Annotated in this window: 61 protein-coding genes and 1 tRNA gene (1 of these 62 cut by a window edge); 59 read left to right on the plus strand and 3 right to left on the minus strand. The window is 58.1% G+C overall.

The window, feature by feature from the left end:
* The 5 genes in view from ABEV74_RS02445 to ABEV74_RS02465 are tightly spaced (at most 51 nt apart) and all read left to right on the plus strand, a layout consistent with a single transcriptional unit that may run on beyond the window.
* Positions 1-3, plus strand: partial view of a redoxin domain-containing protein gene (locus ABEV74_RS02445; RefSeq protein WP_430143200.1) — the 3' portion only. It extends 528 nt beyond the left edge of the window; 3 of the gene's 531 nt are visible here — the last part of the coding sequence; its start codon lies off the left edge, out of view; it ends in the stop codon at positions 1-3.
* A gap of 19 nt (positions 4-22) precedes the next feature.
* Entirely contained in the window at positions 23-1,681 is a 1,659-nt protein-coding gene (gene resB, locus ABEV74_RS02450; protein ID WP_430143202.1) for a cytochrome c biogenesis protein ResB, read from the plus strand.
* Complete coding sequence (gene ccsA, locus ABEV74_RS02455; RefSeq protein WP_062492722.1) at positions 1,678-2,937, plus strand: cytochrome c biogenesis protein CcsA; 1,260 nt, start codon at positions 1,678-1,680, stop codon at positions 2,935-2,937. The genes resB and ccsA overlap by 4 nt, the downstream gene beginning before the upstream one ends.
* 51 nt (positions 2,938-2,988) lie before the next feature.
* Positions 2,989-3,705, plus strand: a complete 717-nt coding sequence (locus ABEV74_RS02460; protein ID WP_062496777.1) for a response regulator transcription factor — start codon at positions 2,989-2,991, stop codon at positions 3,703-3,705.
* A gap of 3 nt (positions 3,706-3,708) precedes the next feature.
* Positions 3,709-5,166, plus strand: a complete 1,458-nt coding sequence (locus tag ABEV74_RS02465; RefSeq protein WP_430143205.1) for a HAMP domain-containing sensor histidine kinase — start codon at positions 3,709-3,711, stop codon at positions 5,164-5,166.
* A 102-nt stretch (positions 5,167-5,268) separates the two neighbouring features.
* On the opposite strand, the gene serA is transcribed toward ABEV74_RS02465, so the two are convergent.
* Positions 5,269-6,861: a phosphoglycerate dehydrogenase gene (serA, locus tag ABEV74_RS02470; protein ID WP_062492724.1), complete on the minus strand. Its 1,593-nt coding sequence runs from the start codon at positions 6,859-6,861 to the stop codon at positions 5,269-5,271.
* A 220-nt stretch (positions 6,862-7,081) separates the two neighbouring features.
* Here serA and ABEV74_RS02475 point away from each other — a divergent pair, with 220 nt between their 5' ends.
* Positions 7,082-7,408 (plus strand): rhodanese-like domain-containing protein, encoded by a 327-nt coding sequence (locus ABEV74_RS02475; protein WP_062492725.1) that lies wholly within the window; start codon positions 7,082-7,084, stop codon positions 7,406-7,408.
* A gap of 69 nt (positions 7,409-7,477) precedes the next feature.
* Here ABEV74_RS02475 and ABEV74_RS02480 read toward each other — a convergent pair whose 3' ends face one another.
* The gene (locus ABEV74_RS02480) at positions 7,478-7,663 is read right to left on the minus strand and encodes a hypothetical protein (protein WP_213526943.1); all 186 of its coding nucleotides are present in this window, start codon (positions 7,661-7,663) and stop codon (positions 7,478-7,480) included.
* Between the two features lie 61 nt (positions 7,664-7,724).
* Between ABEV74_RS02480 and ABEV74_RS02485 the strand changes: the two genes are divergently transcribed.
* Genes ABEV74_RS02485 through ABEV74_RS02495 form a run of 3 tightly spaced genes read left to right on the plus strand, consistent with a single transcriptional unit; the run spans position 7,725 to position 9,454 of the window.
* On the plus strand, positions 7,725-8,318 hold the full coding sequence (locus ABEV74_RS02485) for a CPBP family intramembrane glutamic endopeptidase (protein ID WP_430143208.1): 594 nt from the start codon (positions 7,725-7,727) through the stop codon (positions 8,316-8,318).
* Positions 8,315-8,563: a hypothetical protein gene (locus ABEV74_RS02490; protein ID WP_062492728.1), complete on the plus strand. Its 249-nt coding sequence runs from the start codon at positions 8,315-8,317 to the stop codon at positions 8,561-8,563. The genes ABEV74_RS02485 and ABEV74_RS02490 overlap by 4 nt, the downstream gene beginning before the upstream one ends.
* 6 nt (positions 8,564-8,569) lie before the next feature.
* Positions 8,570-9,454 carry a metallophosphoesterase gene (locus ABEV74_RS02495; protein ID WP_430143210.1) on the plus strand — a complete coding sequence of 295 codons (885 nt, stop codon included), beginning with the start codon at positions 8,570-8,572 and terminating at the stop codon, positions 9,452-9,454.
* Here the strand turns inward: ABEV74_RS02495 and ABEV74_RS02500 are convergent.
* Positions 9,382-10,179 (minus strand): polysaccharide deacetylase family protein, encoded by a 798-nt coding sequence (locus ABEV74_RS02500; protein ID WP_430143212.1) that lies wholly within the window; start codon positions 10,177-10,179, stop codon positions 9,382-9,384. The two genes, ABEV74_RS02495 and ABEV74_RS02500, sit on opposite strands and share 73 nt — an antisense overlap.
* Positions 10,180-10,366: 187 nt before the next feature.
* Here ABEV74_RS02500 and ABEV74_RS02505 point away from each other — a divergent pair, with 187 nt between their 5' ends.
* The 50 genes from ABEV74_RS02505 to ABEV74_RS02750 form a co-directional block, all read left to right on the plus strand.
* Positions 10,367-10,711, plus strand: a complete 345-nt coding sequence (locus ABEV74_RS02505; protein WP_430143214.1) for a hypothetical protein — start codon at positions 10,367-10,369, stop codon at positions 10,709-10,711.
* Positions 10,712-10,937: 226 nt separating this feature from the next.
* Positions 10,938-11,543 carry a genetic competence negative regulator gene (locus ABEV74_RS02510; protein WP_062492731.1) on the plus strand — a complete coding sequence of 202 codons (606 nt, stop codon included), beginning with the start codon at positions 10,938-10,940 and terminating at the stop codon, positions 11,541-11,543.
* Positions 11,544-11,681: 138 nt separating this feature from the next.
* Positions 11,682-12,935 (plus strand): Glu/Leu/Phe/Val family dehydrogenase, encoded by a 1,254-nt coding sequence (locus ABEV74_RS02515; RefSeq protein WP_430143216.1) that lies wholly within the window; start codon positions 11,682-11,684, stop codon positions 12,933-12,935.
* A 33-nt stretch (positions 12,936-12,968) separates the two neighbouring features.
* On the plus strand, positions 12,969-13,664 hold the full coding sequence (gene prsW / locus ABEV74_RS02520) for a glutamic-type intramembrane protease PrsW (RefSeq protein WP_213526951.1): 696 nt from the start codon (positions 12,969-12,971) through the stop codon (positions 13,662-13,664).
* A gap of 86 nt (positions 13,665-13,750) precedes the next feature.
* Entirely contained in the window at positions 13,751-13,891 is a 141-nt protein-coding gene (locus tag ABEV74_RS02525) for a hypothetical protein (protein ID WP_162492429.1), read from the plus strand.
* Positions 13,892-13,995: 104 nt separating this feature from the next.
* A complete protein-coding gene (gene ypeB / locus ABEV74_RS02530) occupies positions 13,996-15,354 on the plus strand; it encodes a germination protein YpeB (RefSeq protein WP_430143218.1) in 1,359 nt (452 codons plus the stop codon).
* Positions 15,355-15,417: 63 nt separating this feature from the next.
* Entirely contained in the window at positions 15,418-16,083 is a 666-nt protein-coding gene (locus ABEV74_RS02535; RefSeq protein ID WP_430143220.1) for a flagellar brake protein, read from the plus strand.
* Positions 16,084-16,174: 91 nt separating this feature from the next.
* Positions 16,175-16,378 (plus strand): hypothetical protein, encoded by a 204-nt coding sequence (locus tag ABEV74_RS02540; protein WP_213526957.1) that lies wholly within the window; start codon positions 16,175-16,177, stop codon positions 16,376-16,378.
* Positions 16,379-16,511: 133 nt separating this feature from the next.
* Positions 16,512-17,210, plus strand: a complete 699-nt coding sequence (gene cmk / locus ABEV74_RS02545) for a (d)CMP kinase (protein ID WP_430143222.1) — start codon at positions 16,512-16,514, stop codon at positions 17,208-17,210.
* Positions 17,211-17,213: 3 nt separating this feature from the next.
* A complete protein-coding gene (locus ABEV74_RS02550; RefSeq protein WP_213526962.1) occupies positions 17,214-17,789 on the plus strand; it encodes a lysophospholipid acyltransferase family protein in 576 nt (191 codons plus the stop codon).
* A 108-nt stretch (positions 17,790-17,897) separates the two neighbouring features.
* Positions 17,898-19,115 carry a 30S ribosomal protein S1 gene (rpsA, locus tag ABEV74_RS02555; protein ID WP_430143224.1) on the plus strand — a complete coding sequence of 406 codons (1,218 nt, stop codon included), beginning with the start codon at positions 17,898-17,900 and terminating at the stop codon, positions 19,113-19,115.
* 114 nt (positions 19,116-19,229) lie between these two features.
* A complete protein-coding gene (locus ABEV74_RS02560) occupies positions 19,230-19,847 on the plus strand; it encodes a YphA family membrane protein (RefSeq protein WP_430143226.1) in 618 nt (205 codons plus the stop codon).
* Between the two features lie 102 nt (positions 19,848-19,949).
* Positions 19,950-21,272 carry a ribosome biogenesis GTPase Der gene (gene der, locus ABEV74_RS02565; protein WP_062492741.1) on the plus strand — a complete coding sequence of 441 codons (1,323 nt, stop codon included), beginning with the start codon at positions 19,950-19,952 and terminating at the stop codon, positions 21,270-21,272.
* Between the two features lie 12 nt (positions 21,273-21,284).
* Complete coding sequence (gene plsY, locus ABEV74_RS02570) at positions 21,285-21,887, plus strand: glycerol-3-phosphate 1-O-acyltransferase PlsY (protein WP_430143228.1); 603 nt, start codon at positions 21,285-21,287, stop codon at positions 21,885-21,887.
* Between the two features lie 3 nt (positions 21,888-21,890).
* Entirely contained in the window at positions 21,891-22,922 is a 1,032-nt protein-coding gene (locus tag ABEV74_RS02575; RefSeq protein ID WP_430143230.1) for an NAD(P)H-dependent glycerol-3-phosphate dehydrogenase, read from the plus strand.
* Positions 22,923-23,044: 122 nt separating this feature from the next.
* Positions 23,045-23,320: a stage VI sporulation protein F gene (locus tag ABEV74_RS02580; protein WP_062492744.1), complete on the plus strand. Its 276-nt coding sequence runs from the start codon at positions 23,045-23,047 to the stop codon at positions 23,318-23,320.
* A 134-nt stretch (positions 23,321-23,454) separates the two neighbouring features.
* Positions 23,455-23,637, plus strand: coding sequence for a DUF2768 family protein (locus ABEV74_RS02585; RefSeq protein ID WP_062492745.1), 183 nt, complete (start codon positions 23,455-23,457; stop codon positions 23,635-23,637).
* A gap of 28 nt (positions 23,638-23,665) precedes the next feature.
* Entirely contained in the window at positions 23,666-23,962 is a 297-nt protein-coding gene (locus ABEV74_RS02590) for a 2Fe-2S iron-sulfur cluster-binding protein (protein ID WP_062492746.1), read from the plus strand.
* 19 nt (positions 23,963-23,981) lie between these two features.
* A complete protein-coding gene (locus tag ABEV74_RS02595) occupies positions 23,982-24,581 on the plus strand; it encodes a nucleotidyltransferase family protein (RefSeq protein ID WP_062492747.1) in 600 nt (199 codons plus the stop codon).
* The gene (locus ABEV74_RS02600; protein ID WP_062492748.1) at positions 24,578-24,919 is read left to right on the plus strand and encodes a 2Fe-2S iron-sulfur cluster-binding protein; all 342 of its coding nucleotides are present in this window, start codon (positions 24,578-24,580) and stop codon (positions 24,917-24,919) included. Before ABEV74_RS02595 ends, ABEV74_RS02600 begins: the two co-directional genes overlap by 4 nt.
* 30 nt (positions 24,920-24,949) lie before the next feature.
* Complete coding sequence (locus tag ABEV74_RS02605; RefSeq protein ID WP_430143232.1) at positions 24,950-25,699, plus strand: hypothetical protein; 750 nt, start codon at positions 24,950-24,952, stop codon at positions 25,697-25,699.
* A gap of 291 nt (positions 25,700-25,990) precedes the next feature.
* A complete protein-coding gene (spoIVA, locus tag ABEV74_RS02610; RefSeq protein ID WP_062492750.1) occupies positions 25,991-27,469 on the plus strand; it encodes a stage IV sporulation protein A in 1,479 nt (492 codons plus the stop codon).
* A gap of 255 nt (positions 27,470-27,724) precedes the next feature.
* On the plus strand, positions 27,725-28,000 hold the full coding sequence (locus tag ABEV74_RS02615) for an HU family DNA-binding protein (protein ID WP_062492751.1): 276 nt from the start codon (positions 27,725-27,727) through the stop codon (positions 27,998-28,000).
* 133 nt (positions 28,001-28,133) lie between these two features.
* Positions 28,134-28,210: transfer RNA gene (locus tag ABEV74_RS02620), tRNA-Pro, on the plus strand.
* Positions 28,211-28,288: 78 nt separating this feature from the next.
* A complete protein-coding gene (gene mtrB, locus ABEV74_RS02625; RefSeq protein ID WP_062492752.1) occupies positions 28,289-28,510 on the plus strand; it encodes a trp RNA-binding attenuation protein MtrB in 222 nt (73 codons plus the stop codon).
* Positions 28,511-28,625: 115 nt separating this feature from the next.
* Positions 28,626-29,207 carry a hypothetical protein gene (locus ABEV74_RS02630; RefSeq protein ID WP_430143235.1) on the plus strand — a complete coding sequence of 194 codons (582 nt, stop codon included), beginning with the start codon at positions 28,626-28,628 and terminating at the stop codon, positions 29,205-29,207.
* Between the two features lie 114 nt (positions 29,208-29,321).
* Positions 29,322-30,191 carry a heptaprenyl diphosphate synthase component 1 gene (locus ABEV74_RS02635; protein ID WP_062492754.1) on the plus strand — a complete coding sequence of 290 codons (870 nt, stop codon included), beginning with the start codon at positions 29,322-29,324 and terminating at the stop codon, positions 30,189-30,191.
* A gap of 10 nt (positions 30,192-30,201) precedes the next feature.
* Complete coding sequence (locus tag ABEV74_RS02640; protein WP_430143237.1) at positions 30,202-30,918, plus strand: demethylmenaquinone methyltransferase; 717 nt, start codon at positions 30,202-30,204, stop codon at positions 30,916-30,918.
* On the plus strand, positions 30,915-31,793 hold the full coding sequence (locus ABEV74_RS02645) for a UbiA-like polyprenyltransferase (protein WP_430143239.1): 879 nt from the start codon (positions 30,915-30,917) through the stop codon (positions 31,791-31,793). Before ABEV74_RS02640 ends, ABEV74_RS02645 begins: the two co-directional genes overlap by 4 nt.
* Positions 31,790-32,422: a UbiX family flavin prenyltransferase gene (locus tag ABEV74_RS02650; protein ID WP_430143272.1), complete on the plus strand. Its 633-nt coding sequence runs from the start codon at positions 31,790-31,792 to the stop codon at positions 32,420-32,422. The genes ABEV74_RS02645 and ABEV74_RS02650 overlap by 4 nt, the downstream gene beginning before the upstream one ends.
* Complete coding sequence (locus tag ABEV74_RS02655; protein WP_430143240.1) at positions 32,412-33,272, plus strand: menaquinone biosynthesis protein; 861 nt, start codon at positions 32,412-32,414, stop codon at positions 33,270-33,272. Before ABEV74_RS02650 ends, ABEV74_RS02655 begins: the two co-directional genes overlap by 11 nt.
* A complete protein-coding gene (gene hepT / locus ABEV74_RS02660) occupies positions 33,269-34,243 on the plus strand; it encodes a heptaprenyl diphosphate synthase component II (RefSeq protein ID WP_430143242.1) in 975 nt (324 codons plus the stop codon). Before ABEV74_RS02655 ends, hepT begins: the two co-directional genes overlap by 4 nt.
* Before the next feature lie 30 nt (positions 34,244-34,273).
* Positions 34,274-34,717 (plus strand): nucleoside-diphosphate kinase, encoded by a 444-nt coding sequence (gene ndk / locus ABEV74_RS02665; RefSeq protein WP_430143244.1) that lies wholly within the window; start codon positions 34,274-34,276, stop codon positions 34,715-34,717.
* Positions 34,718-34,751: 34 nt separating this feature from the next.
* A complete protein-coding gene (locus tag ABEV74_RS02670; protein ID WP_430143246.1) occupies positions 34,752-35,534 on the plus strand; it encodes a CheR family methyltransferase in 783 nt (260 codons plus the stop codon).
* A 59-nt stretch (positions 35,535-35,593) separates the two neighbouring features.
* Positions 35,594-35,761, plus strand: coding sequence for a hypothetical protein (locus ABEV74_RS02675; RefSeq protein WP_160327793.1), 168 nt, complete (start codon positions 35,594-35,596; stop codon positions 35,759-35,761).
* A 305-nt stretch (positions 35,762-36,066) separates the two neighbouring features.
* On the plus strand, positions 36,067-37,236 hold the full coding sequence (aroC, locus tag ABEV74_RS02680; protein WP_430143248.1) for a chorismate synthase: 1,170 nt from the start codon (positions 36,067-36,069) through the stop codon (positions 37,234-37,236).
* A gap of 1 nt (position 37,237) precedes the next feature.
* Entirely contained in the window at positions 37,238-38,341 is a 1,104-nt protein-coding gene (aroB, locus tag ABEV74_RS02685) for a 3-dehydroquinate synthase (RefSeq protein WP_430143250.1), read from the plus strand.
* Positions 38,338-38,706 carry a chorismate mutase gene (gene aroH / locus ABEV74_RS02690; protein WP_062492762.1) on the plus strand — a complete coding sequence of 123 codons (369 nt, stop codon included), beginning with the start codon at positions 38,338-38,340 and terminating at the stop codon, positions 38,704-38,706. Before aroB ends, aroH begins: the two co-directional genes overlap by 4 nt.
* A gap of 418 nt (positions 38,707-39,124) precedes the next feature.
* Complete coding sequence (gene trpE, locus ABEV74_RS02695; protein ID WP_430143252.1) at positions 39,125-40,696, plus strand: anthranilate synthase component I; 1,572 nt, start codon at positions 39,125-39,127, stop codon at positions 40,694-40,696.
* Positions 40,697-40,701: 5 nt separating this feature from the next.
* Positions 40,702-41,742 (plus strand): anthranilate phosphoribosyltransferase, encoded by a 1,041-nt coding sequence (gene trpD / locus ABEV74_RS02700; RefSeq protein ID WP_213526988.1) that lies wholly within the window; start codon positions 40,702-40,704, stop codon positions 41,740-41,742.
* Positions 41,732-42,529 (plus strand): indole-3-glycerol phosphate synthase TrpC, encoded by a 798-nt coding sequence (gene trpC, locus ABEV74_RS02705; RefSeq protein WP_430143254.1) that lies wholly within the window; start codon positions 41,732-41,734, stop codon positions 42,527-42,529. The genes trpD and trpC overlap by 11 nt, the downstream gene beginning before the upstream one ends.
* Positions 42,526-43,194, plus strand: coding sequence for a phosphoribosylanthranilate isomerase (locus ABEV74_RS02710; protein WP_430143256.1), 669 nt, complete (start codon positions 42,526-42,528; stop codon positions 43,192-43,194). Before trpC ends, ABEV74_RS02710 begins: the two co-directional genes overlap by 4 nt.
* Positions 43,191-44,396 (plus strand): tryptophan synthase subunit beta, encoded by a 1,206-nt coding sequence (trpB, locus tag ABEV74_RS02715; RefSeq protein WP_062492767.1) that lies wholly within the window; start codon positions 43,191-43,193, stop codon positions 44,394-44,396. Before ABEV74_RS02710 ends, trpB begins: the two co-directional genes overlap by 4 nt.
* Complete coding sequence (trpA, locus tag ABEV74_RS02720; RefSeq protein WP_430143258.1) at positions 44,383-45,189, plus strand: tryptophan synthase subunit alpha; 807 nt, start codon at positions 44,383-44,385, stop codon at positions 45,187-45,189. Before trpB ends, trpA begins: the two co-directional genes overlap by 14 nt.
* Before the next feature lie 158 nt (positions 45,190-45,347).
* Positions 45,348-46,445 carry a histidinol-phosphate transaminase gene (gene hisC, locus ABEV74_RS02725; RefSeq protein WP_062496785.1) on the plus strand — a complete coding sequence of 366 codons (1,098 nt, stop codon included), beginning with the start codon at positions 45,348-45,350 and terminating at the stop codon, positions 46,443-46,445.
* Positions 46,446-46,448: 3 nt separating this feature from the next.
* The gene (locus ABEV74_RS02730) at positions 46,449-47,540 is read left to right on the plus strand and encodes a prephenate dehydrogenase (RefSeq protein WP_430143260.1); all 1,092 of its coding nucleotides are present in this window, start codon (positions 46,449-46,451) and stop codon (positions 47,538-47,540) included.
* 440 nt (positions 47,541-47,980) lie between these two features.
* Complete coding sequence (locus tag ABEV74_RS02735) at positions 47,981-48,574, plus strand: RNA polymerase sigma factor (RefSeq protein WP_213526994.1); 594 nt, start codon at positions 47,981-47,983, stop codon at positions 48,572-48,574.
* On the plus strand, positions 48,571-49,185 hold the full coding sequence (locus tag ABEV74_RS02740) for an anti-sigma factor (protein ID WP_430143262.1): 615 nt from the start codon (positions 48,571-48,573) through the stop codon (positions 49,183-49,185). Before ABEV74_RS02735 ends, ABEV74_RS02740 begins: the two co-directional genes overlap by 4 nt.
* 51 nt (positions 49,186-49,236) lie before the next feature.
* Positions 49,237-49,815, plus strand: a complete 579-nt coding sequence (locus ABEV74_RS02745) for a histidine phosphatase family protein (protein ID WP_062496787.1) — start codon at positions 49,237-49,239, stop codon at positions 49,813-49,815.
* On the plus strand, positions 49,770-50,072 hold a 303-nt coding region (locus ABEV74_RS02750; RefSeq protein ID WP_430143264.1), incomplete at its 3' end, for a hypothetical protein. The genes ABEV74_RS02745 and ABEV74_RS02750, both read left to right, overlap by 46 nt.

A 50,072-nucleotide genomic window follows, 5' to 3' on the forward strand; every position in this document is an offset into this window, starting at 1 on the left:
TGAACGAAGGAGGATATCTGTTTTGTTTCAAAATACCAAATGTGAGTGCGGTCATCAAAACCCGGCGGCCACCGTACTGTGCGAATCGTGCGGAAAGCCGCTTGCGGAGGAGGCGGCCGGGAGCGACGCGCCGCTCGAGATGAGGTACGACGGCATGGCCCGCCGGTCGCAGAAGGCGAATCCGAACTTTATCGACCGCATTTGGAACTTTTTTTCCTCGGTCAAGGTTGCCGTCTGGATGATTGTCCTTACGCTTGTCGGCGCGATGCTCGGCACGATCTATCCGCAGGAAAACTCGTTCATCAACATCGATCCGTCCGTCTATTACGAGCAAACCTACGGATTGCCGGGCAAAATCTATTATATGCTCGGCCTTTCCCGTACTTACGAGTCCTGGTGGTTTATCGGTCTGCTCGTGGCGATCGGCACATCGCTCGTCATTTGCAGTCTCGACCGCGTGCTGCCGCTTTACAGGGCGCTCAGCAAGCAGCAGGTCCGGAAGCATCTGCAATTTATACGCCGGCAAAAGACGGCGTTCGACACGACGATTGACGGCGATCCGGAAAAATGGGTTGCCGATTTCGGCGCTCACCTGAAACGCAAGCGCTATCGGGTCGTAACGGACGGGACGGCGCTGCTTGCCGAGAAAAACCGTTTCAGCCGTTGGGGGCCGTACGTCAACCATATCGGTCTCATCGTGTTTTTGCTTGCGGTGCTGGCCCGAAGCATTCCCGGCTGGCAGATGGATACGTACGTGACGATACCGGAAGGGCAAACGGTTCAAATCGAAGGCACGAATTATTATGTGAAAAACGAGAAGTTTACCGTCGAATATTATCGTGACGAGGAACTTCCGGAAAAGCTGAAAGGCTCGCTGCGGGCCAAGCTGTACGAAACGAAAGCCGTGCTCTATGTTTGCACGGAAGGATGCGGCGATCCGACGCGGGAGCCGGTTCTGAAGGAAGTGAAGCGCCACGATATTATCGTGAACGACCCGCTTGAGTACGAAGGTCTGAAGCTGTACCAGTTCAATTACGACGACAGGCCGAGGCTGCAAGCCGTCCGGCCGGTGCTGGTGGACAAGCGGTCCGGCGAAACGTACGGACCATTCGACCTGCCGATGACCGATCCGGAGTTGAAATACGAGCTCGGGCCGTATACGCTGGAACTGAAAGCCAAATATATGGAATTCGCATTGGACAAAAACGGCGAACCGACGACGCTGTCGAGGGAACCGAACGCTCCGGCCTTCATCTTTATGATCAAAGGTCCCGGACTGCCGGAAGGCGGAGAACCGTATATGTATTTCCCCCTGCAGAAGGACAAGGTTGCGTTCGGCCAGGACAAGATCAACCGGGAAATGGCCGAACGTTTTGAAATCAAAGTCCGGAGCATGGAAGATGTTACGTTTTCCCAGTATACGACGCAACTGAATGTCCGGGTGGACAAGGCGATGCCCTATGTCTGGGTAGGCGCCGCCATCTCGATGATCGGGTTGTTGATGGGTTCCTACTGGCATCATCGGAGAATATGGCTGCGCATCGACGACGGCAGGCTGTCGCTCGGCGCCCATACGAACAAAAACTGGTACGGTATGCGCGCGGACGTCGCTTGGGCGCTCGGGAAAATGGGCATACAGGTAGAGCCGAAGTCGCTCGATAACGGGGGGAACAAAGCATGAATTGGGTGGAATTCAGCAGCGATGCTTTTATCGTCGCCTTCTTTCTATATTGTTTCGCGTTCTTGTTTTATGTCGTGGCCATCGCAGGGAAGAAATGGAGCAACCGCGATCCGGAGCGCCATCTGAAACGATGGGGCCGGATCGCCTTTACGGTGTCGACGCTGGGGCTTGCCGCCCACCTTCTGTTTTTCTTCAGCAGATGGTACGGCTCCGGACAGATTCCGACGAGCAACATGTATGAATTTATGACGTTTCTCGGCATGGCGATTATGCTGGCCTTTACCGTCATTTACGCGATTTACCGCAATCCGCTGCTCGGCATGTTTACGCTGCCGCTGACTATCATTATCGTTGCCTATGCGTCGGTATTCCCGCAAGAGGTGCAGCCGCTCATCCCGGCGCTCAATTCGATATGGCTGAAGATTCACGTTACGACCGCCGCCCTCGGCGAAGCGTTTTTCGCGGTAGGCTTCGCGGCCGGTCTCATGTATCTGCTTAGGGTCACCGACTTCGACAGCGAAACGAAAAACGCCCGGCGGGCGCAGTGGTGGATTGAGTTTACGCTGTATGTGCTCGTCGTCGTGATCGCCTTTATCGTTACGGTTTTTGCGTTTCGCGGAATGGGATACCATGCCTCCTTTACCCAGCAGATCCCGACTGTCGACGAACGGGGCGCGGAGCAGACGATTACGGAAACGGTCGAGTATTCGCTGCCGCCGATTGTGAAACCCTACAACAGTGAAGCGGTGCTCGTGCAGCCGTTCCTCGGCATCGAGGAACCGATCGGCGAAGCGCCATATTGGATGAACGGCGTCAATGCCGGACGCAAGCTGAACACGGTGATCTGGTCGGTCATCAACGGCACGCTGCTGTACGGACTGCTCCGTCTTCTGTTCCGAAAGCCGCTCGGAGCGGTCATTCATCCGCTGATGGAAGGGATCGATCCCGACGATCTGGACGAAATCAGCTATCGCGCGATCGCGATCGGGTTTCCCGTCTTTACGCTCGGGGCTCTCATCTTCGCCATGATCTGGGCGAATATCGCGTGGTCCCGGTTCTGGGGCTGGGATCCGAAAGAAGTGTGGGCGCTTATCACCTGGCTGTTTTACAGCGCGTATCTCCATTTGCGCCTTTCCCGGGGATGGCACGGCTTGCGATCGTCGTGGCTTTCGGTTATCGGTTTTCTGATCGTGATGTTTACGCTGATCGGCGTCAATCTGATTATTGCCGGACTCCATTCCTATGCGGGTGTTTAGCGTGCCGGCCGCAAACGAAGACGATGACAGGGAGGAGTATGTACGATGTCCATGGCAGAACAGAATCAGCTCATTCTCGTCGTTGACGATGAGGAAAGGATTCGCCGTTTGCTGAAGATGTATCTGGAGAAAGAAGGGTACCGTATCGAGGAGGCGGAAGACGGGGAGACGGCGCTTCGCATGGCGACGGCCAGCGATTACGATCTCATCCTGCTCGACGTCATGCTGCCCGGAATCGACGGCATCGAAGTATGCTCCAGACTCCGGCAGGTAAAGGCGACGCCGGTCATCATGCTGACCGCAAAAGGCGAAGAGATGAACCGGGTTCAAGGCTTCGAGGTGGGGGCGGACGATTATGTCGTCAAGCCGTTCAGCCCGCGCGAAGTCATTTACCGCGTAAAGGCGGTGCTGCGCCGCTCCTCCGCGACCGCTTTCCTGACGAAGGACGCGGGTACAAGCAACAATATCGTGTTTCCTCACCTTGTCATCGAGCATGACGCCCACCGGGTGACGGCCGGCGGCCACGAGGTCAGTCTGACGCCCAAGGAGTACGAGCTGCTTCATTATTTGGCCATATCGCCGGACAAGGTGTTTTCGCGCGAGGAACTGCTCAGGGACGTGTGGAACTATGAGTTTTTCGGCGACTTGCGGACCGTCGACACGCATGTCAAGCGACTCCGCGAGAAGCTGAACAAAGTTTCGCCGGAAGCGGCCGCGATGATTACGACCGTATGGGGCGTCGGGTACAAGCTCGAGGTGCCGAAGTAACCGATGAAGCTGTGGAGAAGCGTCGTCGGCAAGCTGTGGATGACGATCATACTGCTCGTGGCGGTCGTGCTGGTCATTCTCGGCATGTTTCTGCTGCAGTATGTCGATATCGCGTTTACCCAATCCAATTCGCATGACATAAAAGTATTGTTCGTCATTACGGCGATTATCGGTTTTTTGCTGTCCACGTTTTTCGCGTTTTTCCTGTCGACCAAAATTACGCAGCCGCTGCTGCAGATGATCAAGGCGGCGGAACAGATCGCGCGCGGGGATTACCGCACGCGGGTGCACAGCCGCTCTACCGACGAAATCGGGCAGCTCGCGCATACGCTCAACCATATGGCCCGCGAGCTGGAGAAGCTGATCCAGGATTTGCACCATGAACGGGACCATCTGGCCAGCGTGCTGCGCAGTATGGCGGATGCCGTCGTCACGTTCGATGCCGACGGCCGGGTTATGCTTGCCAATCCGCCTGGCCAGCAGGTCATTCACGAATGGAACGGAACGGTATGGTCCGAAGAAATGGGGGAGAACGTCCCTCCGGGCGAGGTGCCGGTTCCGCTTCAGGAGCTGTTTCGCAAGGTCGTGCGCGAAGGGCGGGATATGAACGACAAGCTTCACATCCGCAACTCGGTCTGGTCGGTCGTCATGGCCCCGTTAACATCGGATCATACGGTGCGGGGAGCGGTGGCGGTCATGCGCAACGTAACGAAAGAGCATAAGTCGGAGAAGCTGCGCCGCGATTTTGTCGCCAACGTATCGCATGAGCTGAGAACGCCGCTCTCCATGCTGCAGGGTTACAGCGAAGCGCTCCTGGACGATATCGTGTCGTCGCCTGAGGAGCGGAAGGAGCTCGTTCAGGTCATTCACGACGAATCGCTGCGCATGGGGCGTCTCGTCAAAGATTTGCTCGATTTGGCGAAGATGGAAGAAGGGCGTCTGGAGCTGAACCTGCGGCCGGTTGAAACCGGAACCATTATCAAGCGGGTGCTGCGCAAATTCCAGGTGATCGCCAAGGAGCAGGACATCCGTCTTGTCAGCCGGCTGCCCGACGAACCGCTCGAGCTGAAAGCGGCCGACGAGGACCGGCTGGAGCAGGTGCTGACCAATCTGCTCGACAACGCGCTGCGCCATACGCCCCCGGGGGCCGAAATTGCGATTAGCGGCAGCCGCAAAACCGTCGACGGCGCGCCTTGCGTGCAAATTCAGGTAAAAGACCAGGGGCAAGGCATTCCCGCGGAGGACCTGCCTTATATTTTCGAACGGTTCTACAAGGCGGACAAAGCCCGCAAGCGGGCGGGCTCCGTAGGAACGGGACTCGGCCTTGCCATCGTCAGCAGCATTATCGAAGCGCATAAAGGCCGCATCGAGGCGGAAAGCGTCGTCGGACAAGGAACGACGTTTACGATCCTTCTTCCTGTCGAACTTCACCGCGGGTTATCCGGAAATGCGGCGGAATGAGCGCTTATTTGTAGAAAACGGAAGACTATTCTTGTTCATCGTGAAACAATAACGGCCTGTCCTTCCGGACAGGCCGTTTTGCTGCAAATATCGACAGCAGGCTCAAGGCAGCATAATTTCTTTCGCATTGTTAAGCTCCGGTAGCTCGGATATTTGCGCCAGCACGTCTTTGGGCACCGCTTTGTCCACGGTCAACACCATAATGGCGGCGCCGCCGACAAGCTTGCGGCCGACCTGCATCGTGGCGATGTTGACGTCGTTGTTGCCGAGAATGGTGCCGACGCGGCCGATAATGCCCGGCTTGTCGTTATGGGAGACGAGAATAAGATGGCCTTCCGGCGCGACATCGACCGTAAATTTGTCGATCTGCACGATGCGGGGGCCGTACCCGGTCAGCGTCGTTCCGGCGACGAGCCGCTCTTCGTTTTTCGTCCGCAGCGTAACGGTGACGAGATTGGTGAAGTCTTTCGCCGTATGGGATTTTTGCGTAACGATTTTGACGCCGCGCTCTTTGGCCAGATGCATCGAATTGACGATGTTGACCTGCTCCGATCCGAGATGATGCGACAGCACGCCGCGCACGATGTAGCGGGTTAGCGGCTGCGTGTCCACTTCGGCCAGATCGCCGGAATATCCGATGACGATTTCCTGGACGGGCCCTTCGGTCAACTGGGCGATAAAGCTGCCGAGCTTCTCGCCGACACTGAAGTAAGGCTGCAAAATATTCAGCACGTTCGCCGGAATCGGCGGCATGTTGACGGCATTGTTGAACGGCTCGTTCCGCAAAATATGAAGCACCTGCTCCGATACGTCGATCGCCACGTTCTCTTGCGCTTCTATCGTCGAGGCGCCGAGATGGGGCGTAACGATAATTTTCGGATGCTTCAAAAACGGATGGTCCGGAGCGGGCGGCTCCGATTCGAATACGTCGAAGGCGGCGCCGGCCACGATGCCCTGGTCGATCGCTTCCACGAGCGCCTGCTCGTCGATGATGCCGCCGCGCGCGCAGTTGATGATGCGCATTCCTTTTTTCATGATTTCAAATTGCGGGCGCGAAATCATGTGGCGCGTTTCCGGCGTAAGCGGCGTATGCACGGTTATAAAATCGGCGTTCCGGACGATATCTTCGACGCTGGACGGCTTAACGCCCAGTTTGTCGGCGCGCTCCTCGGTCAGGAAGGGATCGTAGGCAAGAATGTCCATGCCGAAAGCTTTCGCCCGCTTGGCCACCTCGCTGCCGATGCGGCCCATGCCGAGCACGCCCAGCACTTTGTTGCGAAGCTCGACGCCGAGAAACGATTTGCGGTCCCATTCGCCGCTGACCGTTTTCATATAGGCTTGCGGAATATGGCGGGCGAGCGCCATCATCATCGCGAAGGTGTGCTCGCATGTCGTAATCGTATTGCCGTCCGGCGCGTTAATGACGATAATGCCGCGCTCGGTGGCGGCGTTCAAATCGATATTGTCCACGCCGACACCGGCCCGGCCGACGACTTTGAGCCGTTTGCCGGCTTCCATGACGCGCGCCGTAACGCGAGTCTGGCTGCGTACGAGCAGCGCGTCATATTCGCCGATAATCGCGACCAGCTCGTCTTCGCTCAATCCCGTCTTCTTGTCCACGGTGACGTCGGGCGAATCGGCAAGCTGCTGGATACCGTGATCGCTGATCGGGTCCGAAACCAAAACTTTGTACATTTCCTAGTGTGCCTCCCATTCAAAATATACGGTAAACGAATATGCGCGCCCCGCAAGGCGCGCCTGCTATTCGATATCCCTTGACTCTGTCGATCATAGGGCCGTACACCCCGTTAACGTTTATTATTGTAAGCAAGATATCGGCCAAATGCAATGCTCAAACTTGATCAATGTCTATTTTTTCGTTATATTCTAGCCATGCGGAAAGGAGAGAAGCGCCATGACAGGCTGGTGCAATGTGGAGCCCGGGACGTTCCTTGCCGAGCTGGATAACGGAACGGTCGGTTCCGACCAGATTATCGATGTGAGGGAGCCGTTCGAATACGAATACTATCATCTCGAGCCGTCCGTACTGATCCCGCTCGCCGAACTGCCGGCCCGGCTTGGTGAGCTGCCGGAAGACAAGCCGCTGTATATCATCTGCGCGCACGGCATCCGCAGCGTCGCCGCGTGCCGGTATTTGGCGCAGCAAGGCTTCCGCGACCTGCGCAACGTCAGCGGCGGAATGGCGGCCGTCGCCGCGTTAAGAGGATTCGCGTACGATTGACGAAAGCCGCCGCTACAGGTCGGAAATTCACCTCAAGGCAAAAATAAAGTATGATAGAAAGAGGACGGTTTAGCTGCCGTTATCGGACGCCGGTACGGAACGGACGGCGGCATTGGCGGGCGCGGGCTTTAGCCGCTCTTCCGTTTTATCCGCGCCGACCTTGACGCCGTACAGAAATGCGCCGACCAAAGCGATCAGCATCAGCAAGAAACCAAGGGCGTAGACCAATTCGGAGCGTTTCTGTCGTTTGTTCATACCGTTCTCCTTTATTTATGAGGATTTATCATGTTGGAATACTTCGAACAGGCGGGAAGCTATGAAAAAATTCGACATCCGCAACATTCGGATTCGCAAAGTGTCTGTCGACGATCTTGACGACCGTCTGCTGCTCATCAACTTATATGCCACACAGGCCATTACTCTTATTATCGGCTTAATATGGATCTTTTTTCAGGGCCGGAATCCTCTGAACCTGTTGCAATTTTTTGATGATGCGATCGTGTTGTTGTGGGGCGCCGGCTTTGCGGCCGCCGTGATCGCGGCGGATTTGCTCATATCGTGGTGGGTGCCTGACGAGGCGTCGGACGATGGCGGGGTCAACGAGCGGTTGTTCCGGAATCGGCCGCTCTGGCACATTATCCTGATGTCGTTCATCGTGGCTGTCTGCGAGGAAATGCTGTTCAGGGGCGCGATCCAGCATTCGTTCGGACCTTACTGGACGAGTATCATCTTTGCGGCCATTCATGTCCGCTATTTGCGCCACTGGATCCCGACGGGACTCGTATTCTCGATCAGCTACGGTCTCGGCTGGATTTATATCCGGACCGGAACGCTCTGGGCGCCTATTATGGCGCATTTTCTGATCGATGCCGTAATGGGACTCATCATTCGCTACCGGAGGGAATCATGAGCAGGGTAGAAAAGTTCGGAACCCGCAAAAGGCGCGGGACGGAACGAATGCCTTCGGATGGCGCATGGCACGAAGGGGGACTTCCGCCGCGCCGGACGAAGCATCCTTCCAACAAGCAGCAAATGGCGAAATGGTTTTATAATACATTGTTCGTGTTGTTCTTGATTCTAGTAGCCGGATTGATCTGGTGGGGAGGCAGCTTGGCGGACTCCGAGCCGCTGCCGGCCCGTACGGAAGGGCGGTAACAGGGGATGATGACCGCATTGGGACTGTTGGCGGCGCTCGGCGCGCTCGGAGCCGGAGCGTGGATGCATGCGGAAGCGAGGCGCGTAACGGTGGAACGGGAAGAACTGGCGCTGGAACGGCTGCCCCGGTCGTTCGACGGTCTTCGCCTGTTCTTTATCTCCGACATCCATCGCCGTGTCGTGCCGAGTCGGCTGGTCGAAGCGTGCCGGCAAGCGGGCGGGGCCGATCTGGTGCTCGTCGGCGGAGACCTTAGGGAAAAACGGGTGCCGCTGTCGCGAACCCGTGACAATATCCGGACGCTGTTTCGCATCGCGCCGGTATATGCCGTGTACGGCAATCATGATTACGACGACGATGCGCGGGAGCTGGAAGTGATGCTGCGGGAAGAAGGGGTGCGGATGCTTGTCAACGAGCATGTCGTGCTGGAGCAGCCCGACGGCAGCGCCGTCCGGCTGGCCGGGGTCGACGATCCCCGGACCCGGAGGGACCGGCTGCACGAGGCGCTCGCTCCGTCGGCGGCAGGAACGGCGGATAACCGCGCAGAGCCGTTCACGCTGCTCGTCGCTCACGATCCTTCCATTGCGACGCGCCTTGACGGCGGGCGAGTCGATCTCATTTTATCCGGCCATACGCATGGCGGACAAATCGTGCTGCCGCTGCTCGGGCCGCTGCTCCGTTCGGCCAGCGTCGTGCAATTCCGCCGCGGATGGTTCAGCCTCCCGGCTTGCCGGGCGGATGGCATACGTCCGCTGCTGTTTGTCAGCTGCGGCTTCGGCACCTCCAAAATGCCGCTGCGGCTGCTCGCTCCGGCGCAAACTCATCTGTTCGTGCTGCGTTCGGCCGCATCCGTCGCTCCGGTATCAATCCCGGACGGATCGATGAAGCCGTAGCCTGCCTCTTCCAGCCTCGTGAGCAGCGTATCGAGCGCCTCAACCGTCCAGGGAAGCTCATGCATCAAAATGTTCGCACCCGGATACAGCTGGTCCATGACGTTTCGCACGACGCGTTCGGGCTTGTTCCGGTTTCGCTTCTCCCAATCGAGCGAACCGATCGACCACGTCATATAGAGCAATCCGCGCCGTTTCGCCAGCCGCTTGATCCGTTCTCCTCCGGCGCCGAACGGCGGCCGGAAAAATCTCGGCGCTTTGCCGGTCAATTCCCCGATGAGCCGCTGCACTTCGGCGATCTGCCTGTCCGCCTCCGCCTCGCTTGCTTTGCTTAGATCGAGATGGTCCCAGGCATGATTGCCGATCGTTTGCCCGCGCGCATGAAGGAGTCCGATCAATTCCGGATGCCGCTTGGCGCGGTAACCGTTGACGAAAAATATCGCTTTGGCGCCGTGCTTGTCCAGAATGCGCAGCAGCTCGCGAATCATGCTCTCGTCTTTCGGCCCGTCATCGAAGGTCAGCAGGACGGCTTTGCCGTCCGCGGAATTGCCGATCGGCTTCAGCCGGTACGAACTCGTCAGCCGGTATTGCGGTCCCGGGCGCTTGCTGTCGATCGCCGAAGCGGGCTGTCCGCTTGCGGCCATCGCGCACGGATGACGGAAGTTTACGGTAACCGCCGCGAACGCCACGGCTGCCGTCAACAGGGCGATGGCGCTCTTCCGTATCAAGGAATATCCCTCTCTTTCCTTGCAAACTTTTCCTGTATGCCGTTCCTAGTGTTCGCATCGTCTGGCGCAACTATGAGTTCCGGTTTGTCCCAGCGGGCCGTTTCCTGTTTTTGTTGCTTGCCGGCGGAATGACCGGTGAGCCGGACGGTCACAATAACAGGGAAATGCTATACGAGGAGGGATTCGCATGAAATGGAGAACTTTCGCGCTCGGCGCATTGGCGGGCGCTTTCGCAGCCGGGTACATGTCCCGCAGGCAGCCGGGATTACTCAGGCGGGCGCTGCGCGCGGCAAGCGTAGCCGGAGCGGTTATCGGAGAAGGGGCCTTGCTTTCCCGGAAGTTGTCGGAGAAGAAAGGGAACGCATCGACCGCAAGAGGTTCCGCCGCCGTATCCGCAGACAGTGGCGCAGGCGCTTGGCGGCAAATCAGCTCGCTGCTCGAACGGGACCGGGACGCGATGGCGGAAGCGGAGAAGATCGTGGCGGATGCGGCGGTACACGGGGAAACGCGGCAAGAAGCGCCTCCGCACTGAATTTATTTTCATTTCGGAAATCAGTTGAAGACAGGTTCGCCGTTCATCCGCCGGGAGCGTCCCGGCTTACGGAACGGCGCTTCTTTTTTTGTCCTATGATTTTGCCCGCAGGTCGTGCATTTGCGGGACATACATGGTAACATAGGATTATAGCACGAATTGATCACACATTATTTACTCTATCATACGCTGTTATAACTGATGCGGCAGAGGAGGGGATCCTGTCATGAAAATCGAACGGCTAAGTCAAGACCAAATCCGGATATTCCTGACGTTCGACGACCTGCTGGAACGAGGGATCCAGAAGGAAGATTTGTGGCGAGAAATTCCGAAGGTCCACGATTTGTTCAGCGAGATGATGGACCAGGCATACAGTGAACTCGGATTCGAAGCCAGCGGTCCGCTGGCGGTCGAAGTTTACGCCCTTCCCGCTCAAGGCATGGTCGTGATCGTTACCCGCGGCAAAATGAACGGGGCGCGCTCTGCCGACGACGAAGATACGGAAGATGACGTATATGAAATGGAAGTGACGCTCGAGCAGAGCGACGTCGCCACTTACGCGTTCCGGGATTTCGAGGACGTCATCTCGGTTTGCCGCGAGCTGAAGCGGGCAAAACTGACCGAAGACGGACGGCTGTATGCGTACAAGGGAGCGTGGGTGCTGTCGATCGAGCCTTCGCTCACCGAATCCGACCGGTTCCCGGCAGTTATCGCGCTGCTTGCGGAGTACGGGGAAGCGACATCGATTACGTCCGCTATGCTGGAAGAATATGGAAAAGTCATCATTCCTTCCGGCGCGGTCGAACATATTTGCGAATATTTCGCTTCTTAATTGCGTGCCGATTCGTGAGCATCTGCAGGCGCCTCCCGCCTGCACGATGCTTTTATTTTGAGTGCCGCTATGCCTATTCGCGCATATGATGATTCTTATTCGATCATATTACCATTTAACAAGGCGGTGGTCTTCGCAATGAACGGACAACCTGATGCGAACAATGTTCTTCGCTCGACCCAGATCGTCATCGAACAGGCGCTGCGCAAGCTCGGCTACGGGGATGAGATGATCGCGCTGCTGCAGGAGCCGATCCGGATGCTGACAGTCCGGATTCCCGTCCGCATGGACGACGGCACGACGAAAGTGTTTACCGGCTACCGGGCGCAGCATAACGATGCGGTCGGCCCGACCAAAGGCGGCGTCCGCTTCCATCCGGATGTCAACGAGGACGAAGTCAAGGCTCTCTCGATCTGGATGAGCCTGAAATGCGGCATCGCCGATCTGCCATATGGCGGAGGCAAAGGCGGGGTCATATGCGATCCGCGCAAAATGTCGTTCCGCGAGCTCGAACGGCTGAGCCGCGGCTACGTGCGCGCCATCAGCCAGATCGTCGGCCCGACGAAGGACATTCCGGCTCCCGACGTGATGACCAATTCCCAGATTATGGCCTGGATGCTGGACGAGTACAGCCGAATCCGGGAATTCGATTCGCCCGGGTTTATTACGGGGAAGCCGATCGTGCTTGGCGGCTCCCACGGAAGGGAAACGGCTACCGCGCGGGGCGTCGCCGTCATGATCGAAGAAGCTTTGCGTACGAAGGGCATTCCGCTGCAGGAGGCTCGCGTCGTGATCCAGGGATTCGGCAATGCGGGCAGCTACCTTGCCAAATTTATGAACGACGCCGGGGCGAAGGTGATCGGCATTTCCGACGTGAACGGCGCATTGTATAATAAAGAAGGTCTGGATATCGACTATTTGCTGGACCGCCGCGATTCATTCGGCTCCGTAACGAATCTGTTCGAAAATACGATAACGAATGAAGAGTTGCTGGAGCTGGAATGCGACGTTCTCGTACCGGCTGCGATCGAAAACCAGATTACGAGCGTCAACGCCCCGAAGCTGAAAGCGAAAATCGTCGTCGAGGCGGCCAACGGCCCGACGACGCTTGAGGCGACCCGCATTTTGACCGACCGGGGCATTCTGCTCGTACCGGACGTGCTCGCGAGCGCGGGCGGCGTTATCGTCTCTTATTTTGAATGGGTTCAGAACAACCAGGGGTATTACTGGTCGGAAGAAGAAGTCGATACCAAGCTGAAGAAGATGCTGCTTCGCGGCTTTCAGCAAGTATACGAAGTTCATGAGACGCGGGGCGTCGATATGCGTCTTGCTGCCTATATGGTAGGCGTACGGAAGATGGCCGAGGCCGTCCGTTTCCGCGGCTGGGTCTAGCGTAAGGCGATCAAGGAGGGGAGATAGACCATAATGCTATTGTTTTCTGTACTGGCAGCGGCCATCGCGCCGGGTCTTTCTCTGCTCACTTACCTTTATTTGAAAGACCGGTACGATGCCGAGCCGATTCATATGGTCGCGCGCATGTTTCTGGTCGGCATGCTGCTGGTGCTGCCGATTATGGTCATACAGCGGGGCTTGCTGCTGTGGCTCGGGGACAACCCGCTCTTCTTCTCCTTCGCCGTTTCGGCCGGAGTCGAGGAATTGTTCAAGTGGTTCGTCCTGTATCACATTATTTACAATCATACCGAATTTGACGAACCGTACGACGGCATCGTCTATGCCGCCTCCATATCGCTCGGGTTCGCCACGCTCGAAAATGTGCTGTTCGTCATTTTCCAGCCGGTCACGTTCGGTTCGATCGTCATGCGCGCCCTGCTCCCCGTTTCCGGACATGCGCTGTTCGGCATCGCCATGGGCTATTATTTGGGGAAAGCCAAATTCGCGCCCGTTTCGCGAAGCCGTATTTATTTGCTCATGTCGCTCGCCGTCCCGCTGTCGTGGCATGGCCTTTACGACTATATTATGATGGTCGTCAAGACGTACTGGATCGTGCTCATCGCTCCGCTGATGGCCGTGCTCTGGATGGTCGGATTGGCCAAAATGAAAAAGGCCAACGCCAATTCCCCTTTCCGGCTCCTCATCCGGGAAGAAGAGATTAAACAGTAAACGTTCCGTCCATACTTTTCATAAAGATGCAAAGAATCGAGCATTCGAACTGGAAAGGAAGGATCGCGTTAATGGATGGCGCAAGAGTGAAGGTTAGAATACGCTGCAACGTATGCGGCGAAAAATTTACGCTGAGAGGCCGGCGCGAAAAGGGGCGGATCGATACCGGCTTCAAGCAGTGTCTGTGCAACAATACGAGCGATTTCGAAATCGAAGAGGAGCGGTGACGACGGCGCCGCGCCGCATGACAAAAGCATATCGTTTTATGCATAAAGCTCCCTTGCGCAAACCAAACTAACACCAGGTATTGCACAAGAAAGGAGCTTTTGCAATGTATAAGCGACTAAGCGCCGTGCTGTTTCCGGTTATGACCCTGCTGTTCATCGGATCGATATATTGGGGATACCAGGAGCACCAGGAGAAAAACTCGATTCTCATTCGAGCGGAAAATCAGTACCAGCGGGCATTCCACGATTTGAGCTACCATGTCGAAGCGCTCCACAAGCAGCTTGGCAATACGTTGGCCGTCAGCGCCAATTCGCAAGGCTTCCACCGGAAAGGTCTGATCAATGTGTGGCGGCTGACGAGCGAAGCGCAGAACGAGGTCAATCAGCTGCCGCTCAATTTGCTTCCGTTTAACAAAACGGAAGAGTTCCTTTCCCGGATCGCCAATTTTTCATATAAAACGGCTGTGCGCGATTTGACGAAGCAACCGTTGACGGACGATGAATTCAAGACGCTGAAAGCTTTGTACGATTCGTCCAAGGAGATCTCGAAGGATTTGCGAGCCATGCAGCAAAAAGTCATCTCCAACAGCTTGCGCTGGATGGATGTCGAGTCCGCGCTGGCGCAGGAACGCGCCGCCACGGACAATACGCTGATCGACGGCTTCCGCAGCGTGGACAAGAAGGTCGGCGATTATCCGGAGATCAATTGGGGACCTTCCGTCAGCATGATGTACCAGCGCCGAACGGTCAACATGTTGAGCGGCGGCAATGCGACTCCCGAAGAGATCCGGCAGAAAGCGGCCAAATTTCTCGGCGTTCCGGCAGATGTCGTGCGCGTCGTCGAAAATGCCAAAGGAACCGAATACGAGTCGTACACCGCCATGGCCGGCGAATCCGCCGCGGGCAACCTGGTGCAGTTGGAATACACCCGCAGGGGAGGCCAGCTGATCAGCTACTTCAATCCTCGCGAAATCGGCAAAAAGCAGATCGATTTGAAGGAAGCGAGAGCCAATGCCGACGAGTTTCTCGAAAAGCATGACTATCCCGACATGGTTGCCGTCAATTACGACGACTACGGAGATTCGGGGACGTTCACCTATGTCGCAACCCAGAACGGGGTGCTCCTCTATCCCGAGAAGCTGACCGTCAAGGTGGCGCTCGACAACGGCGAGCCGGTATCGCTGCAGGCGGCGGATTTCGTGTACGAGCATCACAAGCGAAAGCTGCCCAAGCCGAAAATGAGCGAAGCCGAAGCGCGCAAGGCGCTCAACCCCGGTTTCAAGGTCGTAATCAACCGGAAATCGCTCATTACGAACGAAATGGGCGACGAAGTGCTCTGCTACGAGTACGAAGGCCGCATCAACGGAGGCTACTACCGCGTGTTCATCAATGCCGATTCCGGCATCGAGGAAGCGGTCGAACAATTGCCCGAAGGCGGCAGGACAGCGGCGTCCGCGCGATAAACGATATGGCTCCCCCATATTCCGACATGCTATAATGAATGGCATGTGGAAGGGGGAGCCATTTTGTTGCCGAAAGTTAATCAGATCGTATACTTCCGGATCATTTCTCCCGACGGGGAAGTAGAGCTTGAGGAATATAAAACCCGCGTCGCCGACGAGAGCGCGGATGCGCTGTTTATTGAATTGCCGCTGCGAGGGGGAAGCAAACGATTCAGACCGCTTCGTCCGGGCGACGAATTGTCCGTCTCCTACGTGACGAAAGAAGGCGTGAAATATGATTTCGCTACGACTGTGCTCGGATTTCGGGACGATGCGGTCAGGCTTGTCCGGATTCGCAAGCCGTCTCCCGACGCGATAACGCGAATCCAGCGCAGGAACTATTTGCGCGTGCCGGCCGAATTGGAGCTTGCGGTCAGGCGCGGAAACGAGCGCTTCCTCGCGATGACGAGAGATGTGAGCGGCGGCGGAATTTCTTTCGTTTGCGAATCGGGCCGTTCCGTCGCGGAAGGGGATGCGCTGGATTGCTGGCTGCTCGTTCCTTTCCGCAGCGGCGCGATTGAGCATGTCCGCTTTCGCGCGGAAGTCGCTCGCGTCGAAGAAGGAGATGCGCGCAAACGGGTCATGTTGAAGTATGCGGAAATAACCGACAGCGAAAGGCAGATCGTCATCCGGTTCTGCTTGGAGCGGCAAGTCGAGCTGCACCGAAAGGAGAAGGGGCTGTCCGGCTGATCGGCCGTTTCGGCAAAATCGGAAAATAAAGGAATAAATCGGAGGCGGTGAGGGGAAACTACCCCAAAATGATTGCAGAAGGTGGTTTCCGATGAAAATCAAGTTGCCGTCAAACCGCAAACCGAAACGCGGCCGGCGGCCGGGCGAGCTGTCGGACGAGGTGAGCCGCTGGCTGCGCAATATCGTCATCGTGCTGCTGCTGCTCATGGTTCTGTCCCAGCTTGCGCTGCAATCGGCCGGCTTCAGATTTTGGGCGACAGGCGTCGACCGGATGGAAGGGATATCCTCCCGTTAACCATCCTTCTTTCTTTGCATCTCTGTCCTATCTGTGGTATAATTTTCACGTTCGCAGGCAGTGCCTGCTTTTTTCTTGAAAGGTTTGCGCCGCGCTATTCGCGGCTTCCAAGTCGGAGGGGGTTAAGCGGTTCATGATGCAACAAGACGGCGGCCGCGAACGGATCAATATTGCTATCGACGGTCCGGCAGGGGCCGGCAAAAGCACCGTTGCGCGCAAGGTCGCCGAACAGCTCGGCTATGTTTACATCGATACCGGCGCCATGTACCGCGCCGTCACGCTGAGCGCTTTGAGATCGGGGATCGATCCGCTCGACGGCCCGGAAATCGCCTCCCACGCCGCCTCGCTCGACATCCGGCTGCTGCCCGGGGAACAGGGCCAGAAGGTGCTATTGAACGGCGAAGACGTGACCGAGGAGATTCGCTCGCGCGAAGTTACGCAAAATGTCTCGCAGGTGGCGGCAAACGGAGCGGTGCGCCGATTGCTGGCGGAGAAGCAGCGGAGGCTGGCGGATCGCAAAGGCGTCGTCATGGACGGACGGGATATCGGTTCGCATGTGCTCCCCGATGCGGAGCTGAAAGTGTTTCTGACCGCAAGCGCTTCGGAACGCGCGCTGCGTCGGTACCGTGAAATCGGCGACGCTCAAGGGGTGTCGCTCGAGCAGCTGGAACGGGAGATCGAGGAACGGGACCGGATGGACCGGGAACGGGACGTATCGCCGCTCGTCTGCGCCTCCGATGCCGTCGTGATGGACAGTACCGCCATGACGATCGAAGAAGTATGCTCGGCTATCGTCAGCCTGAGCCGAACCAAATTGGCGGAGGCGAAATAAGCTATGTTGTATCGGGTAAGCCGCTTGCTGCTTCGCGCGCTGTACGGCGCGCTGTTCAGGCTTGAAGCGCGCGGTCTCGAAAATATTCCGGCGCACGGTCCGGTCATTCTGGCTTCCAACCATATCAGCAACTTCGATCCGCCGACGATCGGCATTTGGGTGCCGCGCAAAGTCAGCTTTATGGCGAAGGCGGAATTGTTCGAGATTCCTTTTGTCGGAGGGCTGCTGAAGAAGCTCGGGGCATTCCCCGTCAAGCGCGGAGGGGTCAGCAAGGAAGCGATCCGTTCGGCCATCTCGCTGCTCCAGAATGGCGGCACGCTGGGCATCTTTCCGGAAGGAACGCGCAACAACGAGTCGGGCTCCGCGAAGAAAGGCACGGCCATGATCGCTTTGCGCAGCGGGGCGCAAGTCGTTCCCGTCGCGATCGCCGGCCGCTACAAGCTGTTCCGGAAAATGTATGTCATTTACGGAAAGCCGATCGATTTGACGCCGTTTTTACATGACGATTCCCCCGACGTGCTCGAACGCGTAACGGAAGCGATCATGTCGCAAATTCGGCAATTGCGCAACAGCGTCTAGCCATCATATTATGGATTTGACTGCCGTTTTAAATGCTGCCGCCGTGTTAATACCACGCTGCTGCAGGTTTAAATAAAGTTGGGTGTATGAACTGAGGAGGTTATTTCAATGTCAGAAGAAATCAAAACCCAGGACTCCGCGGCCGAAATGAGCCAGGAAGCGATGGACAATTTCGTTTCTTTGAAGAAAGGCGACACCGTGAAAGGAACGGTCGTCAAAGTTGAAGACAACCAAGTGACAGTGAGCCTTGGATATAAATATGACGGCATCGTTCCGCTGCGGGAACTGTCCGCTGTACATCAGGATTCCGCCGTCGGTGTCGTCGAAGTCGGCCAGGAGCTGGAGCTGAAAGTCGTCAGCATCGACGACGACAAGGAGCGCCTCGTCCTGTCGAAGCGCCAGATCGACAGCGAGAAGGCATGGGATAAGCTGCAAACCCTTTATGAAAAGGGCGAAGCGCTGGAAGTTACCGTCGCGGACGTTGTCAAAGGCGGTCTTGTCGTTGACGTAGGCGTGCGCGGATTTATCCCGGCTTCGATGGTCGAGCGCCATTTTGTAGAAGACTTCAGCGACTACAAAGGCCGCAGTTTCCTGGTGAAAATCAAGGAAATCGACCGGGAGAACAACAAGGTGATTCTTTCCCGCAAAGAAGTGCTCGACGAAGAGTTCGAGGCAAACAAGCAGCGGATTATGGAATCGCTGGAAGTCGGTCAAGAAATCGAAGGTACAGTTCAACGCCTGACTCCGTTCGGAGCGTTCGTCGATATCGGCGGCATCGACGGACTCGTGCACGTATCGGAAATTTCCTGGCAGCATGTCGCGCATCCGAAGGATGTCGTTTCGGAAGGACAAACGGTTAAAGTGAAAGTGCTGAAAGTCGATCCTGCGGCAGGCAAGATCAGCCTGAGCATGAAAGCCGCTCAGCCGGGACCGTGGGAAACGGCAGCCGACAAATTTAAAACCGGCGACATCGTAACGGGTACGGTACGCCGCATCGTAAGCTTCGGCGCATTTGTCGAAATTGCGCCCGGCGTCGAAGGTCTCGTTCACATATCCCAAATCTCGCATCGCCATATTGCGACACCGTTTGAAGTGTTGAAGGAAGGACAGGAAGTTACCGCCAAAATTCTTGACTTCAACCCGTCCGACAAGCGCGTCAGCCTGAGCATCAAAGAAACGGAAGAAGCGCCGGAGCAGCCCGCGCGGCAAGAAAAATCGCGCGCACCGAAAGAAGATTTGAGCAATCCGAACGTAAGCCTCAGCAATCAAAGCATGAGCTTCACGCTCGGCGAGAAATTCGGGGACAAATTGAGCAAGCTGAAATAATCGGCCTGCCCCCAACGGATACGAAAAACAGACGATCCTTTGCCGGATCGTCTGTTTTTTTGCGGATAGCCGCGTTCCTGCCGGATATAATAGGGGCATCAGGGGTGATGCAGAATGAATGCCGGTTTTCTTTCCCTTTGGCTCCTATCCATATTTGCCATTCTGATGACGACAGGCTGGAAAGAGATTGTGGCGGAAGGACGGCTCCGGGTTATCGTGGGATGGGCGGTCCTCTGTCTGCTTGCGCAACCGGTCGCCTTCTCCGTCTTCGGCGTGCCGGTCAGCGCCAGCGCATGCTGTCTTCTGGCGGCCGCGATCGCCGGCATGCGGCGGGCCGATGACCGGCTGCAGACCGGCTTGCTGCTGACGGAATCGGGACTGATCGCGCTCATCTGGTACGGCATTCGGGCATGCTATGCGTCCGATCCGGTATTTGTCTTTCTCGATCCGCGCTGGGATGCTCCCATTGCCGCCGGCGTGCTCGCCGCCGCCTTTACGTTTCGCCCGGCGAGCCAGTTTGGGCTCGTTGCGTTCAGCGCACTGACGGCGGAATCGTTGCCTTTCATTCTGCATGAACGGGCCGCCGGCGCCGCGCCCGGCTCGTGGGCTTGGTGGGACGCGTTCTGGATAAGCTTCGCCTCGGCAAGAGGCTGCAGCGTCTTATACATGCTGATCCGCTCCGCCGCCGCTAATCCGCTTGCGCATGTTTTTCGCAGAAAAAAACAGAGTTAATCCCCCGATGACGGAGCCCTGGTTCGACAAAATGAAATGTTAGCCAAGAACGTTCTTTTTTGCTATGATGGATAGCGTGAGTATTTTTGAAGGAGTGAAACTATGGCAAGACCCGTTATTGCCATCGTCGGACGTCCGAACGTAGGCAAATCCACGATTTTTAACCGGATTATCGGCGACCGGCTTGCAATTGTGGAAGACAAGCCCGGCGTGACAAGAGACCGGATTTACGGCTCCGGGGAGTGGAGCGGCAAAACGTTCAGCATCATCGACACCGGCGGAATCGAGATCGACGGGGAAGACGAGATCATGAAGTCGGTCCGCATGCAGGCCGAGCTGGCCATAGAAGAAGCGGATGTCATTATCTTCATGGTCGATGCCAAGTCGGGACTAACGAATGCCGACGACGAAGTGGCGCAAATGCTGTACCGTTCCCGGAAGCCGGTCGTTGTCGCAGTTAACAAAGTAGATAATATCGGTCGAATGGACGATATTTATGAATTTTACAGCCTCGGGTTCGGCCAGCCGATAGCCATTTCCGGCTCTCACGGAACCGGCATCGGCGATTTGCTCGATGCCGTGATTGAGAAATTGCCGGAAATGAAAGAGGACGAATACGACGAGGATGTCATACGGGTTGCGCTGATCGGGCGGCCGAACGTCGGCAAGTCGTCGCTCGTCAATGCTTTGCTCGGCGAGGAACGGGTCATCGTCAGCGATGTGGCGGGTACGACTCGCGATGCGATCGACACGCCGTTCGAGCGCGACGGCCAGCGCTACGTGCTGATCGATACGGCCGGCATGCGCAAGCGCGGCAAAGTTTACGAGACGACGGAGAAATACAGCGTCATGCGCGCGATGAAAGCGATTGAGCGGGCCGACGTCGTCCTCATTCTGATTAACGGCGAGGAAGGCATCATCGAGCAGGACAAACATATCGCCGGTTATGCGCATGAAGCGGGCAAGGCTTCCGTCTTTGTCGTCAACAAATGGGACGTCGTCGAGAAGGACGACAAGACGATGCAAAACTTCGTGCAGAGCATCCGCGACAACTTCCAGTTCATGACTTACGCGCCGATCGTCTTTCTGTCGGCCAAAACGAAAAGTCGGCTGCACAAGCTGCTGCCGGTCGTCAACCATGTATCCGAGCAGCATGCGATGCGCATCCAGACGCATCTGCTGAACGACGTCGTAGCCGACGCGGTGGCGATGAATCAGCCGCCGTACGACAAAGGCAAGCGATTGCGCATCAACTATGTCACCCAGGTGGCCGTTCGCCCCCCGACGATCGTCATTTTTGTCAATGATCCCGAATTGATGCATTTTTCTTATGAACGCTATCTGGAAAACAAAATTCGGGCTGCGTTTGATTTTGAAGGAACACCGATCAGGCTGTTCACCCGGCGCAAGTCGGACGAGGATTAGGAGAGGGAGCATTTGTTGTATACGATCATAGCGATAGTTATCAGTTATTTGCTCGGTTCCGTCTCATTCAGCATCGTGATCGCCAAGGCGGTGAAAGGGATCGACATCCGCCAGCACGGGAGCGGCAACGCCGGCGCGACGAATACGTTGCGCGTGCTCGGCAAAGGGCCGTCGATCGCCGTTCTCGCTCTGGATATCGGCAAAGGAATACTGGCCGTCTGGCTGGGCCGCTGGCTCGGCGACGGTAACGACTGGGCTCCGGTGCTCGCCGGACTTGCCGCGATCGTCGGCCATAACTGGCCTGTCTGGTTCCGGTTCAAGGGCGGGAAAGGGATCGCGACCACGATCGGGGTGATGGCCTCCATTGCCTTTTTGCCCGCGCTGATTGCCGGCATCATTGCCATTCTGTCCATCGTCTTTACCCGTTACGTTTCGCTCGGCTCGCTGCTGTTCGTCTGCCTGACGCCCGTTTTCGTCGTCATTCTCGATCGCCCGGCTCCGCTTTTATGGGCGAGCCTGATCATTTGCGCCTTCGCGATCGTTCGTCACCGCAGCAACATCGTCAAGCTGGTCAAAGGAACCGAAAACAAGCTCGGAGCAAAGAAAGGGATGTAAAGGATGACCGATTCGACTGCCATCTTGCCGCGCAAGGCGGCGGTACTCGTAGCCGGCAGCTGGGGCACTGCGCTCGCCGCCGTTCTGGCGGACAACGGCTGGGAGACGGCGTTGTGGACGCGCAATGCCGAGCATGCCGGCGCCATGAACCGGGAGCGGCGCAACAATCGCTATTTGAGCGGGATCGAACTGCCTGATGGACTGCGGGCGACATCGGATATGGCGGAGGCGCTGCGCGGCGCCTCCCTTGCGCTGTTCGCAGCGCCTTCTGCCGCGATGCGCGAGGTGGCGCGGGCCGCGGCTCCCCATCTCGACGAGAAGGCGCTTGTCGTCCATGCGACGAAAGGGTTCGAAGCCGATTCGTTGAAGCGGATGTCGGAGGTGCTGGCCGAGGAGCTCGGGAGGCCGCGGAGCGGCATCGTCGTGCTCTCCGGACCGAGTCATGCCGAAGAGGTGGCGCTTCGCCAGCCGACTACCGTAGTCGTCGCTTCCGAGGATGCGCGCGCGGCCGAGCAGGCGCAGGACGCCTTTATGAACGGATACTTTCGCGTCTATACGAATCCGGACGTCGTCGGCACGGAAGTGTCGGGCACGATCAAAAATATTATCGCGCTCGGCGCCGGACTTTCCGACGGACTCGGCTTCGGCGACAATGCCAAAGCGGCGCTCATTACCCGCGGCTTGGCGGAAATTTCGCGGCTCGGCACAGCCATGGGAGCCAATCCGCTTACGTTTGCCGGTCTCGCCGGCGTCGGCGACCTCGTCGTAACTTGTACGAGCAAGCACAGCCGAAACTGGCGGGCCGGCGCCATGCTTGCCGAAGGCATCGGTCTCGAAGAGGTATTGAAACGGATGGGAATGGTCGTGGAAGGCGTAAGAACGACGAAGGCGGCCCATGTCCTGTCCGGACAATACGGGGTGGAAATGCCGATTACGGAGCAGCTGTACCGCGTGCTGTTCCAGGGCAAAGATCCGAGATCGGCGGTCGAAGCGCTCATGGGACGCGACCGCACATGGGAGCTCGAACGCCTATAAGTACAGGCGCCTACACCAATCCCGTCCTCTCCTCATAGAATGCTAACAGTGGAAGGCGGCTTCTCGGCCGGCCTGATGCTGAAGCGGCTTTCCGGTTCGGAAAGCGGGGAGGAGGAACCGATTTGAACAAAAATCTCTCGAAAGAGATCCTGAACACGGTCAAGAAAAAGACCGGTAAAGTAATATCGGAGAACGCCGTCAAGAAGCTTGCCAGCGGCGTAACGAGCGAAACGATGAAGGACGAGGCCGAGCTGCGCAAGCTGATCAAGCAAGTATCGGCAATGGCCAATGTGCCGGTGTCGGAAAATACGGTCAAGGAAATCATCAAAGCGGTCAAAGCGAGCGGCATGAACATGAACAATATCGAATCGCTCATGAAAACGATGCTTTCCAAATAACGGGGAAAGGACGACAGCGGAAACCCGCGGCGGCGCGAAAACCGCCGGGGCAGCCGCTTTTGTCCTTCTTTTTCGTTCATGCTATAATTATAGGATGCAATTTCATTACATAGTGGGCAGGGGTCGATTCAACTGTGGATTCCATGACAAAAATGTGGATTTCGTTTTTGGGGATCGGTTTAATGGCTTTATCCGCTTTGGTCATTACGTTCGCCCGGAGCAAAACGAAAGGCGTCGTTCGCATCGTGCTGTCGCTGGTGGCGTTTGTTATGCTCGTGCTCGGATTTATATACGGGGTCTTTACGATTATTACCTAGGCAAAACCGCAGAAAGGATGCAGACTTCTTGCTGGAACTGAAAGGAAGAACAAAAACGGCTGTCGTCGAGGCGGAACAGGGACAATCGATTTTGAAGCTGGCGGTAAAGCACGGCGTCGACTGGGGATTTTCGTGTACCCGCGGCACTTGCGCCAGATGCCGCTGTCTCGTCGTGGAAGGCGCGGAGTGGCTTACGCCGATTACCGATGCGGAGTGGGATCGGCTGGAGCCGGAAGAATTCGAACAGGGCTACCGCCTCGGATGCCAGGCAATCGTCAAGGCGGGCGCAGGACGCATTGTCGCGCACAACAAGCCGTATTTTTGAACGCAAAGGACGTGTCGACATGGACGAGAGGCGGCGTATCGAACAGGCGCTGGAAATGGTCTGCGAAACGGCCGGCACAGGTGGACCGGCATGGCTTGTCGGCGGCAGCGCCGGGCTGATGCTGCGCGGCATCCGTCTGCCGTCGCCGCCGCGGGATCTGGATTTGTATGCGGATGACCGGGATGCGGAGGAGCTCCACATCGCGATGCGCGATCTGGCGACCGACGTGCCGGCGGTCAGCGAAACCGGATTGTACCGTTCGCTGCTCAGCCATTACGAGGCGGCTGGCGTCCCAATTGAGCTGGTGGGCGGCTTCGAGGTTCGTGCCGGCGCAAACCGGTACCGAACGGAAGTCCGGTCGTTTCTGTACCGCCATGCCGAACCGGTCGCCGTCGGCAAACGGTTCGTGAAGGTGGTGCCGCTCGCCCATGAGTTGTGGTTCAACATGCTGCGGGGCAGAGAGGACCGCGTGCGTCTCATCGCGGCGGAAATACGCCGGAAGCCGGCGCTGCACGTGCCGATTTTGGACGAACTTGAGGCGCGCAACGATCTGGCCGAGGAAGCGATCCGGCAGGTCCGAAGCCGGCTGGAGCATGCGGGAGTGGGGGATGGGCGGTGAAGTGCGAAGTGACGTTTCAGCCTTCCGGCAAAAAAATCGTCGTGCGGCCGGGCACTTCCGTCCTGGAAGCGTCCCGCAAAGCCGGCGTTGCGATCCGCACGCGCTGCGGCGGCAAGGCCGCCTGTCTGATGTGCAAAGTATACGCGAAGGCCGGGGACGGGCTATCCCCTGTGCAGGATAACGAGCGCAGAAAGCTGGCCGGTCTGGCCGACGAAGGGATGCGTCTTGCCTGCCAGGCCCGGGTTGTCGGCCAGGCCGAAATCGGACTGCCGGAGGACCCGCTGCGCGCCGCCGTACGCCGCCAGCTCGCCCGGCAGGCTGAAGACGATTTATGGTAACGCGGCAAGTTACAGGAGGAGATCGAGCTTATGTCAAGAACGCGACTTCGCATCGGCGGTCGCGCCGTCCGTTCGGCCGCTGCCGCTTTGGCGGTGCTGCTGCTTCTGACGGGCTGCCTGTATCCGGGCGACGAACAGGCGACCCGTCCGGCCGGCATCAAGGAGGCGGTGCGCAATGTGCAATCGGCGATCGACCAGTATATGGAAGACACCCGGATGCTCCCGATCAAAAACGCGACGCGGGACACGCCGTTGTACGAAAAGTTCGTAATCGATTTCGCCAAGCTGAAACGAACGGGTTATATGAGCGCGCTGCCGGCCGTATCGTACGAGGAAGGCGGCCACTACTATTTCCTCGTCATCGATGAAGAAACGGACCCGCTCGTCAAGCTGATGGATTTGCGGATCGCCCAGCAAATCAACGACATCCAGTCGTGGGTCGACGGATATATGGTCGCCCATAACGGCGAAGTGCCGAAAGGAGACCGCGCATATCCCGATTTTTACTACATCGATTACGAGCGAATGAACAAAAAATCACCGACGATCGTCAGTCCTTACTCGAATGCGCCGATACAGGCGATCGTTCACGACAACGGAACCGTGTTTGCCGACTACGGCATCGATATCATGCAGACGCTGCAGCGGGAAAGCAACGGTTCGGCCGAGGCGCTGCCGGACGACTTGCGGCGGCTGCTCGTCGACCGATACGATTTCGTGCCGGTCAAAGGGCCGGCGTACCGGCTCGCAGGCGGGGAGCCGCAAGCCGTATTGCCGTAAGCGGCGCAGCATCATACCGGCATCCAACCCTATCGCTTTCGAATTATCGGAGCGGTAGGGTTCTTTTTTGGCCAAAACTAGCATATATCTCAATTCTGGAAGGAACGGCTGCGGAACCTCGTTCGATCGCTCGATTCTTTTACAAGATTTCATGCAAGGAAGCGTCATAATCGCCCGGCTGAAACATAAGATATTACTAGTCCAAAAAGTATGTACGAGTTGCGTCGCTGGCTGCCCTCTTGCCTGCGTGGATGGCGGCGGACCGGAAAACCTATCGGGAGGGGATTATCAGTGGAGAAAGTGGACATTTTCAAGGACATCGCCGAACGGACCGGCGGGGACATCTATCTCGGCGTCGTCGGCGCGGTCCGTACGGGCAAATCAACATTTATCAAACGATTCATGGAGACGGTCGTTCTGCCGAATATTACGAGCGACGCCGACCGGGTCCGTGCGATCGACGAACTTCCGCAAAGCGCCGCAGGCAAGACGATCATGACGACCGAACCGAAATTCGTTCCGAACCAGGCCGTGCAGTTGAAAGTGGCGGAAGGATTGGAAGTGAATGTCCGGATTGTAGACTGTGTCGGCTATGCGGTCGAAGGCGCCAAAGGATACGAGGACGAGAACGGACCGCGGATGATTACGACGCCCTGGTTCGAGGAGCCGATCCCGTTCCAGGAAGCGGCCGAAATCGGCACGCGCAAAGTCATTCAAGAGCACTCGACGCTGGGCGTCGTCGTAACGACAGACGGAACGATCGCCGAAATTCCCCGCAGCTCCTATGTGGAGGCGGAAGAACGAGTCGTGCAGGAATTGAAAGAGGTCGGCAAACCGTTCGTCCTGATCGTCAACTCGACCCGTCCGCGAAGCGAGGAAACGATACATTTGCGTAATGAGCTGCAAGCCAAATACGACATCCCGGTTATGGCGATGAGTGTCGCCACGATGAGCGAGGACGATGTCATGTCGGTGCTGCGCGAAGTGCTGTACGAGTTCCCCGTTCACGAAGTCAACGTCAATCTGCCGAGCTGGGTCATGGTGCTGAACGAGAATCACTGGCTGCGCAGCAATTACGAAAACTCGGTTCGCGATACGGTGAAAGATATTCGCCGCTTGCGCGATGTGGACCGGGTCGTCACCCAGTTTATGGAGTACGATTTCATTGCCCGCGCCGGATTGAGCGGCATGAACATGGGGCAAGGCGTGGCCGAAATCGATCTGTACGCGCCCGACGAGCTGTACGATCAAATTTTGATGGAAGTCGTCGGCGTCGAAATTCGCGGCAAAGACCATCTGCTGCAGCTGATGCAGGAGTTTGCGCACGCCAAACGGGAATACGACAGGTTCTCCGAAGCGCTTGAAATGGTCAAGACGACCGGTTACGGCATCGCCGCTCCGACGCTGGCCGAGATGGCGCTCGACGAACCGGAGCTGATCCGCCAAGGCTCACGCTTCGGCGTCCGTCTGAAAGCGACGGCGCCGTCCATTCATATGATCCGGGTCGATGTGGAATCCGAATTCGCGCCGATTATCGGCACCGAGAAGCAGAGCGAAGAGCTGGTCCGGTACCTGATGCAGGATTTCGAAAACGATCCGATCAAAATTTGGGATTCGGACATTTTCGGACGGTCGCTCCATTCCATCGTCCGCGAAGGCATCCAGGGCAAAATCGCGATGATGCCGGACAACGCCCGCTACAAGCTGCAGGAAACGCTCGGACGGATTATTAACGAAGGCTCCGGCGGTCTGATCGCCATCATCCTGTAAAACCGGCCCGAAGTTTCTGCGCCCGAAAACGGAAAGGCTCGCCGCTCCCCTGTCAAGCCACGGTCAGGGGGGCGGATTTTTGTGTTGAAACGGCCGTGGGACGTTTCGTCCGTTAAAAACGGGGCTTTCTACTTGAAATTAACAAACGGCTGTATTACTATAGGTTTGTTCAGTAATAAAGGTATATTTTTAAAACAAACGGTTAAACAGTAGGATAGGATGCGACATCGCTGCTTGAAGGGGAGGTGAAGAGTAATGAACAAAACGGATCTGATCACGAAAGTTGCGGAATTGACCGACCTGTCGAAGAAGGACGCGACGAAAGCGGTTGAAGCGGTATTCGACGCGATCGCTGACGCGCTGCAGTCCGGAGACAAGGTGCAACTCGTAGGTTTTGGGAATTTCGAGGTTCGCGAACGCCAAGCGCGTAAAGGCCGGAACCCGCAAACCGGAGAGGAAATTGACATTCCCGCAAGCAAAATTCCCGCTTTCAAACCGGGCAAGTCGCTGAAGGAGCTTTGCTCCAAATAACGCTCACCATACTTACTTACGTCCGAATGGCAACATTCGGACGTTCTTCATCAGTCGGCCGCGAACGGCGGTTTTTGTGAAAAAACTTATTGACAAGCGAGCGACGATTCGCTAGAATAATTTTTGTCGCTGTCGGGGTATAGCGCAGCCTGGTAGCGCGCACCCTTGGGGTGGGTGAGGTCGCAGGTTCAAATCCTGTTACTCCGACCAGTACATAAGGATGTAAAGCTGCTTTCCTGCAACCGACGCGGGAAGGCAGTTTTTGCTAATAGGCGAAGGAGGATTCGGATGGACGATGTGCAGAGCGAGTATGTCGTTGTCAAGGCGAATGACAACGGCGTCCAGGTCATCGGCTTGACGCGCGGGCAGAGCACCAAATTCCACCATACCGAAAAGCTCGATAAAGGGGAAGTGTTAATCGCGCAATTTACCGATCATACTTCGGCGATCAAAATTAGAGGCAAAGCGACGATCTATACGAAGTTCGGCACCGTAGAGGCGGATTCATAACGAGCGCGAAGCAAAGCAGGCATCCGTGCCTGCTTTTGTTTTGCGCGCATCAGGACTTCGCCGGACAATCCCGTCATAAGATAAAGAGAGCTTGTTTAGAACGGGAGGTGCTCCGATGTTGAAGATCGGCAAAGGGTTGGTGGCGGCCTGCGCGGCAACGCTGGCGGCGGCTGTCTTGATTTCGTGGCTGCCGCAGTTGGGACGCGAGTCGCCGTCGCGGCGCGAGGTAGCGGTATTTCGCCCCGATACGGCGAAGCGGCTGACCGGCGGCAATATTGTCGACGCGCTGATCGGTCTGCGATTGTCGGACAAGATCGGCCGGGTCGGCTGGCGCAACGCCGTTCTGGCCGTCGACATCATGGTGCCGGCAGGCGAAGGAGATCCCGGCGTCTGGTTTCGCGATGTGAAAAAGCTGCTGCGCATGTCGTTCGCGCAGATGGAGAACGTGAACCGGCTGCTCGTCCGATATATGGAGGAAGCTCCGCCGGGGGCTCCTCCGCATTCGTCCGGCGCCATGCTGTTCGCCATCGATGCGAGACGAACCGACGACTGGGTGGCGGGCCGCATGGATGAGCTCGATGCCGCCGATCCGGTAACGGATGACATGTGGCGCAAACGTCTGCGGCTGACGTTCGCCAAGGGGTGGGAAGAACGCTTCGGCCCCATTCAGCCCGCAGCGATCCCGCCGTCGTCATGATTCGCTTGCCGGCAGCGACAGAACGTATGCGCCGGCGCTCAAGTTATGCTATAATAACTTAGATTAAAGAACGGCAGGGACTTGTCCTGCCGTTTACGTTCGGAGGCTTACCCGATGAATGAATACCGCATACCGGAAATGGCCAGAAAATATGTGGAGCACGACATGATCCGGACCTATACCGAGCTGCCGGCTTTCCCGGACTCCCGCATCCGGCTGCTCTTCGCTTTTTTGAATCAGAATACGAGCGTTTCCATGTTCAGCGAGCTCTATTCGCTTGTCGTTTCCCTTGTGCAGCTCGGCCTGGACACGCACGATACGATCGATACGGAGGCCGGCGTCCGGCCGGAGAAATCGATGAGGGCGAGACAGCTGAAAGTTCTGGCCGGCGATTACTTCAGCAGCCGCTTTTACCAGCTGCTGTCGCAAGCCGGGCAGGTCGATATGATCCGCCGGCTGAGCGGCGCGATCTGCCAAATCAACCGGCTGAAGATGAATTTGTATGTTCGGATGAAGCAAGTGCGCGTCACGGCGGAGGAATATTTGGCCTGCAGCGCGGAGCTCAAGGCCGAGCTGTTTCGCGTCTTCGCGGGGCTGATCGAAGAAAGATATTCGAAGTATTGGCTGGAGCTGCTCGCCGGACTCAGCCGCTGCGAAGTCGTGCTCGACGAATGGCTGAGAAGCGATCAGCCCGCAGGCTTTAAAGGCAGCTGGGCGTATTGGCATGTCATGCAGGAGGGGACGGAGGAAGAGAAGCGGCTTTTGGCCGCCCAGCCGGTCGAGCCGGGATTTGCGGCTTCGCTGATCCGGAAATACGATATCCGCAATCAGCTCGCCGCCCTGCTGCGCCATTCGGTCGAACAGCTGCGGGAAATTGCCGCAAAGCTCGAATCGGACCGGCTCGTCCGCGAGCTGTGCCTGATATGCGAATCGTTTCTGCGGCGGTTGTCGGCGTCCGTGCCGGCGTTCAACGAGATGAGGTGACCCGAAGAAGATGGATGGCAAGACGAAGGAACGGCATGTACATGCCGTATTCGAAAGCATTGCGCCGCAATATGACAAAATGAACGATCTGCTCAGCTTCCGCCGGCACAAAGCGTGGCGGAAGTTTACGATGAAGAAGATGAACGTGCAGCCGGGCCAATCGGCGCTCGATCTGTGCTGCGGCACATGCGACTGGACGCTGGCTTTATGCCGGGCCAGCGGCGACGGACGCATCGTCGGCCTCGATTTCAGCCAGAACATGCTGGACATCGGGGCGGACAAGATCCGCAAGGCGGGTCTGGCGGACCGGATCGAGCTGGTCCGGGGCAATGCGATGGACTTGCCGTTCGCAGACAATTCGTTCGATTATGCGACGATCGGCTTCGGACTGCGCAATGTGCCCGATCTTGTAAAGGTTTTGCGCGAAATGAAGCGCGTCGTGAAGCCGGGGGGACAGGTCGTCTGCCTCGAATTGTCCAAGCCCGAATGGCAGCCGTTCAAGTCGGTCTATTATTTTTATTTCGAACGGCTGCTGCCGCTGATCGGCAAGCTGGTGGCCAAGCGGTACGAGCAGTACAAATGGCTGCCGGATTCGCTCAAGGAATTCCCCGACATGAACCGGCTCGCCGATATATTTCGGGAGATCGGCCTCGAGCGGGTGCAGGCGTATCCGCTGACGGGCGGCATTGCCGCACTGCATATCGGGATAAAGGGGACAAAAGGATGATTCGCAAAGTTCGCATTTTTTTGGAAATGATAAAGTTCGAACATACGATATTCGCGCTGCCTTTCGCTTTCATCGGCGCTCTGCTCGGCGCTGTCGAAACGGAAGGCCGCTTGCCGTCGTGGGCGGAAATCGGCTGGATTTTGCTGGCGATGTTCGGCGCGCGGACGGCCGCGATGGGGCTGAACCGCCTTATCGACCGCGCGATTGACAAACGGAACCCGCGGACGGAAAACCGTGCGCTGCCCGCAGGCCTGATCCGTTCGGGCGAAGTGCTGCTCTTCATCGTCATCTCTTTCGTGCTGTTGTTTTACGCCTCTTACCGGCTCGATCCGATCTGTGTGCAACTGATGCCGATCGCGGTCTTTATGCTGGTGATCTATTCGTACACGAAACGGTTTACGTGGCTTTGCCATGTCGTTCTCGGCTTGACGATCGGGCTCGCTCCGCTCGGCGGCTGGGTCGCCGTAACGGGATCTTTCAGTTTGACGGCATGGTTGCTATACTTGTCAGTGGTTATGTGGATTGCCGGATTCGATATCATTTACGCTTGTCAGGATTACGAATTCGACCGTAAGGAAGGGCTGCACTCGATTCCCGCCCGTTTCGGCGTCGAGGGCGCGCTGCGTATCGCGCGGGCTTTCCATATCGTGACGGCGACCGGCTTTCTGGCTCTGTTCTGGATGACGGATTTGAGCTGGGGCTATCTTGTCGGAACGGTGGCGGCCGCGTGCATTTTGATGTATGAGCATTGGCTCGTGAAGCCAAGCGACATGAGCAGAGTGCAGACGGCGTTCTTCACAATGAACGGAACGCTCAGCATCGTGCTGTTTGCCTTTACGCTGTTCGATCTGGTGGTGCTGAGCCGATGGGCATGATGAATCAGGCGGCCGCCCGCCCGCAGCGCTGGGTCGTCGGCATAACCGGCGCGAGCGGCTCGATCTATGCGGTTCGGCTTATCGAGGAATTGCTGCGCGCCGAAGCGGAAGTCCATCTCGTCGTCACCGAGGCCGGCTGGCGCGTGCTGAAGGAGGAGCTGGACTGGCAGACGGTTCGCCGTCAGGCGGCGCTCGAGGAGCGATTTGCGCTGCCGATGAAGGAGAAGCGGCTCATCATTCATCCGAACGCCGATATCGGCGCAAGTATCGCCAGCGGTTCTTACTTGACGGACGGGATGGTCATCATCCCTTGTTCGATGGGCACGCTCGCTTCGATCGCGCACGGCATATCCGACGATCTGATGAGCCGGGCCGCCGATGTCATGATGAAGGAAGGCCGGAAGCTGCTGCTTGTGCCGCGAGAGACGCCGCTTCATGCGGTGCATCTGGAAAATATGCTGAAGCTGGCCAGACTCGGCGTCCGTATCGTACCCGCGATGCCCGCATTCTATTACCGGCCGGAGACGATCGGGGATATGGTCGATTTTCTCGTCGGCAAAGTGCTGGACGGAATGGGGATCGGGCATGAATTGTACAGAAGATGGGGAGATGAGCCGAATGGGGCGTGAAGGTCCGCTGACGCTTGGACGAATCGATTATGCCAATGCCTGGCCGCTCTTTCACCACCTGGACGGATATGCGGGCGAAGCCGGCGTCCGTATCGTCTCGCGCGTGCCGGCCGAGCTGAACCGGGCGCTGCGGGAGGGAGAGACCGATATTTCGGCCATATCCTCGTTCGCCTATGCACAAAACAGTGAAGATTATTTGCTGCTCCCCGATTTGTCGGTCAGTTCCGTAGGCCGCGTCAATTCCATTCTGCTGTTCATGAAGCGGCCGCTTGAGCAGGTGAAGAACGGCCGGATCGCCTTGACGACAGCCTCGGCGACTTCCGTCAATCTGTTAAAAATCATTATGGCGAAATATGCCGAAGGTCAGCCGCAGTACGAACGGGCGGAGCCGGATCTCGATTCGATGCTGGAAAACGCCGACGCGGCGCTTCTGATCGGCGACCCGGCGATCAGGGCGTCCTGGTCCGCAGGCAAGCTGCACGTGCTCGATCTGGGGGAATTATGGCATCGCTGGACGGGACTCGGGATGACTTATGCGGTCGTCGCCGTCCGCAAGGAAGCGGCGGCCCGCTGGCCGCAGGCGATCGCCAGCCTGCTGCAGGCGATGCGCGAGAGCAAAAGGCTTAGCCTCGGCAATCCGCAGGCGCTGATCGATGACGCGTGCCGCACGATCGGCGGCGAACCGGGCTATTGGGCGCGATATTTCACCGAGCTTCGTTACGATTTCGGCCCGATGCAGCAGCAAGGCCTTGCGCTGTATTTCCGGCTGGCGAGACAGCTCGGCTTGCTGGAGCGCGACGTGCATATGGAGTTCTTTTCAGAACAATCTGCTCTACAGGTGAACGAATGAAACTATTGGATTTGTACGCAAAGATGAAGGGCGATCTGAATCGGATCGAACAGCAGCTGGAGAAGAGCGTCACCTCCGACCACGCCCTGATGAGCGAAACGTCGCTGCATCTGTTGAAGGCGGGAGGCAAGCGCATCCGCCCTGTATTCGTATTGCTGTCGGGCAAGTTCGGCGATTACCGGCTCGACGTGCTGGAGCGGGTGGCGGTGCCGCTGGAGCTGATCCACATGGCGTCGCTCGTGCACGACGATGTCATTGACGACGCCGAAACGCGGCGCGGGCAGATGACGGTGAAGTCCAAGTGGGACAATCGGATCGCCATGTATACCGGCGACTATATTTACGCCAAGGCGCTGACGATCGTCACCGAATTGCCCAATCCGCATATCCACCAGATCTTGTCCAAAGCTATGGTCGAGATGTGCATCGGCGAAATGGAGCAGATTCGGGATTTCTTCAATACGGAGCAGTCCGTGCGCCAATACTTGCTGCGCATCCGGCGCAAGACGGCGCTTCTCATTGCGACGAGCTGCCAGCTTGGCGCTGTGGCCGCGAACACGGACCGCGTTACCGCGAACCGGTTGTACCGTTTCGGCTACAATGTCGGCATGGCGTTTCAAATACGCGACGACGTGCTGGATTTGTGCGGCACGGAGAAGCAGCTCGGCAAACCGCCCGGTTCCGATATCCGTCAGGGCAATATGACGCTTCCCGTGCTGTTGGCGCTGCGGGAAGAGGCTGTCCGGGACAAGCTGCTGCAGGCGATCGCGCGCATCCGCGAAAGCGACGGCACCGACGGGACGGATGAGGCGATCAGGCTGATCCGGGCAAGCCGGGGAATTGCGGCGGCCGAGGAGATGGCCGACCGCTATATCGCCAAATCGCTGGCCGCCCTCGAGCGGTTGCCCGACATTCCCGCCAAGCGGGATCTGATCGAAATCGCGCATTTCATCGGCAAGCGAAATTACTAAATATTAGGGTTCAGGCAGGTGTTCAAACGTATGGAGAAAACGTTTCTGATGATCAAACCGGACGGCGTGCAGCGCGGACTGATCGGTGAAATCGTGTCCCGTTTCGAGAAGAAAGGGCTGAAGCTCGTTGCCGCAAAATTTTTGCAAGTGACACGGGAAATGGCGGTTCGTCACTATGCCGAGCATAAAGGCAAGCCGTTCTACGAGCCGCTGCTCGACTTCATTACGTCGGGCCCGTCGTTCGCCATGGTATGGGAAGGCGATCAGGCGATCGCCCTCTGCCGCGCGATCATCGGCAAGACCGACGCGCTGGAGGCGCTGCCGGGCACGATACGCTCCGACTATGCCGTACATACGAATTTCAATCTGATACACGGCTCCGACTCTCCCGAAAATGCGGAACGCGAAATTGCGATTTTCTTCCGCGAAGACGAGCTGGTAAGCTACGAGCATACGATTCAGCGCTGGATCTGAAGGCCGGCGGGGAGCGGGGAAACGGGGGATCGGATTGGAAGACCGGGATTTCGCATGGTTTGTGCAGCGGGTTAAGGAACGGACGGCTATCGATCTGTCGCTGTACAAGGAAACGCAGATGAAGCGCAGGCTGACGACGCTTCGCATGAAGCACGGCTACGGCAGCTTTGAGGCTTTCTGGGAAGCGATGCAGAAAGACAAGGCGCTGATGGGCGAGTTTCTGGACCGGATGACGATCAACGTATCGGAATTTTGGCGCAATCCGGGCCGTTGGGAGACGCTGCGGCAGCGGTTTTTGCCGGAAATGCTGGCGCAGCGCGGAAACGTAAGCATATGGAGCGCCGCCTGCTCGACCGGCGAAGAGCCGTATACGCTCGCGATGCTGTTGTCCGAGCTCGGGGCGCTCGGCCGGGCATCGATTCTGGCTACCGATCTGGATGCCGGAGCGCTGGAGAAGGCGGAGCGCGGCGTCTATCACGAGCGGTCGGTGCGGGAAGTGCCGCCGGACTGCCTGCAGCGCTATTTCCGGAAGGAGTCCGGATGTTATGTTGTTGACGACGCGCTAAAGCGGGCGATAACGTTCCGGCGTCACAATTTGCTGGAGGACCGGTTCGGAGGGCCATATGATCTGATCGTCTGCCGCAATGTCATGATCTACTTTACCGATGAAGCGAAAAATCTACTATACCGCAAATTTGCCGAAGCGCTCCGTCCGGGAGGGTTGCTGTTCGTCGGCAGCACGGAGCAGATTTTCGGCCCCGGCCAATACGGGCTGGAGACGGCCGACACGTTCTTTTACCGGCGTCTGCGCGCCTGATGTATATCGTTTTCCAACTTCTCCTATACTAGGTACTAGCCGAAACCTGTGGAGGTTGGATGATGGATAAACGAAAAGTTATTTCGGCATATCGGAGAGGCATCATCAGCGTCCAGGAATGCGCGCAGATTCTTGGGCTCGACAGCGGAACGATCGCCAGGCTGGTCGACGATCCGCAGCTTGCGGAGCCGCCTGCCCGCCGTCTGCGCCGTCCCGCCGGCGGCTGAAGCCCCGGAATTTCAAAATGGCCGTCCGCCGAAACCGTCGTTTCCGGACGGCTTTTTTGCCGTCTTTCGGCCGTTTGTTTCCCGTCATGCCGCGGATGCGGCGGAAGCGCTCGCCAGACGCAGGCCGGGCCTTGCAGGGCCCGGCTTTTCTTGTCAAAAGATGCGGGCTATACTATAATGAGCAAAGATGTTTTGGGGCGGAATCGCCAACGAATGGGACGGTTGATTGGCGAAACGACAGCTTCGTCAGGCGACCGGACCGGCGAAGCTGTTTACGCTTGCCGGAATTGAAGGAGGAACCGAATTTGAGTTTGCGATATTTGACAGCGGGAGAAACGCACGGTCCCCAATTGACCGCGATTATCGAAGGGCTGCCGAGCAATTTGCAGCTTGATTTCGAGGAGTTGAATTTTCAGCTGCAGCGGCGGCAGAAAGGACATGGCCGCGGCCGCCGGATGCAGATCGAGAAGGATACGGCGAAAATTGTCGGCGGCGTGCGTCACGGACGGACGACCGGCGCGCCGGTGGCGATCGTCGTGGAGAACAACGACTGGAAGCATTGGACATCGGTCATGAATATCGAGCCGATCGAGGGCGGCGAAGAGGCGAAGCGGCGCGTGCACCGGCCCCGTCCGGGCCATGCCGACCTGAACGGCGGGCTGAAATACAATCTGAAAGATTTGCGCAACGTTCTGGAGCGCTCCAGTGCAAGGGAGACGGCGGCGCGCGTCGCGGTAGGCGCCGTTGCCCGGCAGCTGCTCGCGGCATTCGGCATCAAGGTGGCCGGACAGGTCATTCGCATCGGCAGCGTCGTAGCTCCCCCGAACAATCTGTCGGCTGACGAGCTGGCCCGGCTGACGGAGGAATCGCCGGTTCGCGTCGTGGACAAGGAGACGGAGCGGCAGATGATGGAGCTGATCGACCAGACGAAGGCGGACGGCGATTCGATCGGCGGCGTCGTGGAATGCATTGTCGAAGGCGTACCGGTCGGACTCGGCAGCCATGTGCAATGGGACCGCAAGCTGGACGGCCGAATCGCGCAGGCGGTCGTGTCGATCAATGCGTTTAAAGGCTGCGAGATCGGCATCGGCTTCGAAGCGGGCGCGCTTCGCGGCTCGCAAGTGCATGACGAGATCATGTACGAGCAAGGGCGCGGGTTTTACCGCGCGACGAACCGGCTCGGCGGCTTCGAGGGCGGGATGACCAATGGCATGCCGATCGTGGTGCGCGGCGTCATGAAGCCGATTCCGACGCTCTACAAGCCGCTGCGCAGCGTCGACATCGATACGAAAGAGCCGTTCACGGCACAGGTCGAGCGTTCGGATGCATGCGCGGTGCCGGCAGCCAGCGTCGTCATGGAGCATGTCGTGACCTGGGAAGTGGCCAAGGCGTTTCTGGAAAAATTCGGCGGCGATTCGATGGAGGAAATTCGCGCCAATTACGATAATTATTTGGCTCAAGTGGAGAGATATTAGTATGCGCGAACTGACGGTTGAACTCGGCGAACGCTCTTATCCTATTTATATCGGAGAAGGCCTCCTGAAAGAGGCCTCCTCATTTTTGAAAAAACGCGGCATCGGCACGAAATCCCCGCTTATGATCGTCACCGACGACCGGGTCGCCCCGCTTTATCTGGCGCCGCTCGAGCGGCAGCTGGCGGACGCGGGGTACGCGACGACAAGCGTCGTCGTCCCCGGCGGGGAGAGCTCGAAGTCGCTGGCGATGTTCGAGAAGCTGCTGACGGCCGCGCTTGAAGCGGGCCTGGACCGCAAGTCGGCGATCGTGGCGCTCGGAGGGGGCGTTGTCGGGGATCTGGCCGGATTCGCGGCGGCGGCCTATATGCGCGGCATCAAGTTCGTCCAGATGCCGACGACGATTTTGGCGCACGACAGCAGCGTGGGCGGCAAAGTGGCGGTCAACCATCCGCTGGCCAAAAACGTCATCGGCGCTTTCCATCAGCCGGAGCTGGTACTGTACGATCTGGATACGCTGAAAACGCTCCCGCCGCGCGAGGTGCGCGCAGGCCTGGCCGAAGTCATCAAGGAAGGTCTGATCTGGGACGCGGAATTCGTCTCCTGGTGCGAGGAGCATATCCGCGAGCTGCTTTCCCTCGATCGCGATGCGCTCGGCTACGCCCTGTACAAAGGCTGCGGCATTAAAGCCGAAGTCGTGTCGCGCGACGAGCGGGAGAACGATCTGCGCGCCATTCTGAATCTCGGCCATACGATCGGGCATGCGCTCGAGGCCGTCGCGGGGTACGGGGAGCTGCTGCACGGCGAAGCGATCGCCATCGGCATGGTCGGCGCGGCCCGGCTTGGCGTGCGCCTTGGCGCCCCGCAAGAGGTGTACGAGGTCACGAAACGGCTGCTTGTTGCCGCCGGCTTGCCGACCGCCATTCCGTCCCATTACGAGACGGACGCGATCATGAAAGCGATGATGCATGACAAGAAATTCACCGAAGGAACGATGCTGTTCGTCGTCCCGACGGCTGTCGGCAAAGTCGAGCTGAACCCGAACGTGTCAGCCGCCATGGTCCGGGAGATCGTGGATGAATTGAAACGGGAGGCCGATCGTCTATGAATGTAAGAGGGATTCGCGGCGCGATAACGGTGGAAGCGAACGAGGAACGCCCGATTTTGGACGCGACAGCCGAACTGGTCGAACGAATCGTGGCCGAAAACGGCATATCGCCCGAAGATATAGGATGCGTTTTCATTACGGTGACCGATGACCTCGATTCCGCGTTTCCGGCCCGGGCGATTCGCCAGATGGCCGGCTGGGAGCTTGTGCCGCTTATGTGCGCGCTGGAAGTGCCGGTCAAAGGCAGCCTTGAGAAGTGCATCCGGCTCATGGTGCTGGTCAATACCGACAAAAGCCAGGATCAGATTCGTCATGTATATTTGGGCGGCGCCCGGGTGCTTCGTCCCGATTTATCGAAAGCATAGGAACGGAAGGGAGAACCCGGTGCGGATCGGATGCCGTCGGGAGAACGGCGCCGTGAAAATGCCGGATTCAAGGGTTGACGGTTATGGCGGCGTTGCGGTATAGTGGTGTTTGTAAGCATTATGCATGAATGAGACGCGCGATTGCAGATGCGCGTTAGAGCAGAGCTGAGCGAAGCAAGCCGCAATGAGACGAGATGAGACGAGTGGAGACAAGACGATACGAACGGACATGGATGAGGGCGCGAGAGATAAGCGCGGGACGATGCCGGCCAGAGCCGGCGGGGCAGCTTGCGCATGCGGACCTTGTTGCGATGGCCTGTTCGTTTTATCCTCTCTGAATATGATTTCATCATCGTAATCAAAGCGTTTCTGCTTCGGCAGGAGCGCTTTTTTATTTTCGATCGAGGAGTGGGTTCCGATGCGCAACGAATTGCAGAACGTCATCCGGATGGCGGACCGGTACAATTTGATACCGGTGTCGCGGACGCTGATGGCGGATACGGAAACGCCGATTCGGCTGTTTCTGCACGCCTACCGGGAGGAGTACGCTTTTCTTCTGGAAAGTGTGGAAGGCGGGGCAAAATGGGCACGTTATTCGTTTATCGGCACGGACCCGTTTCTGATGATCAGCGGGAAAAACGGCATCATGAAGCTAAGGGCCAAAGACGGAACGGAAGAAATCGTAAAAGAACGGCCCATCGAGCTGCTCAAAGCGCGATTGCGCGCTTACCGGAGCCCCGCGCTTCCGGAGCTGCCGCCGTTTACCGGCGGCGCGATCGGCTTCTTCGGCTACGATCTGCTGCGATATTACGAGAAGCTGCCGGCGCATCGCCTCGACGACCTGCAGATGGATGATTTGCAGTTTATGTTCTGCGATCAGGTAATCGCCTTCGACCATTTCAAGCAGCAAATCCATGTGATCGGGAACGTTCATATTGCCGAGGGAGCGTCGGATTCGCAAATCGCCGACGCCTACGGCGAGACGCTGCGGCGCATTGAGGCGACGATCGAGCGGCTGCGGCAGCCGGCCGCGCAGCCCGCGCCGGCGGGCAAAATGCCCGATGACCCCGAGCTTGGCGATGTGCAGTCCAACGTCACGCGCGAGCAGTTTATCGCCAATGTGGAACAAGCGAAGGCGTACATCCGCGCCGGCGACATCTTTCAGGTGGTGCTCTCGCAGCGTTTCAGCGTGGAAACCGAGGCCGATCCTCTTGACGTCTACCGCGTGCTGCGGACGATGAATCCGTCGCCTTATATGTACGTGCTCAAGCTTGGCGGGGAGACGATCGTCGGCACGTCTCCGGAAGCGCTCGTCAAGGTGAACGGTGACCGGGTCGAGACGAGGCCGATCGCCGGAACGCGGCCGCGCGGCGCCACGCCGGAGGAGGATGCGGCGCTGGAGCGGGAGCTTCTGGCGGACGAGAAGGAACGGGCTGAGCATCTGATGCTCGTCGATCTCGGACGCAACGATATCGGGCGGGTAGCGGAGTTCGGAACGGTCCGCTGCGACGCCTATATGGAAATCGAGCGGTATTCGCATGTTATGCACATTGTCTCGAACGTGTCCGGCAAGCTACGGGAAGACCGCGATTTTTTCGACGCGTTCATCTCGTGCTTGCCGGCCGGCACCGTATCGGGCGCGCCGAAATTGCGGGCGATGGAAATTATTGCGGAGCTGGAGAACGAAGCGCGGGGCGCCTATGCCGGCGCGATCGGCTATCTCGGCTTCGGCGGCACGCTCGATACCTGCATCACGATCCGGACGATCATTTTCAAGAACGGAAGAGCCTACGTGCAGGCCGGAGCCGGCATCGTATGGGATTCCGTTCCGGAAAACGAATATACGGAAACGGTCAACAAGGCGAAAGGCATGCTGAAAGCGATCCGCGCGGCGGAAGCGATGTTCGGAGGCGCGGCGCGGTCGCGGACGGAAGCCGTATCGGACATTAATTCGGATTACGATATTTATGTGCGGGAAGGGAGAGGCTGAACGATATGGAGAAGATGACGATGCAGCGGGCGCTGGCGACGATGATGAGCGGAACCGACCTGACACGCGAAGAAGCCCGCGAAGTGATGGAAATTATAATGAGCGGCAAAGCGACTTCCGCGCAGATTGCCGGTATTGTGACGGCGCTCAGAATGAAAGGCGAAACGGTAGATGAAATCGCCGGCTTCGCCGAAGTGATGCGCAGCAAGTCGAACCGGGTGGCGACCGAGCGCGAAGGGTTGCTCGACACATGCGGGACGGGCGGCTCCGGCATTCACAAGTTCAATATTTCGACGGCTTCGGCGATTATCGCCGCGGCGGCCGGCGTGCGGGTGGCGAAGCACGGCAACCGCGCGATGAGCGGCAAAGCGGGCAGCGCCGACGTGCTGGAGGCGCTCGGCGTCAACATCGCGCTCAGCGCCGAACAGGCTGCCCGCTGTCTGGACGAAATCGGCATCTGCTTCATGTTCGCGCAGCTCTATCATCCGGCGCTCAAGCATGCCGCCGGGCCGCGGAAAGAACTCGGCGTACGGACGATCTTCAACATGCTCGGTCCGCTGACCAACCCGGCCGGCGCCGACCGTCAGCTGCTCGGCCTGTACGACCGCTCGCGCACGGAGACGGTGGCCGGCGTGCTGCGGGAGCTTGGGCTGAAGCGGGCGATGGTCGTCAGCAGCCATGACGGTCTGGACGAAATCAGCATTTCCGCGCCGACCCAAATTTCCGAGCTGCGGGACGGGCAGTTGCGGACGTACGATCTGACTCCGGAACAACTGGGGCTTCGAACCTATCCGCTCGGCGAAGTGCTGGGCGGGGATGCGGCGGTCAACGCCGCCATCATCCGCTCGGTATTTGCCGGCGAGCAGAAAGGCGCCTACCGCGACATCGTGCTGGCCAATGCGGGAGCCTGCATCTATGTGGGCGATGCCGCAGACACGCTGCGGGAAGGCGTGGAACGGGCGAAGGAAGTGATCGATTCGGGGCTGGCGTCCGCCAAGCTTCAGCAACTGATTGAAACGACAGGAGAGGTCGCGCATGTTTCTTGATCGCATTGTAGCCACGAAGAAGAAGGAAGTCGAAGCGCTGGCAAGCCGGTATGACGCTGCGGAATGGGAGCGGAGGATCGCAAGCCTGCCGCCCTGCCGCGGATTCGAGCGGGCTTTGACGTCGGGCCGGAAACGTCCGGTAGGACTTATCGCCGAGGTGAAGAAGGCGTCTCCTTCGAAAGGATTGATCCGCGAAGATTTTGATCCCGTCAAGCTGGCGAAAGCGTATGAGGCGGCGGGCGCGGACTGCATATCCGTATTGACGGACCGCGAATATTTCCAGGGGTCGGACGATGATTTGAGCGCGGTCAGGCAATCGGTCGGGTTGCCCCTTTTGCGCAAAGATTTTACAATTGATGAGCGGCAGATTGACGAGGCTCGCCTCATCGGAGCCGATGCTATCCTGCTCATCGCCGCCATTCTGAGCAAGCCGGAGCTGTCCGCATTGCACGACCGGGCCCGGGCGCTCGGCATGGACGTCCTCGTCGAGGTGCACGACCGGCGCGAGCTCGAGACCGTGCTGGAGCTCGGCAAGGCGACGCTGATCGGGATCAACAATCGCGATTTGCGCACGTTTGCAACCGATCTGCGCACGACGGAGCGGTTAATATCGCTCGTGCCGGAAGGGATTGCCGTCATTAGCGAAAGCGGAATTTCCTCGCGGGATGATATAAGCTACTTGCGCGGGCTTGGCGCGCAGGGCGTGCTGATCGGCGAGCATTTTATGCGGCAGCCGGATGTCGGAGAGGCGGTTGCGGAACTGATGGGTCCGGTGGATGCGGCATGAACGGGCCGGCCGCAATCAAAATATGCGGGCTGAAAGACGCCGAAACCGTCCGCGGATTGGACGGCATGCCGGTCACCCATATCGGACTCGTGTTCGCCCCGAGCAAAAGGCGGGTTGACGCGGAGACGGCGGCGGAACTGATCGCGGCCGCGCGGACGATCGGGGCGCGCGGCGGGTTGCCGCCGAAAACGGTCGGCGTGTTCGTCGACCCGTCGATGGACGAACTGCGGGCGGTGCTGCGGCATGCGCCGCTCGATATTGTGCAGCTGCACGGCGGGGAAACGCCGGCGTTCTGCCGCGCCGTGAAGGAAGAGCTGGCCGTCGGCGTATGGAAGGCGTTCGCCGCCGCCGGGGACGAGACGGAAAGATCGGCGGCGACCCGCCTGCAGCCGTACGAAGGGGCGGTGGACGCGCTGCTTGCCGATACGGCGGGCGGCGGTACCGGCCGCCCGTTCGATTGGCGTCTGCTCCGCTTGTATCATAAGGCCGCGAAGGCGATCGGCGTTCCGCTGTTCGCCGCCGGAGGCCTTCATCCGGACAATATCGGCGAGCTGATGCGGGATTATGCGCCGGACGGCGTCGACGTTTCCAGCGGCGTCGAGACCGACGGCCGCAAGGACCTTGCCAAAATCAGACAATTTGTGGAAAGGGTGACGGGTCGATGAACCGTGTGCCGGACGAAAACGGCCGATTCGGCCGATTCGGCGGGCGTTTCGTGCCGGAAACGCTGATGAACGCACTGCTTGAATTGGAAGAAGCGTATCACCATTATGCGAATGATCCTGCATTTAAAGAAGAGGTCCGGTACCTGCTGCAAAAATATTCCGGACGGCCGACATCGCTCTATTATGCGGAAAGGCTGACCCGGCATCTGGGCGGAGCCAAAATTTATTTGAAGCGGGAAGATTTGAACCATACCGGCGCGCATAAAATCAACAACACGATCGGGCAGGCCGTTCTGGCCAAGCGTATGGGCAAGACGAAAGTCATTGCCGAAACCGGGGCCGGGCAGCACGGGGTAGCCTCCGCCACCGTGGCCGCCCTGCTCGGTCTGGAGTGCAAAGTGTTTATGGGCGAAGAGGATATGAAACGCCAGCAGCTCAACGTGTTCCGGATGCGGCTGCTCGGAGCCGAGGTCGTCCCGGTATTGTCGGGAACGCGGACGCTGAAGGACGCCTGCAACGAAACGCTGCGCTACTGGGTCAGCCATGTCGACGATACGTACTATATTCTCGGCTCGGCGACCGGTCCGCATCCGTATCCGATGATCGTGCGCGATTTTCAGCGCATTATCGGCGATGAAGCGCGCGAGCAGATACTCGCCGAAGCAGGACGGCTGCCCGACTTCGTCGTGGCGGCTGTCGGCGGCGGAAGCAATGCGATCGGCATTTTTTATCCGTTCATCGGCGACGAGAGCGTGCGGCTGATCGGCGTCGAAGCGGCCGGCAAAGGCGTCGATACGCAGGAGCATGCGGCGACGATGACCAAAGGCCGCCCCGGCGTCTTTCAGGGCTCGCTCAGCTACGTCCTGCAGGATGAATTCGGCCAGGTGCTGCCGGCCCATTCGATTTCCGCCGGGCTCGACTATCCGGGCATCGGACCGGAGCACGCGTACCTGAAAGATTCGGGCCGGGCCGAGTACGTGCCGGCAACCGATGCGGAAGCGCTCGAGGCGCTGCAGCTGCTGTCGCGTACGGAAGGCATCATACCGGCGCTCGAATCGGCCCATGCCATAGCGCATACGATGAAGCTGGCCCCGACGCTCGGCGCCGACCGCATTATCGTCGTCAACTTGTCCGGACGCGGCGATAAAGATGTGGAATCCATTATGGGGTATTTGGGAGGGAACGGCCATGAATCGCATTGACGCCGCATTCGCGCGCTTGAAAGAAAAAGGCGGAACGGCGCTCATCCCGTTTCTGACCGTCGGCGATCCGGACCTTCGCACCACGATCGAAATTATTAAAACGCTGGAGAAAGCGGGGGCCGACATCGTGGAGCTCGGCGTTCCGTATTCCGATCCGCTGGCCGACGGTCCGGTCATCCAGCGCGCTTCGGAACGGGCGCTCAAGCATCGCATCACGCTCGCCCACTGCATGCAGGCTGCGGCGGACGCCCGCAGCGCCGGAGTGGAACTGCCCTTTATTTTATTCTCCTATTACAATCCGGTATTGCAGTTCGGACTCGACCGGTTTTTCGAAGAAGTGAAGGCGAAGGACATCAGCGGGCTGATCATCCCGGATTTGCCGATCGAAGAGGACGGGGAAGTCAGAAGCCGGGCGGAAGCGGCCGGCGTCCATCTGATCCCGCTCGTCGCGCCGACTTCCAACGAACGGATCGCCCGCATCGCGGGGAATGCCCGCGGCTTCGTCTACTGCGTCTCGTCGCTTGGCGTAACCGGCGTCCGTTCGGACTTTCATCGCGATATCGATCAATTTCTGGCAAGCGTCAAGCAAGCCGCCAATGTTCCGATCGCCATCGGCTTCGGCATCTCGACCCGGGAGCAGGTGGAGCGCTTCAGCGCATGGTGCGACGGCGTTGTCGTCGGCAGCGCTCTCGTTCGGCAGATCGAGGAGGCGATTCCGCAGCTTACGAGCGAAGCGGAACGCGAGCTGGGACTCGCCCGCATCGGCGAATTTATCAGGGAGTTGAAAGGTTAATCGCTTGCGGCTGACCGGCGCATCGGCAGCGGGCCTCTTCCGGCTTATTCGGAAGAGGCCGCTTTCTTTTGCGCGAAAGCACTTTAAAATGAAGGAAAGATATGAGACAATGGACTTCATGTAAGATGATTTTAGTCAACTTATGGGGTGAAGCATCGATGCAACCGAAACAGAATATCGTCCACTTGCCCGTTTACCAGCCCGGCAAACCGGTAGACGACGTCAAGCGGGAATTGGGGCTTACGGAGGTCATCAAGCTGGCTTCCAATGAAAATCCGTTTGGCTGTTCCGAGCAAGCGAAAGCGGCGATGATGGAGGAAATCGCCAATGCGAGCATTTATCCGGACGGCGCGAGCCAGAAGCTGGCCGCCGCGGTTGCCGGCCATCTCGGGGTGGAGCGCGATCAGCTTATTTTCGGCGCAGGTTCGGACGAAGTCATTCTGATGATCGCCCGTGCGTATCTCGTTCCGGGGGACGAGACGATCATGGCGGACGAAACGTTCCCGCAATACAAGCACAATTCCGAGATCGAGAACGCCCGCGTGATCGAGGTGCCGCTCAAGGATGGAAAGCACGATCTGGAAGCGATGCTGGCGAAGGTGACGCCGCGCACCAAAATTATCTGGATCTGCAATCCGAACAATCCGACCGGCACGATCGTGACAGGCGAGGAGCTGGACAGCTTCATGAAGCGCGTTCCGGCAAGCGTCCTGGTCGTGCTGGACGAAGCTTACTGCGAGTATATAAACGCCCCGGAATATCCGGACAGCCTGGCCATGCTGAAGGAGTACCGGAACCTTGTGCTGCTTCGCACCTTTTCCAAAATATACGGATTGGCAGCGCTGCGCGTCGGTTACGCGATCGGTCATCCCGATGTGATCCGTTCGGTGAATCAGGTCCGCGAGCCGTTCAATACGACACGGATGGGGCAGGCGGCGGCCGCGGCGGCGATCGCCGACCAGGCGTTCGTACGGAGCTGCCGGGAACGCAATGCCGAAGGCCTCGCTTATCTGTGCGGCGAATTCGACCGGATGGGTTTGTCTTATTTCCCGCCGTACGGCAATTTCGTGATGGTCGACGTGAAGCTCCCGTCGCAGCAAGTGTTCGAAGCGTTGCTGCGCAAAGGCATCATCGCGCGCGCCCGGTGGACGCACTATCCGCATCATATCCGGATTACGGTGGGCAGCAGGGAACAGAACGAGAAATTTATCAAAGCGCTGGAGGAAGTGCTGCAGGCTGCTGCAGTGCTCGGATAACCGATGACGACCGTTACCATTTTCGGCGTAGGACTGATCGGCGGTTCGCTCGCTTTATGCTTCAAGGGCAAGCCCGGCATGAAAGTTGTCGGCCATTCCGTTCGCCGTTCCTCTGTCGAAAAATATGTCAGCCGCGGCGTTGTGGACGAGGCGACGACGTCGATGCGGGAAGCGGCCGAGCAAGCGGACTTTATCTTTTTATGCGTGCCGGTAGGGGAGCTTGAATCATACCTCGAACAGATCGCCGGATTCGACTTGAAGCCCGGATGCATCATTAGCGACGTCGGCAGCACGAAGGCGTCGATCGCGGCCTGCGCGAGAAAGCTCGGGAACCGCAATGCCGTCTTTATCGGCGGCCATCCGATGGCCGGTTCCGAACGGACGGGAGTGGAGGCGGCGACCTCGATTTTGTTCGAGAACGCCTTCTACGTATTGACGCCGGAGCCGTCGACGCCGCCCGAAGCGCTGACCCGGCTGACGGACCTGCTCAAGCATACCCGGGCCCATATCGTCACCGTCGATGCGGAGAAGCATGACGAGATCGTCGGGGCGATCAGCCATCTGCCGCATATTATCGCGGTTGCGCTCGTCAACCAGATCCGGCGCTACAACGAGCAGAACGGCTTGTACGAACTGCTGGCGGCGGGAGGCTTCCGGGACATTACGCGCATTGCCTCGAGCGATCCGGCGCTGTGGCGGGACATTCTGATCCATAACCGGGAAGTGCTGCTGCGGCTGATGCGGGACTGGAACGAAGAGACCGGCCGGTTCATCCGTATGCTGGAACAGGCGGACACGGCGGGCATCGAAGAAGCGTTCCGCATGTCGGGCGAGTTTCGCAGCCGGTTGCCGGAACGGCGCAAAGGCATGATCCATTCCATCTACGAGTGTTATATCGACGTCCCGGATCATCCGGGCATTATCGGCCGCATTGCCACGGAACTGGGCAACCGGCATATCAATCTGAGCAATTTGCAAATTATCGAAAGCAGGGAAGAGGTTCCCGGCGTGCTCCGGCTGTCGTTCCGGACGCAGGAGGATCTCGATCACGCGATCGCGTCGCTGAAGGAGCTTGGCTACACGGCCCGTTATTGACGGCGGCAGCCCCGGAACCGGTACCTGTTTCCCCCCGCATGCCGGCAGGGCATGCAGGGGAAGCAGGTTTGCCGGCTTCAGGCAGAAAAAATGAAAACGCTTATTGACAAGATGAAAACGGATACATATAATAGAGGTACGGTATGGTTTCTCTCCACTCCTATCCAAATTATCGCACGTTGTGCGGCCACCCTTCGGGGTGGTTTTTTTTTCTATTCTAAGAATCATCTCATTTTAACCTTTAGGCCGCACTGTATGATACAATACCATGAGACGCCCCGTTATGTAAAATAATGGCTGGCCGTTCGCGTTTCCAGTCCGAACGTTCATTAATCTTTCTTTGTTTTTTGATGATCACCGCAACTTTTCGCTTCCCGGCCGGTAAAAGGATGGTATAACCGGATTGGGAAGACCGCGCAGGTGAGGAGGTTCGCCTGTTTATGTTGGATTCCCAGATCGTACGGGAAATAAAGGACGGCAACGTGCAGCTGTTTGCGGAACTGATGAAACGGTACCAGCGCAAAATATTCGTCTTTATCTATCGGATGCTTAAAAGTTCCCATCTTGAAATGATGGCGGAAGACCTTTGCGCGGAGACGTTCTACAAGGCGTACCGGAGCCTTCGATCGTTTCGCGAATTGGATGCGTCTTTCTCGACGTGGCTGTACACCATTGCCCGAAATACTGTGCTCAGCGAACTGCGCAAGCAGAAAAACGGAACATTATCTCTCGATGAAGCCGGCCTTTCGCCTGCGGCGCCGCCCGAGTACGTTCCGGAGCAGTCGCTGCTCCGAAGCGAGAGGGCTTCCATGGTGAGGGCCGCTATTAATAATTTGCCGGAGAAGCAGCGAACGGCTCTTATTCTGCGCGAATACGAGCAGATGGATTATCAGGAAATCGCCGCCATTTTGGGGCAGACGGTCAGCTCCGTCAAATCGCTTCTGTTTCGGGCCCGTGTAAGCGTCAGATCGCAGCTTGAGCCGTATGTCGTCAATGCGCCGCTGGATGAACATGAAGGGATGAAGACGCGATGAAGTGCCAGGATGTCCAGAAGACGCTAGCCTTTTATTGGGATTTGCCAAATGACGCCCCCGAACGTCTCATGGCCGATGCCCATATTGCCGGTTGTCCGGATTGCGCCGAACAATTTCGGCTGTGGGAAGAAAGTATGTTGACCATTCGCAGTCTCGGGGAAGACGATGTACCGGACGGACCGGGAGAGCATGTCGGGAACGCAGTGATGGCGCGCATCTACAGCGAGCAGGCATGGCTTAGGCCCGTTCAGCAGAAAAGCTATACATTCACCCGCAAGGTGCGGCGCCGCACTGCGGCGATCGTCGCCTGTGTGACGGCGCTGTTCGCATGCGGCCTGCTCTTCCTGGCGTTCGCGGATTTGCACACCGCGGATAACGGACAGGTTCAGCAAGTGACCGGTCTGCTTGAAACCGCGAATGCGTCAGCGGACGGAATCGGCGTAATCAGCGCCAAGTTCTACTCCGAAATTCCGGTAGCCAGCGTGAGCGACCCGATCGTGCTCAAGGTGGAGCCGGAAGTGCCGGAATATACGTACTGGATTGCGCTGCTCGTGCTTGGAATCGTCATTTCGCTGCTTTTGCTCGGCTGGCTTTCGCGCACCCGGCGCTGACTCCAGGCCAGAATATTGCGCGGCGGTTATGGAAAGGGGAACGTCATCGAAGTGTTCATCGGTTTGGTCAGGCACGGTCAAACGGACTGGAATGCCCTGGGCAAAATACAGGGACAAACGGATATTCCGTTGAATGCGGCAGGAGTCGCGCAAGCGCGCGCGCTGGCCGAACGGCTCGCGCAGGACGAATGGAAGTGGGAGGCGGTCGTGGCGAGCACGCTGCAGCGCGCCGCGGAAACGGCGCGCATTATCGCGCAGAGGCTTCGCCTTCCTGCGCCGGCGAGCGATCCCAGGCTGAACGAGCGGCGCTTCGGAGACGCCGAAGGGACGACGGAAGCCGAGCGGCTTGCCCGCTGGGGGGCTGACTGGCGCTCGGCCGATTTGGGCCAGGAAAGCGACGGCGAGGTGCGCGAGCGGGCTTCCGCCTTTCTGGCGGACTGGAGGCGCCGCATGCCCGACGGCAAGCTGCTCGTCGTCACGCACGGGAGTTTTCTGGCTCAAATGATGGCCGTCATGAACGGGGATCTTGAGATTCGCCATATCGGGAACATGTCTTATTCGATTCTCGAATATCAGGACGGCAAATGGCATTCGCACTTGCACAATTGCACCAGGCATCTGGAAAGCTGACGGCATCGCCGTCGGTGGCTGTCTCACATGTTCAGATTCATTTTCTATCTGCAGACCATAAGAAGACCAGTAATATAATTGAATTCGTTCCTGAATGTTGCGAACCCCAGGGCTCATTTGTCAGCGAGGTGTGCGAGGGGATATTCGATAAGTTTACCCGGCTCAAAACCAATATTGCAAAAGTGCAGTTTTTTTCCGGTATTAAAAGCCGGAACGCTCAAATTTCTGCGATAATACCACTAGCGTTGCATCAAACA

It is taken from the genome of Paenibacillus cisolokensis, from assembly GCF_050481165.1.
Classification (GTDB): Bacteria; Bacillota; Bacilli; order Paenibacillales; family Paenibacillaceae; genus Paenibacillus_AH; species Paenibacillus_AH cisolokensis.

Bases quoted from the DNA above. Each gene is read 5' to 3' on its own strand.
- ccsA (WP_062492722.1), top strand. From the start codon at position 1,678: ATGAATTGGGTGGAATTCAGCAGCGATGCTTTTATCGTCGCCTTCTTT.
- ABEV74_RS02460 (WP_062496777.1), top strand. From the start codon at position 2,989: ATGGCAGAACAGAATCAGCTCATTCTCGTCGTTGACGATGAGGAAAGG.
- ABEV74_RS02465 (WP_430143205.1), top strand. From the start codon at position 3,709: ATGAAGCTGTGGAGAAGCGTCGTCGGCAAGCTGTGGATGACGATCATA.
- serA (WP_062492724.1), bottom strand. From the start codon at position 6,861: ATGTACAAAGTTTTGGTTTCGGACCCGATCAGCGATCACGGTATCCAG.
- ABEV74_RS02475 (WP_062492725.1), top strand. From the start codon at position 7,082: ATGACAGGCTGGTGCAATGTGGAGCCCGGGACGTTCCTTGCCGAGCTG.
- ABEV74_RS02480 (WP_213526943.1), bottom strand. From the start codon at position 7,663: ATGAACAAACGACAGAAACGCTCCGAATTGGTCTACGCCCTTGGTTTC.
- ABEV74_RS02485 (WP_430143208.1), top strand. From the start codon at position 7,725: ATGAAAAAATTCGACATCCGCAACATTCGGATTCGCAAAGTGTCTGTC.
- ABEV74_RS02490 (WP_062492728.1), top strand. From the start codon at position 8,315: ATGAGCAGGGTAGAAAAGTTCGGAACCCGCAAAAGGCGCGGGACGGAA.
- ABEV74_RS02495 (WP_430143210.1), top strand. From the start codon at position 8,570: ATGATGACCGCATTGGGACTGTTGGCGGCGCTCGGCGCGCTCGGAGCC.
- ABEV74_RS02505 (WP_430143214.1), top strand. From the start codon at position 10,367: ATGAAATGGAGAACTTTCGCGCTCGGCGCATTGGCGGGCGCTTTCGCA.
- ABEV74_RS02510 (WP_062492731.1), top strand. From the start codon at position 10,938: ATGAAAATCGAACGGCTAAGTCAAGACCAAATCCGGATATTCCTGACG.
- ABEV74_RS02515 (WP_430143216.1), top strand. From the start codon at position 11,682: ATGAACGGACAACCTGATGCGAACAATGTTCTTCGCTCGACCCAGATC.
- prsW (WP_213526951.1), top strand. From the start codon at position 12,969: ATGCTATTGTTTTCTGTACTGGCAGCGGCCATCGCGCCGGGTCTTTCT.
- ypeB (WP_430143218.1), top strand. From the start codon at position 13,996: ATGTATAAGCGACTAAGCGCCGTGCTGTTTCCGGTTATGACCCTGCTG.
- ABEV74_RS02540 (WP_213526957.1), top strand. From the start codon at position 16,175: ATGAAAATCAAGTTGCCGTCAAACCGCAAACCGAAACGCGGCCGGCGG.
- cmk (WP_430143222.1), top strand. From the start codon at position 16,512: ATGATGCAACAAGACGGCGGCCGCGAACGGATCAATATTGCTATCGAC.
- ABEV74_RS02550 (WP_213526962.1), top strand. From the start codon at position 17,214: ATGTTGTATCGGGTAAGCCGCTTGCTGCTTCGCGCGCTGTACGGCGCG.
- rpsA (WP_430143224.1), top strand. From the start codon at position 17,898: ATGTCAGAAGAAATCAAAACCCAGGACTCCGCGGCCGAAATGAGCCAG.
- ABEV74_RS02560 (WP_430143226.1), top strand. From the start codon at position 19,230: ATGAATGCCGGTTTTCTTTCCCTTTGGCTCCTATCCATATTTGCCATT.
- der (WP_062492741.1), top strand. From the start codon at position 19,950: ATGGCAAGACCCGTTATTGCCATCGTCGGACGTCCGAACGTAGGCAAA.
- ABEV74_RS02575 (WP_430143230.1), top strand. From the start codon at position 21,891: ATGACCGATTCGACTGCCATCTTGCCGCGCAAGGCGGCGGTACTCGTA.
- ABEV74_RS02595 (WP_062492747.1), top strand. From the start codon at position 23,982: ATGGACGAGAGGCGGCGTATCGAACAGGCGCTGGAAATGGTCTGCGAA.
- ABEV74_RS02605 (WP_430143232.1), top strand. From the start codon at position 24,950: ATGTCAAGAACGCGACTTCGCATCGGCGGTCGCGCCGTCCGTTCGGCC.
- ABEV74_RS02615 (WP_062492751.1), top strand. From the start codon at position 27,725: ATGAACAAAACGGATCTGATCACGAAAGTTGCGGAATTGACCGACCTG.
- mtrB (WP_062492752.1), top strand. From the start codon at position 28,289: ATGGACGATGTGCAGAGCGAGTATGTCGTTGTCAAGGCGAATGACAAC.
- ABEV74_RS02630 (WP_430143235.1), top strand. From the start codon at position 28,626: ATGTTGAAGATCGGCAAAGGGTTGGTGGCGGCCTGCGCGGCAACGCTG.
- ABEV74_RS02635 (WP_062492754.1), top strand. From the start codon at position 29,322: ATGAATGAATACCGCATACCGGAAATGGCCAGAAAATATGTGGAGCAC.
- ABEV74_RS02640 (WP_430143237.1), top strand. From the start codon at position 30,202: ATGGATGGCAAGACGAAGGAACGGCATGTACATGCCGTATTCGAAAGC.
- ABEV74_RS02645 (WP_430143239.1), top strand. From the start codon at position 30,915: ATGATTCGCAAAGTTCGCATTTTTTTGGAAATGATAAAGTTCGAACAT.
- ABEV74_RS02650 (WP_430143272.1), top strand. From the start codon at position 31,790: ATGATGAATCAGGCGGCCGCCCGCCCGCAGCGCTGGGTCGTCGGCATA.
- ABEV74_RS02655 (WP_430143240.1), top strand. From the start codon at position 32,412: ATGGGGCGTGAAGGTCCGCTGACGCTTGGACGAATCGATTATGCCAAT.
- hepT (WP_430143242.1), top strand. From the start codon at position 33,269: ATGAAACTATTGGATTTGTACGCAAAGATGAAGGGCGATCTGAATCGG.
- ndk (WP_430143244.1), top strand. From the start codon at position 34,274: ATGGAGAAAACGTTTCTGATGATCAAACCGGACGGCGTGCAGCGCGGA.
- ABEV74_RS02675 (WP_160327793.1), top strand. From the start codon at position 35,594: ATGATGGATAAACGAAAAGTTATTTCGGCATATCGGAGAGGCATCATC.
- aroB (WP_430143250.1), top strand. From the start codon at position 37,238: ATGCGCGAACTGACGGTTGAACTCGGCGAACGCTCTTATCCTATTTAT.
- aroH (WP_062492762.1), top strand. From the start codon at position 38,338: ATGAATGTAAGAGGGATTCGCGGCGCGATAACGGTGGAAGCGAACGAG.
- trpE (WP_430143252.1), top strand. From the start codon at position 39,125: ATGCGCAACGAATTGCAGAACGTCATCCGGATGGCGGACCGGTACAAT.
- trpD (WP_213526988.1), top strand. From the start codon at position 40,702: ATGGAGAAGATGACGATGCAGCGGGCGCTGGCGACGATGATGAGCGGA.
- trpC (WP_430143254.1), top strand. From the start codon at position 41,732: ATGTTTCTTGATCGCATTGTAGCCACGAAGAAGAAGGAAGTCGAAGCG.
- ABEV74_RS02710 (WP_430143256.1), top strand. From the start codon at position 42,526: ATGAACGGGCCGGCCGCAATCAAAATATGCGGGCTGAAAGACGCCGAA.
- trpB (WP_062492767.1), top strand. From the start codon at position 43,191: ATGAACCGTGTGCCGGACGAAAACGGCCGATTCGGCCGATTCGGCGGG.
- trpA (WP_430143258.1), top strand. From the start codon at position 44,383: ATGAATCGCATTGACGCCGCATTCGCGCGCTTGAAAGAAAAAGGCGGA.
- hisC (WP_062496785.1), top strand. From the start codon at position 45,348: ATGCAACCGAAACAGAATATCGTCCACTTGCCCGTTTACCAGCCCGGC.
- ABEV74_RS02730 (WP_430143260.1), top strand. From the start codon at position 46,449: ATGACGACCGTTACCATTTTCGGCGTAGGACTGATCGGCGGTTCGCTC.
- ABEV74_RS02735 (WP_213526994.1), top strand. From the start codon at position 47,981: ATGTTGGATTCCCAGATCGTACGGGAAATAAAGGACGGCAACGTGCAG.
- ABEV74_RS02740 (WP_430143262.1), top strand. From the start codon at position 48,571: ATGAAGTGCCAGGATGTCCAGAAGACGCTAGCCTTTTATTGGGATTTG.